Source organism: Brevibacillus sp. JB24b, assembly GCF_051713385.1.
Lineage (GTDB): Bacteria > Bacillota > Bacilli > Brevibacillales > Brevibacillaceae > Brevibacillus_B > Brevibacillus_B laterosporus.
This window is the reverse complement of the sequence record NZ_JBNVQV010000001.1, coordinates 1,554,055-1,611,725: the sequence shown is the minus strand read 5'-3', so window position 1 is coordinate 1,611,725 and position 57,671 is coordinate 1,554,055. Positions and strand designations below refer to the sequence as shown.

At 40.8% G+C, this 57,671-nt stretch carries 60 protein-coding genes and 1 pseudogene (2 of these 61 only partly in view); 16 read left to right on the top strand and 45 right to left on the bottom strand.

Features of this window, described 5'->3' with window-relative positions; genetic code table 11:
* The 19 genes from dnaG to rpsU form a co-directional block, all read right to left on the bottom strand.
* A protein-coding gene (gene dnaG, locus ACQV1I_RS07875; protein WP_116333257.1) for a DNA primase crosses the window boundary here: on the bottom strand, positions 1-533 show its start. 1,312 nt of this gene lie to the left of the window's left edge; only the first 533 of its 1,845 coding nucleotides appear in the window; it begins with the start codon at positions 531-533; its stop codon lies beyond the left edge, outside the window.
* A gap of 90 nt (positions 534-623) precedes the next feature.
* Positions 624-1,445, bottom strand: coding sequence for a pyruvate, water dikinase regulatory protein (locus ACQV1I_RS07870; RefSeq protein ID WP_035312404.1), 822 nt, complete (start codon positions 1,443-1,445; stop codon positions 624-626).
* 18 nt (positions 1,446-1,463) lie between these two features.
* Complete coding sequence (locus ACQV1I_RS07865) at positions 1,464-2,096, bottom strand: helix-turn-helix transcriptional regulator (protein ID WP_018674191.1); 633 nt, start codon at positions 2,094-2,096, stop codon at positions 1,464-1,466.
* A gap of 221 nt (positions 2,097-2,317) precedes the next feature.
* On the bottom strand, positions 2,318-3,091 hold the full coding sequence (gene recO, locus ACQV1I_RS07860; protein ID WP_116333256.1) for a DNA repair protein RecO: 774 nt from the start codon (positions 3,089-3,091) through the stop codon (positions 2,318-2,320).
* Positions 3,082-3,240, bottom strand: a complete 159-nt coding sequence (locus ACQV1I_RS07855) for a YqzL family protein (RefSeq protein ID WP_018674189.1) — start codon at positions 3,238-3,240, stop codon at positions 3,082-3,084. The genes recO and ACQV1I_RS07855 overlap by 10 nt, the downstream gene beginning before the upstream one ends.
* A gap of 107 nt (positions 3,241-3,347) precedes the next feature.
* On the bottom strand, positions 3,348-4,265 hold the full coding sequence (gene era, locus ACQV1I_RS07850; protein WP_116333255.1) for a GTPase Era: 918 nt from the start codon (positions 4,263-4,265) through the stop codon (positions 3,348-3,350).
* A complete protein-coding gene (locus ACQV1I_RS07845; protein ID WP_018674187.1) occupies positions 4,258-4,656 on the bottom strand; it encodes a cytidine deaminase in 399 nt (132 codons plus the stop codon). Before ACQV1I_RS07845 ends, era begins: the two co-directional genes overlap by 8 nt.
* A gap of 114 nt (positions 4,657-4,770) precedes the next feature.
* Positions 4,771-5,145 (bottom strand): diacylglycerol kinase family protein, encoded by a 375-nt coding sequence (locus ACQV1I_RS07840; protein WP_018674186.1) that lies wholly within the window; start codon positions 5,143-5,145, stop codon positions 4,771-4,773.
* 11 nt (positions 5,146-5,156) lie between these two features.
* Positions 5,157-5,636, bottom strand: coding sequence for an rRNA maturation RNase YbeY (gene ybeY / locus ACQV1I_RS07835; RefSeq protein ID WP_018674185.1), 480 nt, complete (start codon positions 5,634-5,636; stop codon positions 5,157-5,159).
* Positions 5,637-5,709: 73 nt separating this feature from the next.
* A complete protein-coding gene (locus ACQV1I_RS07830) occupies positions 5,710-6,675 on the bottom strand; it encodes a PhoH family protein (protein WP_018674184.1) in 966 nt (321 codons plus the stop codon).
* A 30-nt stretch (positions 6,676-6,705) separates the two neighbouring features.
* Positions 6,706-7,917 carry a sporulation protein YqfD gene (yqfD, locus tag ACQV1I_RS07825; protein ID WP_094700348.1) on the bottom strand — a complete coding sequence of 404 codons (1,212 nt, stop codon included), beginning with the start codon at positions 7,915-7,917 and terminating at the stop codon, positions 6,706-6,708.
* Positions 7,918-7,937: 20 nt separating this feature from the next.
* Entirely contained in the window at positions 7,938-8,222 is a 285-nt protein-coding gene (gene yqfC, locus ACQV1I_RS07820; protein ID WP_018674182.1) for a sporulation protein YqfC, read from the bottom strand.
* A 454-nt stretch (positions 8,223-8,676) separates the two neighbouring features.
* Positions 8,677-8,919 carry a CDGSH iron-sulfur domain-containing protein gene (locus tag ACQV1I_RS07815; RefSeq protein ID WP_104033008.1) on the bottom strand — a complete coding sequence of 81 codons (243 nt, stop codon included), beginning with the start codon at positions 8,917-8,919 and terminating at the stop codon, positions 8,677-8,679.
* 406 nt (positions 8,920-9,325) lie between these two features.
* Entirely contained in the window at positions 9,326-9,982 is a 657-nt protein-coding gene (locus ACQV1I_RS07810; RefSeq protein ID WP_116333254.1) for a spermine/spermidine synthase, read from the bottom strand.
* A gap of 322 nt (positions 9,983-10,304) precedes the next feature.
* A complete protein-coding gene (locus tag ACQV1I_RS07805; protein ID WP_116333253.1) occupies positions 10,305-10,949 on the bottom strand; it encodes a hypothetical protein in 645 nt (214 codons plus the stop codon).
* 10 nt (positions 10,950-10,959) lie between these two features.
* Positions 10,960-11,955 (bottom strand): flotillin-like protein FloA, encoded by a 996-nt coding sequence (gene floA / locus ACQV1I_RS07800; RefSeq protein WP_116333252.1) that lies wholly within the window; start codon positions 11,953-11,955, stop codon positions 10,960-10,962.
* A 6-nt stretch (positions 11,956-11,961) separates the two neighbouring features.
* Positions 11,962-13,311 carry an NfeD family protein gene (locus ACQV1I_RS07795; RefSeq protein ID WP_116333251.1) on the bottom strand — a complete coding sequence of 450 codons (1,350 nt, stop codon included), beginning with the start codon at positions 13,309-13,311 and terminating at the stop codon, positions 11,962-11,964.
* Positions 13,312-13,513: 202 nt separating this feature from the next.
* Positions 13,514-13,960 carry a GatB/YqeY domain-containing protein gene (locus ACQV1I_RS07790; protein ID WP_018674176.1) on the bottom strand — a complete coding sequence of 149 codons (447 nt, stop codon included), beginning with the start codon at positions 13,958-13,960 and terminating at the stop codon, positions 13,514-13,516.
* An 18-nt stretch (positions 13,961-13,978) separates the two neighbouring features.
* Positions 13,979-14,152, bottom strand: a complete 174-nt coding sequence (gene rpsU / locus ACQV1I_RS07785) for a 30S ribosomal protein S21 (RefSeq protein WP_018674175.1) — start codon at positions 14,150-14,152, stop codon at positions 13,979-13,981.
* 380 nt (positions 14,153-14,532) lie between these two features.
* Between rpsU and ACQV1I_RS07780 the strand changes: the two genes are divergently transcribed.
* On the top strand, positions 14,533-15,909 hold the full coding sequence (locus ACQV1I_RS07780; RefSeq protein ID WP_116333250.1) for a UDP-N-acetylmuramoyl-tripeptide--D-alanyl-D-alanine ligase: 1,377 nt from the start codon (positions 14,533-14,535) through the stop codon (positions 15,907-15,909).
* Between the two features lie 704 nt (positions 15,910-16,613).
* On the top strand, positions 16,614-17,060 hold the full coding sequence (locus ACQV1I_RS07775; RefSeq protein ID WP_116333249.1) for a hypothetical protein: 447 nt from the start codon (positions 16,614-16,616) through the stop codon (positions 17,058-17,060).
* A 94-nt stretch (positions 17,061-17,154) separates the two neighbouring features.
* Here ACQV1I_RS07775 and ACQV1I_RS07770 read toward each other — a convergent pair whose 3' ends face one another.
* Positions 17,155-18,303 carry a D-alanine--D-alanine ligase gene (locus tag ACQV1I_RS07770; RefSeq protein ID WP_018674172.1) on the bottom strand — a complete coding sequence of 383 codons (1,149 nt, stop codon included), beginning with the start codon at positions 18,301-18,303 and terminating at the stop codon, positions 17,155-17,157.
* A gap of 666 nt (positions 18,304-18,969) precedes the next feature.
* Here ACQV1I_RS07770 and ACQV1I_RS07765 point away from each other — a divergent pair.
* Positions 18,970-19,572 carry a dienelactone hydrolase family protein gene (locus tag ACQV1I_RS07765; protein ID WP_116333248.1) on the top strand — a complete coding sequence of 201 codons (603 nt, stop codon included), beginning with the start codon at positions 18,970-18,972 and terminating at the stop codon, positions 19,570-19,572.
* A gap of 218 nt (positions 19,573-19,790) precedes the next feature.
* Here ACQV1I_RS07765 and ACQV1I_RS07760 read toward each other — a convergent pair whose 3' ends face one another.
* Positions 19,791-21,149, bottom strand: coding sequence for a class I SAM-dependent rRNA methyltransferase (locus ACQV1I_RS07760; RefSeq protein ID WP_116333247.1), 1,359 nt, complete (start codon positions 21,147-21,149; stop codon positions 19,791-19,793).
* Positions 21,150-21,235: 86 nt separating this feature from the next.
* Between ACQV1I_RS07760 and ACQV1I_RS07755 the strand changes: the two genes are divergently transcribed.
* Complete coding sequence (locus tag ACQV1I_RS07755) at positions 21,236-22,168, top strand: Na/Pi cotransporter family protein (RefSeq protein WP_104033017.1); 933 nt, start codon at positions 21,236-21,238, stop codon at positions 22,166-22,168.
* A 102-nt stretch (positions 22,169-22,270) separates the two neighbouring features.
* Here the strand turns inward: ACQV1I_RS07755 and ACQV1I_RS07750 are convergent.
* The 12 genes and pseudogenes from ACQV1I_RS07750 to hemW all read right to left on the bottom strand — a co-directional run.
* Positions 22,271-22,435 (bottom strand): annotated as a pseudogene (locus tag ACQV1I_RS07750) (GNAT family N-acetyltransferase); the annotation flags it as partial.
* A 96-nt stretch (positions 22,436-22,531) separates the two neighbouring features.
* Complete coding sequence (locus tag ACQV1I_RS07745) at positions 22,532-23,203, bottom strand: LrgB family protein (RefSeq protein ID WP_026315271.1); 672 nt, start codon at positions 23,201-23,203, stop codon at positions 22,532-22,534.
* A 5-nt stretch (positions 23,204-23,208) separates the two neighbouring features.
* On the bottom strand, positions 23,209-23,589 hold the full coding sequence (locus tag ACQV1I_RS07740; RefSeq protein ID WP_018672901.1) for a CidA/LrgA family protein: 381 nt from the start codon (positions 23,587-23,589) through the stop codon (positions 23,209-23,211).
* 276 nt (positions 23,590-23,865) lie between these two features.
* Complete coding sequence (locus ACQV1I_RS07735) at positions 23,866-24,297, bottom strand: NUDIX hydrolase (RefSeq protein WP_116333246.1); 432 nt, start codon at positions 24,295-24,297, stop codon at positions 23,866-23,868.
* Positions 24,294-25,655 carry a tRNA (N(6)-L-threonylcarbamoyladenosine(37)-C(2))-methylthiotransferase MtaB gene (gene mtaB, locus ACQV1I_RS07730; protein ID WP_116333245.1) on the bottom strand — a complete coding sequence of 454 codons (1,362 nt, stop codon included), beginning with the start codon at positions 25,653-25,655 and terminating at the stop codon, positions 24,294-24,296. Before mtaB ends, ACQV1I_RS07735 begins: the two co-directional genes overlap by 4 nt.
* Positions 25,656-25,686: 31 nt before the next feature.
* The gene (locus ACQV1I_RS07725; protein ID WP_094700337.1) at positions 25,687-26,418 is read right to left on the bottom strand and encodes a 16S rRNA (uracil(1498)-N(3))-methyltransferase; all 732 of its coding nucleotides are present in this window, start codon (positions 26,416-26,418) and stop codon (positions 25,687-25,689) included.
* A gap of 21 nt (positions 26,419-26,439) precedes the next feature.
* Positions 26,440-27,378, bottom strand: a complete 939-nt coding sequence (prmA, locus tag ACQV1I_RS07720; protein ID WP_116333244.1) for a 50S ribosomal protein L11 methyltransferase — start codon at positions 27,376-27,378, stop codon at positions 26,440-26,442.
* Positions 27,379-27,413: 35 nt separating this feature from the next.
* Positions 27,414-28,535 (bottom strand): molecular chaperone DnaJ, encoded by a 1,122-nt coding sequence (dnaJ, locus tag ACQV1I_RS07715; RefSeq protein WP_116333243.1) that lies wholly within the window; start codon positions 28,533-28,535, stop codon positions 27,414-27,416.
* A 146-nt stretch (positions 28,536-28,681) separates the two neighbouring features.
* Positions 28,682-30,523: a molecular chaperone DnaK gene (dnaK, locus tag ACQV1I_RS07710; protein WP_094700334.1), complete on the bottom strand. Its 1,842-nt coding sequence runs from the start codon at positions 30,521-30,523 to the stop codon at positions 28,682-28,684.
* Positions 30,524-30,588: 65 nt separating this feature from the next.
* Positions 30,589-31,155 (bottom strand): nucleotide exchange factor GrpE, encoded by a 567-nt coding sequence (gene grpE, locus ACQV1I_RS07705; RefSeq protein WP_116333242.1) that lies wholly within the window; start codon positions 31,153-31,155, stop codon positions 30,589-30,591.
* A gap of 70 nt (positions 31,156-31,225) precedes the next feature.
* Positions 31,226-32,284 (bottom strand): heat-inducible transcriptional repressor HrcA, encoded by a 1,059-nt coding sequence (gene hrcA / locus ACQV1I_RS07700; protein ID WP_094700332.1) that lies wholly within the window; start codon positions 32,282-32,284, stop codon positions 31,226-31,228.
* A gap of 273 nt (positions 32,285-32,557) precedes the next feature.
* Positions 32,558-33,703 carry a radical SAM family heme chaperone HemW gene (gene hemW, locus ACQV1I_RS07695; RefSeq protein WP_116333241.1) on the bottom strand — a complete coding sequence of 382 codons (1,146 nt, stop codon included), beginning with the start codon at positions 33,701-33,703 and terminating at the stop codon, positions 32,558-32,560.
* A 1,727-nt stretch (positions 33,704-35,430) separates the two neighbouring features.
* Between hemW and ACQV1I_RS07690 the strand changes: the two genes are divergently transcribed.
* Positions 35,431-35,601 carry a hypothetical protein gene (locus tag ACQV1I_RS07690; protein WP_161555057.1) on the top strand — a complete coding sequence of 57 codons (171 nt, stop codon included), beginning with the start codon at positions 35,431-35,433 and terminating at the stop codon, positions 35,599-35,601.
* Positions 35,602-35,955: 354 nt separating this feature from the next.
* Here the strand turns inward: ACQV1I_RS07690 and ACQV1I_RS07685 are convergent, their stop codons facing one another.
* Together ACQV1I_RS07685 and ACQV1I_RS07680 are read right to left on the bottom strand one after the other, a co-directional pair.
* Entirely contained in the window at positions 35,956-36,204 is a 249-nt protein-coding gene (locus ACQV1I_RS07685) for a hypothetical protein (protein WP_116333240.1), read from the bottom strand.
* 89 nt (positions 36,205-36,293) lie between these two features.
* The gene (locus ACQV1I_RS07680) at positions 36,294-37,748 is read right to left on the bottom strand and encodes an MDR family MFS transporter (protein ID WP_116333239.1); all 1,455 of its coding nucleotides are present in this window, start codon (positions 37,746-37,748) and stop codon (positions 36,294-36,296) included.
* A 174-nt stretch (positions 37,749-37,922) separates the two neighbouring features.
* Between ACQV1I_RS07680 and ACQV1I_RS07675 the strand changes: the two genes are divergently transcribed.
* Positions 37,923-38,528 (top strand): TetR/AcrR family transcriptional regulator, encoded by a 606-nt coding sequence (locus tag ACQV1I_RS07675; RefSeq protein ID WP_116333238.1) that lies wholly within the window; start codon positions 37,923-37,925, stop codon positions 38,526-38,528.
* 1,068 nt (positions 38,529-39,596) lie between these two features.
* Here ACQV1I_RS07675 and fabG read toward each other — a convergent pair.
* Both fabG and ACQV1I_RS07665 read right to left on the bottom strand, forming a co-directional pair.
* The gene (fabG, locus tag ACQV1I_RS07670; protein ID WP_094700326.1) at positions 39,597-40,376 is read right to left on the bottom strand and encodes a 3-oxoacyl-ACP reductase FabG; all 780 of its coding nucleotides are present in this window, start codon (positions 40,374-40,376) and stop codon (positions 39,597-39,599) included.
* 495 nt (positions 40,377-40,871) lie between these two features.
* Positions 40,872-41,441, bottom strand: a complete 570-nt coding sequence (locus ACQV1I_RS07665; RefSeq protein ID WP_094700325.1) for a hypothetical protein — start codon at positions 41,439-41,441, stop codon at positions 40,872-40,874.
* Between the two features lie 403 nt (positions 41,442-41,844).
* Between ACQV1I_RS07665 and ACQV1I_RS07660 the strand changes: the two genes are divergently transcribed.
* The 3 genes from ACQV1I_RS07660 (at position 41,845) to ACQV1I_RS07650 (ending at position 44,552) form a co-directional block, all read left to right on the top strand.
* Positions 41,845-42,924, top strand: a complete 1,080-nt coding sequence (locus ACQV1I_RS07660) for a tetratricopeptide repeat protein (RefSeq protein ID WP_236645693.1) — start codon at positions 41,845-41,847, stop codon at positions 42,922-42,924.
* Between the two features lie 363 nt (positions 42,925-43,287).
* Positions 43,288-43,461, top strand: a complete 174-nt coding sequence (locus tag ACQV1I_RS07655) for an aspartyl-phosphate phosphatase Spo0E family protein (protein WP_116333237.1) — start codon at positions 43,288-43,290, stop codon at positions 43,459-43,461.
* A gap of 404 nt (positions 43,462-43,865) precedes the next feature.
* Positions 43,866-44,552, top strand: a complete 687-nt coding sequence (locus ACQV1I_RS07650; protein WP_116333236.1) for a hypothetical protein — start codon at positions 43,866-43,868, stop codon at positions 44,550-44,552.
* 422 nt (positions 44,553-44,974) lie between these two features.
* Here ACQV1I_RS07650 and ACQV1I_RS07645 read toward each other — a convergent pair whose 3' ends face one another.
* The 5 genes from ACQV1I_RS07645 to lepA form a co-directional block, all read right to left on the bottom strand.
* Entirely contained in the window at positions 44,975-45,367 is a 393-nt protein-coding gene (locus ACQV1I_RS07645) for a GH25 family lysozyme (RefSeq protein ID WP_268878059.1), read from the bottom strand.
* Positions 45,368-45,392: 25 nt separating this feature from the next.
* Positions 45,393-45,689 carry a glycoside hydrolase family 25 protein gene (locus ACQV1I_RS07640; RefSeq protein WP_116333233.1) on the bottom strand — a complete coding sequence of 99 codons (297 nt, stop codon included), beginning with the start codon at positions 45,687-45,689 and terminating at the stop codon, positions 45,393-45,395.
* A 23-nt stretch (positions 45,690-45,712) separates the two neighbouring features.
* Positions 45,713-45,853, bottom strand: coding sequence for a phage holin family protein (locus tag ACQV1I_RS07635; RefSeq protein WP_438769143.1), 141 nt, complete (start codon positions 45,851-45,853; stop codon positions 45,713-45,715).
* Positions 45,846-45,977: a phage holin family protein gene (locus ACQV1I_RS07630; RefSeq protein WP_438769142.1), complete on the bottom strand. Its 132-nt coding sequence runs from the start codon at positions 45,975-45,977 to the stop codon at positions 45,846-45,848. The genes ACQV1I_RS07635 and ACQV1I_RS07630 overlap by 8 nt, the downstream gene beginning before the upstream one ends.
* A 265-nt stretch (positions 45,978-46,242) precedes the next feature.
* Positions 46,243-48,057 carry a translation elongation factor 4 gene (gene lepA, locus ACQV1I_RS07625; RefSeq protein WP_116333280.1) on the bottom strand — a complete coding sequence of 605 codons (1,815 nt, stop codon included), beginning with the start codon at positions 48,055-48,057 and terminating at the stop codon, positions 46,243-46,245.
* Between the two features lie 243 nt (positions 48,058-48,300).
* On the opposite strand from lepA, the gene ACQV1I_RS07620 reads away from it, so the two are divergent.
* From ACQV1I_RS07620 to ACQV1I_RS07600, 5 genes are all read left to right on the top strand, one after another.
* Positions 48,301-48,969, top strand: a complete 669-nt coding sequence (locus ACQV1I_RS07620) for a VOC family protein (RefSeq protein WP_104033026.1) — start codon at positions 48,301-48,303, stop codon at positions 48,967-48,969.
* A gap of 440 nt (positions 48,970-49,409) precedes the next feature.
* Entirely contained in the window at positions 49,410-50,372 is a 963-nt protein-coding gene (locus tag ACQV1I_RS07615) for a metal ABC transporter solute-binding protein, Zn/Mn family (protein WP_116333232.1), read from the top strand.
* A gap of 16 nt (positions 50,373-50,388) precedes the next feature.
* Positions 50,389-51,177: a metal ABC transporter ATP-binding protein gene (locus ACQV1I_RS07610; RefSeq protein WP_116333231.1), complete on the top strand. Its 789-nt coding sequence runs from the start codon at positions 50,389-50,391 to the stop codon at positions 51,175-51,177.
* Entirely contained in the window at positions 51,174-52,520 is a 1,347-nt protein-coding gene (locus ACQV1I_RS07605; RefSeq protein WP_094700310.1) for a metal ABC transporter permease, read from the top strand. The genes ACQV1I_RS07610 and ACQV1I_RS07605 overlap by 4 nt, the downstream gene beginning before the upstream one ends.
* Positions 52,517-53,401: a metal ABC transporter permease gene (locus ACQV1I_RS07600; RefSeq protein ID WP_018672919.1), complete on the top strand. Its 885-nt coding sequence runs from the start codon at positions 52,517-52,519 to the stop codon at positions 53,399-53,401. The genes ACQV1I_RS07605 and ACQV1I_RS07600 overlap by 4 nt, the downstream gene beginning before the upstream one ends.
* A gap of 94 nt (positions 53,402-53,495) precedes the next feature.
* On the opposite strand, the gene ACQV1I_RS07595 is transcribed toward ACQV1I_RS07600, so the two are convergent.
* Positions 53,496-54,254 carry a TrmB family transcriptional regulator gene (locus ACQV1I_RS07595; protein ID WP_116333230.1) on the bottom strand — a complete coding sequence of 253 codons (759 nt, stop codon included), beginning with the start codon at positions 54,252-54,254 and terminating at the stop codon, positions 53,496-53,498.
* Between the two features lie 155 nt (positions 54,255-54,409).
* On the opposite strand from ACQV1I_RS07595, the gene ACQV1I_RS07590 reads away from it, so the two are divergent.
* On the top strand, positions 54,410-55,576 hold the full coding sequence (locus ACQV1I_RS07590) for an MFS transporter (RefSeq protein ID WP_094700308.1): 1,167 nt from the start codon (positions 54,410-54,412) through the stop codon (positions 55,574-55,576).
* A gap of 17 nt (positions 55,577-55,593) precedes the next feature.
* Positions 55,594-55,767 carry a hypothetical protein gene (locus tag ACQV1I_RS07585; RefSeq protein ID WP_176452387.1) on the top strand — a complete coding sequence of 58 codons (174 nt, stop codon included), beginning with the start codon at positions 55,594-55,596 and terminating at the stop codon, positions 55,765-55,767.
* Positions 55,768-55,882: 115 nt separating this feature from the next.
* On the opposite strand, the gene ACQV1I_RS07580 is transcribed toward ACQV1I_RS07585, so the two are convergent.
* Complete coding sequence (locus ACQV1I_RS07580) at positions 55,883-56,977, bottom strand: M24 family metallopeptidase (protein WP_116333229.1); 1,095 nt, start codon at positions 56,975-56,977, stop codon at positions 55,883-55,885.
* 226 nt (positions 56,978-57,203) lie between these two features.
* Positions 57,204-57,671, bottom strand: partial view of an ABC transporter permease gene (locus ACQV1I_RS07575; RefSeq protein ID WP_116333228.1) — the 3' portion only. Its footprint extends 432 nt past the window's final position; 468 of the gene's 900 nt are visible here — the last part of the coding sequence; its start codon lies beyond the right edge, outside the window; the stop codon is at positions 57,204-57,206.

Genomic DNA, 57,671 nt, shown 5'->3' with positions numbered 1-57,671 from the left:
GGAAAATTACGCTTTACAAGGTTATCCTTAACGAAATCCCATGATTCAGGCGCAAACCCAATCATGTATTCGTCAATCGTCGTTCTAGTAAAGCCTCGGTTCTCCAAATACCGAAGAGCTTCCGATCCATAGGGAGTGGATGTTAAAACATAATGATATAGTTTCGCCACAAAACGATAGGCTTCATACATTTTCGCCTTCACGCTCTGCATCGGATTATCTTCGTGAGCGAGGGGAGCTGGCGGGGTTAATCCCACCCGGTCTGCAAGTTTTTGCAAGGCCTCAGGAAACGATAGCTGTTCGACTTGCATAACGAAAGAGAATACGTCTCCCCCAGCATGACACCCGAAGCAATGATAAAACTGTCGCTCCGCGTTCACATTAAAGGACGGGGTTTTTTCCGAATGGAACGGACACAAGCCTAGATAGGCGCGCCCCCTCTTCTTCAGTTGTACGTATTCTCCCACCACGTCTACGATGTCAACAGCTGCTCGAACCTGGTTGACGAACTCTTCGGGTGTAGATTGAGCCATAGCCATCCACCTTTTCACAGCAATGAAATTACTTTATTCGTCAAAGTTCGGCAAAATCCTTCTTTCAACTACTATTTTTTCTTTCTGAACTTATCGGCGTGTTTTGATTTTGTTACGTCGAATAATGTCAAGAATAATATTAGCCGTCTCTTCAACTGCTTTGATGGAAACATCGATCACGGGACAACCTACGCGTTCCATGATTTTTTTTGAGTATTCCAATTCTGTTTCAATCCGATCCATTGTTGCATAATTCGCTTGGGCAGTTAGACCTAATGCTTTTAATCGTTCCGTGCGAATTCCGTTTAATTGATCTGAATTTATGGTAAGTCCAATACATTTTTCCGCTGGTAGTAAGAACAATTCTTCCGGCGGTTCGACTTCTGGAACCAACGGTACATTTGCTACCTTCAAGCGTTTGTTTGCCAAATACATGGACAACGGGGTTTTAGATGTACGCGAAACCCCAATTAATACAACATCTGCTCGAAGTAAGCCACGAGGGTCTCTGCCATCATCGTATTTTACAGCGAACTCAATGGCCTCCACTTTTCGGAAATAATCCTCATCCAATTTACGTACTAATCCAGGCTTGCCGGATTGTTTCGTCTGGAGTAGATCTTCCATAATGGTTAATAATGGACCCATTACATCCACAATGGGCACATTATGTCTGTTGGCTTGTTCCAAAATATAAGTCTTTAGTTCAGGAACAACGAGAGTAAACACCACCAGAGCTTTTGATTCTTTGGCGGAAAGGATAACTTCATCAATGGATTCTTTATCCTCGATGTACGGATACTTGTGAATATCTACCGTTTTACCGCTAAATTGACTTGACACTGCCCTTACGACAAATTCTGCTGTTTCTCCAATTGAATCCGATACGACATAAATTAATTGGGTATTCATTTCCAATCTAACTTCCCCCTACACATTCGTCTCTTTGCCAAGCTCCACAAAAGCTCTAGAAATTGTTGTTTTGGTAATTCTGCCCAACAATTCAAAGGTTTTTGGATCTTCTTCGTTGGGGCGTACGACCGGCAGTGAATCAATTTGGAATTCAATCAATTTTTGTGCAGTATCCAGAAGAGTCTCTTCTGGAGAACACGTGACGATATTAGGCATTCTTGTCATGATGATGCTGACAGGTATGCTCTCCAATCCCTTGTTACCTAATGAGGCCCGGAGTAAATCCTTTCGAGACACTACACCAGCTAACAGACCTTTTTGATTGACAACAAACAATGTACCTACATCTTCTAAGAATAAAGTCACAATTGCATCATACACCGTCGCTGATTCAGCCACGACGATAGGCACCGCTTTATAATCATTTACTACTAGCTTGTGCAGTCGTTCTGCAATAACCGACGATGTAGGACGACCTGCATAAAAATAGCCAACCCTCGGTCTGGCATCTAAATAACCCGACATAGTAAGGATGGATAAATCAGGTCGAAGAGTAGCCCTTGTGAGATTCAGGTGCTCAGCAATATTCTCACCTGTAATTGGACCTTCATCTTTTACAATTTGCAAAATTTGTTCTTGGCGTTTGGTCAATTCGATGACGGATCACCACCGATTCATAAATTACTATCCCTAGTATTACTCTATAAAGAGATAGATTCCTGCAAAAGAATCGTAAAAAGCTTTTTTTCTGCTACCCTAATGTACTGAAAGTAGAAAAAAGCCTCCACAAAAGGAGGCAGGGAGCTCATGTCCCGATAAGCCGATGTTTATGTATATATATATGATCACAATTGATCATGATAGCCAAAAAACTATGCCTTGTCAAATCCATCTGAAAACTCTAGACGTTCCATTTGTTCTAGAAAGTTTCGGCTTTTGAGATGGAGGTCAATATGCTGATCTAAATACCTATGCAACAGAAGCCTCAGTTGGTTTCGTGTATTTATTTTTACTTCAATCTCTCCTAAACGCTCAAGGGGGAATAATAAAAACAGCCGTAATAATTTCCAAGTTGCCGGCAAAATATGAAACGAATAAGGATCAGTAGGTGTACATCTCTGACATAAAAGACCACCTTGCGTGATACTAAACGTATAAGGTTCGCCCTCTGCACCACAAGAAATGCAACTTTCAAGATGCGGACGAATTCCAGCAAGAACCAGCATTTTACTTTCAAAAATACGGCAAAGAATCTCAGAATCCTTACCTTCATCCAAATACTGGAGTGTATGAACTAATAATTGGAACAGGTAAGGATTAGACTCACGCTCTTCAGTCAAACGATCTAACATCTCTGCCATATAAGCAGAATAAGCAGTCAGCATTAAATCTTGACGGAGGTCTTTAAAAGATTGAAGAATGTCCCCTTGCGTGAGCTCCGGCATTCCTGTCCCTGTTCCTTTTTTACATAGATAGTATCCATGTGTAAACAATTGAGATACGGCGGCCAGGCGACTTCGAGGTTTTTTGGCCCCCTTTGCCATTACCCCGACCTTACCGTATTCTCTAGTGTAGAGCGTAACCACTTTACTACTTTCTCCGTAATCAACGCTACGGATGACAATACCTTCCCACTTTACAAGCATACCTGAGAATCACCCTGTTCCAATAGGGCTTGATCCAGTGATCCTGCATCATCAGCAACGTTTTGCGCTTCATGATGTTCCTTATAAAGAAGGTAAGCGTGGATATCACCGGTTGAAGCAAAGTAACTCCAAGAAAAGTTGCGAAGCATGTTGCATCATCCTTTCCTTTTTTCGGCTCTACTTTCTTTATATAGAATCCACCGTAGCCCCCATTTCTATGCCTTGGAAAAATTGTCACGTATAGTAAGGAAAGAGTTTATTTCTCTTCATAGAAACCAAAATTACGAAGCATTCTTTCCTGATTACGCCAATCTTTCTTCACTTTTACCCATACTTCTAAAAAGATTTTTTCTCCTAATAAACGCTCCATATCAACCCGTGCACGTTTGGAAATTTCTTTTAGCATGTCCCCTCTTTTTCCGATCAGAATTCCTTTTTGAGAATCACGTTCCACGTAGATTGCGGCATAAATGTATAATGTTTTTCCATTTTCCCCACGCTTCATTTCCTCCACCGTTACAGCGATTGAATGCGGAATCTCTTCACGCGTCAGATGAAGAACCTTTTCACGAATCAATTCCGCTACGATAAAGCGTTCAGGATGATCCGTTACTTGATCTGCTGGATAATACATGGGACCTTCTGGCATTTCCAACAAAATGGATTGTAGTAAGGCATCTGTATTGTTTCCTTGTAAAGCAGAAATAGGAACAATTTGTTTAAAATCATGATGCTTCCGATATTCATCAATTAACGGAAGCAAATCTTCTGGATGAATTTGATCAATTTTGTTAATAACCAAGAAGACCGGGGTATTAACCTTCTTCAAACGCTCGAGAATATACTCTTCTCCTGCCCCACGTTTTTCTGTGGCATCAATTACGAACAGTACCAAGTCTACTTCATTGAGAGTGTTCTCAGCAGCTGCTACCATGTAATCGCCCAATTTGGACTTCGCTTTATGAATACCTGGTGTATCAATGAAAATTAATTGACCTTTGTCAGTGGTATACACAGCACGAATCTGATTACGTGTGGTTTGGGGTTTATTGGACATAATGGCGACTTTTTGCCCAACAACTTGATTTAATAATGTGGATTTCCCTACATTTGGTCGTCCAATAATTGATACAAATCCGGATTTAAACGTTTCTTTCTTTTTATGATTATCCAAGAAGATCCTCCTTTGTAAAAGCACCTGGCAATAGTTCACTCACTGTAGTAACCGTAACATCTCCATTTAAATTGGACAAGATTACCTTCATATCAGGTGGGCACATTTCTGCCATAACCTGACGGCATGCTCCACATGGTGGTACTGGTTTCGGTGTATCCGCTACCACAGCGATTGCTTGGTAAGTCTTATCTCCATCGGAATATGCTTTAAACAAAGCTGTTCGTTCTGCGCAGTTGCACAGAGGATAAGCAGCATTTTCAATATTACATCCTAGATATACTTTACCCGTTTCTGATAATAATGCAGCACCCACCGGGAATTTGGAATAAGGTACGTAAGCTGTTTCTCTTGCTACTTTTGCTTGTTCAATTAGTTGTTGTTGGTTCATACAATTCTTCCTCTCCTGTTTCTAAATAAAAATGAAGATGCCAAGAGACCAGACGATGCCGTTCCCATTTTGGGAGGTTCGTCTAGCTGATTCCTTGACCGTTATTAACGTGTCCTAGCGAGTAAAGAAATAGGCATATAAAGGTGGTCCAAGAATGAGGATTCCAATTACGACTGCAAACATAGCGGATACAAAGACAGCTCCAGCAGCGACATCCTTCGCTATTTTTGCTTGTGGATGATACTCTTCTGTAACCAGATCAACGACAGCTTCAATGGCAGTATTAAGTAGTTCAAGCGCCCAAACAACAGCAATAACCAATAATAATAGGCTAAGCTCTAGGCGAGTAACTTGTAGCCAAATGGATACAATAACCACACCGAGCGCAGCTACTACGTGTATTTGCATGTTTCGTTGGGTGCGTATAGCATGGTTAATTCCCTGTAGAGCATAACCAAAACTACGCCATAAACGAAGCCACTCCTTCACGTTGACCGCCCCTATCTCGTCAAACCGACTTCTTGCAGGATATTTTCCTGACGGGTAAACATTTCTTTTTCTTCCTCAGGTGTCCCATGGTCATAGCCAATCAAATGCAAAAATCCATGCACTGCTAGAAAACCAAGCTCGCGTTCAAAAGAATGGCCATAATCTTGCGCTTGTTCTTTTGTTCGTGGAATTGAGATGATGATATCGCCTAGCATATTAGGATAGTCATCAAATTCACTTTCTTCCACAAATATCTCCATGTCACCCTCGCCCTCTTCATTCAGTGCAAACGATAGCACATCGGTAGGACGATCCACTCCACGATAATCGCGATTCAACTCATGGATACGTTCATTGTTTACAAGTGTGATAACCACTTCGCCCGTAATCTCTTCAAATTGGGCTGCTTTTTGTAAGCACTCTTCAATAAGTTGTTGGTGCTCTTGAGTGATTTCTTCGTCTTGCTCATTTACAATTTCAATCGTCAGCAATGTTCTTCCCTCTTTTTCTTCTGAAACATATCATAATTTATAATCACATAAAGAGACTCCAAGAGGAGCCAGCCTAATTCTGCTGCTCCTCTCTGGAATACGCTGTAATGATTTTTTGAACCAAGCTATGACGTACAACATCTGTATCCTGGAATTCGATAAAAGCGATGTCAGAAATAATGGAAAGAATGCGCTCTGCTTCTCGCAGACCAGACTTTTTGCCTTTTGGCAGGTCAATCTGAGTCACATCCCCTGTGATGACCATTTTGGAGCCAAAACCCAGGCGCGTCAAGAACATTTTCATTTGTTCTGGTGTAGTATTTTGTGCTTCATCCAGAATAATAAAGCTATCTTCTAAAGTACGCCCCCTCATATAAGCAAGCGGAGCTACCTCGATGATACCTCGTTCCATCATTTTACTAACCTGTTCAGTTCCTAACATATCATACAAAGCATCATAGAGCGGTCGTAGATAAGGGTCTACCTTCTCTTGTAAATCACCTGGTAAGAAACCAAGACTTTCGCCCGCTTCCACAGCTGGACGAGTGAGAACAATTCGCTTTACTCGACCGTTTTTGAGAGCCTGTACGGCCATTACTACTGCTAGATATGTTTTACCAGTACCAGCAGGACCAATTCCAAACACGATATCATTTCGTTTAATAGCAGACAAATAATGGCGCTGCCCTAAGGTTTTAGCCCGGACTAATTTACCGCGGTGAGAACGTGCTACCTCTTCTTCATAAAGATGCAGAAGCTCTTGTTCTTCCCCTTTTTCTGTTAGCTGCATCGCATAGTATACATCACGTTCGGATAACGTAATTCCCCTGCGGATCAGCTGCAATAAAGTATCAAATAGCGTAGCCAGCTTGTCGACTTCTGCCTTTTCCCCACTGATGACGAATGCGCCGGTGCGGGTTCCTATCTGAGCTGTTGTTTTTTCTTCGATCTTTTTTAAATAGGAATCATGAGGTCCAAACAAAAGCAATGCTTCCTGTGCATCTGCAAACTGGATCACTACTTCTTCTTGTACTTGCAACCTTTGTCCATCTCCTTGCCATCAGTTATTTTAGTTTGGTGTGCCTTCTAGTGCGGGCGGCGTAGCAACAATTGGTTGGTCCATCGCTATATTTTCGATAACGGAAAAATAGATACTTACATAAACTTTACCATTCTCTTGTTTTACGTGCAAAACTTTTTCTTCTTTTATCTTCGCATCTTCTCCAGCTCGTTTCAAGATATCTGCTTTTGCAAATTGTTTAGCTACCTCAAGAGCATTCTGATCGCTCATTCGAATAACCTTAGGCTCCAGCTCTCGATCAATTTCTGTTTTCCACCCGAACGGCAATTGATAGTCAAAAAAAGCTGCTTGAAAACGTTTTTCTGTCTTACGATCATGCTTGTACGACTTGACTTCAAATGGCCAGAGACGTACAGCGGATGACCCAAAAATCAAAAAGTGTTGCTTCTGTTTTTCTCCCGTATAAATAAGCTGGTTCTGGATTAAGGGAACGGTCACATCAGATCGATACCAGACCTCTCCTTTCACTTGTCCTCGGGCAGAAACAACAGATTGACGTTCCTCATTGCCAATAATTCCTGAAATTAAAACCTGCCCCTTATCAACATATTGATTCGCTTTAACCATAGTCTTACCTGTTTCTGCAAAAATACTGTGGATGACCGCTTTTTTCTTTGCCACAACATGTTTAGGTTCATGCGCAACACTCTTTTCCGGATCAACCTTTTCAACGACCTGAATAATTGCCTTTGTACCATTTAACTCTACACCTACCCATGAGGCTTCTGGAATATAGCCTAAAATGCGACGCTGTAATTCTTGTGGGTCCCCAATTTTGAATTTCCATGCACCTGCTCTTAACCCCACCTTCTCGGCAGCTTGTGTCACCTGATATTGCGAGATATTCTGTGTTCCTTGTACTTCGATTTGCCATACAAACGTGGAGAGCATGTACAATCCGAATAAAAAAATTAAAATACCTGCAACAAACCCAATTCTCATTCGCATCCGTAACAACAAAAAAGGTAACCCATCTCGGCTTGTCACATGTACACGGCAGCCTGTCTCCTTTAAGAAGGGACGAAGCCGATAAAAATCGGCAATCATCATCTCACACTGTCCAAGCTCCGGATCTAAACGCTTGATATTCCACATTGAAATGTTTTCGCGGACAGCTAGGTTGATAAGACGTTCGAACCGTTTACCGCGAATTGTTACTGTTATATGACCTTCGTACCATTCTTTTACTACGTTTCGCATCTGTATCCCCCTCAAACTCGTCACGTATTTTGAATGAACGTTATCTTGCCAATTCTACCTTCCAACAACACTTCTTCCTTCAAAATAGCACGAATCACCAGCTGTTCCCCTATGACAAGCAACTGTCCGTTTGTTAATAATAAGCGAAGTTCGGTATCGCTAAATTGCAGGACACCCCGGTGGTTTTCTATATACATTTGCAAATGACCAATCATTGTAATTCTCGGGACTTCGAGTACCACATCCTGAGGTAGATCCAACACGCCCACAGCCATTCGGCGCAGTCGGCGGCTCCATTTCTTCATATGTAAGCCCCCTTCTTCCTTGCATATACACCAGACTTACTTGAGTGGAGTCTGTTAAATGGGATAGCCGTGTTCTTGCAACACAAAAATCCGTTCTTTTATACCTATGCAGGGGGTAGGGCTTATCATGCTGGGAATTTGAAAAAGGTAGAGGGGATTTCCATACGTTTCGTTAGAGGCGATTTCGCAAAAAACAAATCAATCAAATTGGTTAACTTCGTAAGTAAGTGGTTGGGATGAAAAGATGTCGATTGAACCTTACATACTAACCTTGGAAAGAAAATTCCCCTGACAACTGGGGGCGTATTGAAACGGGAGAGAAACACAAACTTGTTCTTATTCTGTAAGGAAAAAGCCATCCGTTCTCTAAAGGGATTTGCGTAGGACTAGAAAAACCGCCTGATCTAATAGAAAAACCCGCATGTCTATATACAACATACGGGTCTTACATCATTTAATTCTCACCTTTACCATGAGCCCCATCACAATAAGGTAATTTTTGAGACATTCCACAACCACAAATCCTTACCGTCTTAGCTTCACTAAATTTAACAATATACGGGGTTTTTCCTGTTCCTTGTCCATTATGAGTGCCATCACAGTAGGGGGCATCTTCTGTAAGGCCGCACATACAGTAAAATTTAACGCCTGGTTCTTCCTTCACGACGATTGGACCTTTTTTATCATAGAGGGCCATAATGCTTTCTCTCCTTTGTTCACTTAGCCTATCTAATGGTAGGTAGTATTACTGTTAGTATAGCACGTCCCTAGTTATTACGTTTTAGATGCATAACAACTATTCATAAAGGAATAATCCAAGTTTAGAAAAGCCCCTACTGTCAATCTAAAAGTAACAAAACGTAGTAACATCTTGTATTTACTGATTCTCTATCACCCACACTTCTAGTGGGCATAATAAATAGACCTATTGCATATGATTCTTACTCTCTCATTAGGTAAGTTTTACTTTTAAGTAAGTCGCACTATCTTACACGTTATCGAAGTTCCTCTCAACCATTTCATATTCTATAACCTATAAGGTTAAGGGCTTAAAGGGATTCATAATTCCCTTTTTCTTATCGTTATTATATGTATTTCTCTAATCACTTAGGTAATTTTGCGATATAGACAACATCTGGCACTCCTCGTTCTACCTCTACTGTATACTCCTCTACTTCATTAAAATACTCAGATAATCGTAGAGCAAAAGCTTCTGAAGAATTAGCACTCCAAAATGCAATAACACCCTCTGGGTTCATCAAACCAAGTAAGGTGTTAAGTCCTGCTTCCTTATAAAGTGAATTGTTTGCTTCTGTAACAGTCCAATCCGGCCCATTGTCAATATCGAGACAAATCACATCAAATTTTTCGTTTGTTTCCTGCATCCATTTGAGAATATCTGCTTTTACAACACGGGTTCGAGAGTCAGAGAGAGCATGATCCGAATATTCGGCAAAATATATGTTATTCCATTCAATGATCTTTTCCTCTATTTCTACGACTACAACCTCTTCTACCCTGTTGCTTCTTAAAGCTTCTGAAAGAGAAAATCCCACACCTAATCCACCAATCAATATTTTTTGAGGCTTATGAACGCAATCAAGAGATGCCTTAACCATAAGACGTTCTGATTCTCCATTATAAGTTGCCATCAAAAAAGTTCCATTGCTAATAATCTCATAATTGTTATTTCGATACTGAAGCTGAATTTCACCGCGTGGTGTAGAGCATCGTTCTAAGATTTTAATGTCTGGTTGCAAGATCGTATCCTCCCTTTGAAAAGATGGGCTTCATCAATACTCCGACGGATCATATCTGTGAAGTATTGGAAGGCCATACAAGCGTCAGCTCTGTACATGACGGCTACTCATTTCCACCAATCACTTGTATCTCCTATCCATAGTAACAAAAAACTTACATAGTAATGTTGCCATTATCTTTTTATTAGGAAGAGAACATGGAATCCTATTACTTTTTATACGCTTAGCTTAGCTGAGCTTGTTGATCATAAATACAAAAGGACCCCAGGGCGACAATCATGCCCGAGGTCCTTTTGTAGAGTAGGGAACTAATATTACTCCACTACCGATACTTTCCCATTCTGTAGCCACTAAAAGCTGACGTGGGATGTGGATCTTTACTACGTGGCTTTCCTAAAACGATCGCCCATCTCATACCATCTAATGCTGTTCCTGCTAGCTTAACCGGTTGTCTTTTGGCTGTGACTATTGCTTGCTCCTGTGATGTACGAATGGATGATCCATGCAATTCAACACTCAATAACTTACTGTTTTTATGCTCAGTAGGTGCTATAACCATCTGAGTAGCGTTGGCTTCATACTGCTCCTCCAACATTGATCGGCCTTCTCCAAGTTGCTTTTCCAACTCGGTTCTTCCATCCCGTGGTGAGCCGTTCCCTGAATGTACGGGGGTTTCAGGTTGATTCTCCAGATAAGTACCCTGCCATTCTGTTGACATTGAGGGTGAACTTGTAGAGGCAGGATGATATGGCGCTGGATTTTCTGATTGGGACGTTGAAGGAATCTCAAGCACACCTGGTTGCGCTTCCTGTCTTGGGTCCCTTTTTACTACCTGCCGTTGATATGGTGGTAGCATTTCTCCAGGCTTCCTATTCGTAGGTTGCATAGGATTCATCTTAGGTCCCTTGTTATTATCAAACTTTTTACCAGTTAACAAATAAAAGATCAGCTCGATGAGAGTTTCCATGCCTCATCACCTATTTCTTATCTATGTCGTTTTTCTTTGTACCTTCAGGGTCACCAAATGATTCTCTCATAGAAGTATCTGCCATGATGTTCTGCATGTTGTAATAATCCATAACACCTAGCTTACCCGAACGCAATGCTTCCGCCAAAGCAAGTGGTACCTCCGCTTCGGATTCAACTACTTTTGCTTTCATCTCTTCAACGCGCGCTTTCATCTCTTGCTCAGTTGCCACAGCCATTGCACGACGTTCTTCCGCTTTTGCTTGAGCGATACGTTTGTCAGCTTCTGCTTGGTCTGTTTGCAATTGAGCACCAATATTTTTACCTACATCTACGTCCGCAATATCGATCGACAGAATCTCAAAAGCTGTACCTGCATCTAGACCTTTGTTTAATACTGTTTGAGAAATAAGATCTGGGTTTTCTAACACATCTTTATGTTTGTTAGACGAGCCGATAGTAGTAACAATTCCTTCACCGACACGAGCGATAATCGTCTCTTCACCAGCACCACCAACTAAACGATCAATATTCGCACGCACTGTTACTTTCGCCTTTGCACGAACTTCAATCCCATTCATCGCTACTGCGGCGATAACTGGAGTTTCTATCACTTTCGGGTTAACGCTCATTTGTACTGCTTGCAATACATCACGACCAGCTAAGTCAATCGCTGCTGCACGTTCGAAGCCTAGTGGAATATCTGCACGTTGAGCTGCTACCAAAGCATCTACCACTCTATCAACGTTACCACCAGCTAAAAAGTGACTCTCTAATTGGTTTGTATTAAGGTCAAGACCAGCCTTACGTGCCTTAATTAATGGATTGACGATACGGGCGGGAGTTACACGACGCAAACGCATCGCTACCAATGTTAGAATGCTTACGCTAACACCTGAAGCTAAGGCAGAAATCCAAAGCATTACCGGTACAAATGAAAAGAAAACAGACAATACAATGATGACAACCGCGATCATAAACACGAAAGATATCATGCTTGTGTCCATCTAAATCTACCCCTTACTTTCATTTTTACATTCTTGCACGACAATTCGTGCTCCTTCTACTTGAACCACTTTAATTGCGCTACCAGCTGCAATGTATCCACCTGCACTTACAGCATCAATACGTTGTTCGCCAATCAAGATTACCCCAGCAGGACGCAAAGTGGTTAAAGCTACACCTGTTCTACCAAGTAGATCATTTTGATTTTTTGGAGCGACATACCCTGTATCTTTATGTTGCTCCTCTTTTAGAACAAATTTACTCCAGGTTCCCCTTAATCCGAAATATTTAGCCAGTATAAATGCTACAATAAGCGTAATAATGGCTGCAATTCCTAGGGATGTAAGCCCTTGTTTAGTATCATAAGCAGCTAATACTAGACCTGTGGACATGCTTACAAAACCAAGGAAGCCTACAATGCCACCCGGCAAAAAGATTTCTAGAATCATTAGAATGACCCCAATAATAAACAGACCAATATCCAGCCAATTGGCAAAGCCCGCTACAAAATGCCCGAAGAAATAGAGTGTAAAGGACAAGATACCAATAATACCCGCAACCCCAAAGCCAGGAGCAAACAACTCAATAATCACTCCAAGCATCCCAATTAACAATAGACAGCTTAGGACAACAGGATTGGTTACAAACCTTGCAACCTTCTCAGTAGGCGTGGGAGAGATGTGTAAAACCTCACTCTCATTTACTCCTACATATTGAAACAGCTCAGCCTTGCTACGGACAATTTTATCTGCATAGCCTAGCCTCTGCGCTTCTTCAGCGCCAAGGGATAAAATTTCACCCTTCTTTTTTAATCCAGCAAAATCCTGATCAATATAGACCATCGCTTTCGCCACGGAAGCATCCCTGCCGTTTAACTTTGCAGCTTCCTCCATCATTTGAGCCCATCCAGAAGTAATTTTCACCGGAGCTGCGTTCCCTTGTACATCAATCGGTGCAGCAGCTCCGATACTACTTCCCGGTTCCATCACAATCTCATTCGCATTTAAGGCGATGTAAGTTCCTGCTGAAAAAGCCTGATTGTTAATATAGGCAACGACTTTCATAGGTGCACTTCTAATCAATGCACCGATATTGCCAGCCGAGACCACATCTCCACCTGGAGTATTAATGTCAAGTATAATGACATCTGCACGTTGTTCATTGGCTTCTTGGAAGGCACGGTGCAAAAAGCTTTCAAGACCGCGCTCGATATCTTGCTCAACAGGCACATAAAAAACTCGTTTACCTGCCGCTTCTACAGGCTGAGACCAAGCCGTCCAGGCTAATATCCCTCCAGCAAACATCATCAAAGCAAGCATACAGGCAAACATGCGAGTAAAGGCTAGATGTTGTCTCAAGGTGCAATTCCTCCTTTCCTATCATGTTTTGTAACATCTTACGTAGGTATACGAGTAGATAGGAAGGAAGTTTCAATAAGTTGTAAAAGTCATGAAATAGCAAAGAAAAGCCTTGTCGATGAGGGTATCCCCTATCTGACAAGGCTACTTATTCTACTCTACCGCAAAAAATCCAGCCTACATGAGACTGGATTTTATTTGCTTATGAAGGTAATTCTTCAGAGACGATTCGTTGGACAAGGTTACCGTCAGCTTTGCCTTTTACTTTAGGCATGATGGCTCCCATGACTTTGCCCATCTCTTTCTTGGAAGTAGCGCCAACAGCAACTACAGCCTCGCGAACGATTTGACGAATCTCCTCTTCGCTTAATTGAGCAGGCATATAAGCCAATATAATATCCATTTCGTCACGTGTCTTTGTCGCTAAATCCTCGCGACCGGCTTTCTCAAACTCATGGAGGGAGTCACGGCGTTGCTTTAACTCACGGGTCAAGATAGTCAGCACTTCATCGTCGGACAGATCTCGACCCAGCTTAATCTCTTCGTTTTTAATGGTGGCTTTGACCATGCGAATAACGGAGAGCTTTAAGGCCGATTTGTCCTTCATCGCTTGCTTCATATCGTGATTGAGTTGCTCCATTACACTCATGATGAGCCCTCCCGTTAATTAGAACTTACGTTTACGAGCCGCTTCGGATTTTTTCTTGCGAGCAATGCTAGGCTTTTCAAAGTGGCGACGCTTACGAAGCTCAGCCAACACTCCAGCTTTAGCATTTTCACGCTTAAAACGACGAAGCGCGCTCTCCAAAGATTCATTTTTTCTAATGCGTACTTCTGCCATCTATTTTCCCTCCCTCCGCTTGAAACCGTGGGACAACTGTTCATTGTTCTACAGACTGTCAGACTACATTATAAATCAGTGAAGGGCGTTAGGTCAACCTTTTTCCAACCCTCAACCAAAAAACCTGCTTGGGTATCTTTTACAAAGATTCTTCAAGCAAGACTCACTATTATCATACCTTATAGAAACAGCTATCGCAATAGACGCATGCTCCTATTCCCATTTTATCCACTTTACATGCTCTTGCTATTGCGGCATTGCGTCCACCGTGTTAGCATGACGTGGGATGCCTTCTATTAGGCTATTTTTTTATCCATATCGGTTATACCCATCGTTATCTGTGGACTTAGCAGAAATGATGATAAGGAGAGAATAAAACTATGTTACCAACCACTTTAAATACCATCACTAAGATGGCGCAAGGGATCCTTGTTCAAGGGAATCCTGAAGCCAATGTAACCAGTGCTCATTTTGACAGTCGCCAATTACACCCAGACAGTTTATTTGTTCCATTGGTAGAAGCACGCGATGGACATGATTTTATCAAGCAGGCACATGAATCTGGAGCAATTGCTACTCTCGTATCCGACTTATCCAAAGTTCCGGCTACTCTCCCAAAAGATTTCGGTCTGATACTTGTAAATGATACTTTGACAGCATTTCAAAAGATAGCAAGTGCTTATCGAAATCAGTTTTCTATTCCATTCATTGCCGTTACAGGCAGTACAGGCAAGACAACTACGAAAGATATGGTTTCTCATCTTTTAGCTAGTACACGCCCAATCTGTAGTACGTATAAAAACTTTAACAATCATATCGGCCTTCCCTTTTCCTTATTGCATCTCGATAATACTCATGAAGTTGCGGTTCTGGAGCTTGGCATGAGCCACGCTGGAGAGATTGATTTATTAGCTTCTATTACAAAACCAACCTATAGTGTGATTACAAGTATTGGTGAAGCTCATATGGAGTATTTTGGGACGCTTGAAAAAATCGCCCTAGCAAAAGCAGAACTATTGCCTCATACAGCCCCCACAGGCCGTGTTTACCTAAATGGAGATAACGAATACCTCCAGAAAGTTAAGCACTTATCTGATAGCCCAATTTGCTATTATTCTGTGGAAGGACCTGCTGATCTATGGGCGTCGGATTTAGTTACAGATGATAAGGGTACCCACTTCACTGTACACTTTGAAGATCAACAAACCCTGCGTGTATTTATGCCACTATTTGGTACATATAATGTATCCAATGCTTTACCAGCTATCGGAATTGCACGCGAACAAGGAATGAGCTTTGAGGAGATTCAACAAGCAATGAAGACCTTAAGCATCTCAGGCATGCGCTTTGAAATCCATACATCTCAAAACGGTATGATTATCGTCAACGATGCTTACAACGCCAATCCCTTATCAATGAAAGCTTCTATTGAAAACTTTGCAGACCTTTTTCAAGACCGTACCAAAGTATTAATATTAGCTGATCTCTTGGAATTAGGCTCAGATAGTCAGGCATTGCACGCAGGAGTTGGAGAATATGTATCAAAGTGGGATGATTGCTTTACTTGCATGGTAACAATCGGAGAGGATTCACGATTTATTGGGGAACACTTTACGGGAGAGAGCCATCATTTTAGCTCTAAGGAAGAAGCTATGGTTTACCTACGTTCTTTATTGAAACCACATTCTGCCGTGTTATTAAAAGCTTCCCGGGGCATGAAACTGGAAACACTACTACCTTCATTGCAGGAAATTTAATTTACTTACTCCCAAGATGCGTCATACATGTTGCTTGAATTGTTTCAGAAAAGCATTTCTTCCAGCGTCTGTTCTCTATGCTGAAAGAGGTGCTTTTTTATATAAATCCTGTAATAACTAACTACAAATTATCTGAAACTTCCTATCAAAACAAACGTTATACATAGTGGGGAAGAAAACTAATCTCCCCCCTCATTAAAATGATTGGAGGCCAAATATTGTTAGTCACTATTGTGCTTATCATTCTATTTTTAATCCTTGTCCCCTTCTTACTTAAACGTAGTCAATCCCATTCACAATCAACAAGTCATAATTCGTCTTCAACTAGCTCTTCCACTTTTTGGTCCCAAAATGATACTCAACCAGATTGTGGGGATGTATCATCTAGGGATAGCTGGGGTAGCTGTAACGACTCCGGAAGTAGTGATTCTGGAGGTGGTGGATCAGATTAAACCAAGGAAAGAAGGTAATAAACACCAGGTACAACACCTGCTGAGATAGAGTCTCCTAGGCATAAAAGTGATTCATACGGCCTTCTTAGAGAGGGCTTTTTCACATTCTACCTAATAAAAAACATGTGAACAAAGAGGCCTTTACCAAATTATACGTCTAGAAGTTAGGAAAATCTTGTTTTTAGCTTGTTTTATTATTGCAGTCACCCCTTAAGATATTGTACGTTAGAATCAAGCTTGGAGGGGATAAGCATGGAGTTTCGAATATCAGTAGTGGAAGCTTTACAAGGAATTAATGCTAAACTCGACAGTATGAACCATGAAATTAAAGTTACTCAAATAGAGACAAAGAACATTAAAAAAGAGTTGAGTGGGATTAAATCAAAGATGAGTAATATCGAAACAGAGTTAAACATTGTAAAACAGGAATCAGGTCGTATTAAAAAAGATATAGATAGGATCAAATCTGAATCATATGGTATTAAAAAACACTTAGATTTGATTAAATCCGAATCATATGGTATTAGAAGTGATTTAGGTACTATCAAGAAAGAAATTCATGATATGAAGGCTGTCCAAACCGATCATACACACCTCCTTCAGCGCATTGAAGAGAACCAAACACAGGATATCCTAGCTATCCTAAAAACTATTAATAAAAAAATAGATAGCAAAAAATTCGAACGTTATGCTACTTAACCAATGTTCAATTAAAATGAATCAACAATAACCATCTAAAATTATAATAGTACGTTAAGAAAAAAAGCCTTCCCAATTTGAGAAGGCTCCCGCTTTATTCTAACTCTTCTGCTGCCACAATATTTCTTTGTTTTTCTTCGTAACGTTCTAGTCCAAGTTGGACTAGTCGATCAATTAGTTCGGCATACGGAATCCCTGCTTCTGCAAATAACATAGGATACATGCTAAATGGTGTAAAGCCTGGCATCGTGTTAACCTCATTAATCACCACACGGTCATTTTCCTCATCATAGAAGAAATCAACACGGGATAGACCAGAACCATCCAAAGCCTGAAATGCCGTCTTCGCCATCTCAGCAATACGATCCGCTACTTGCTGTGGTAGATCAGCAGGGATTTTGAGATCAGTACCTCCACCTTTATATTTCGCTTCATAATCATAAAATTCTTTTGCTGCAATAACTTCGCCAATAACGGAGGTACGCAATTCTTCATTTCCCAATACGCCAATTTCTACCTCACGAGCTTTAATGAACTCTTCAATAATAATACGACGGTCAAATTTGCAAGCAAGTTCCAAAGCTCCACGCAAATCTTCGCGGTCTTTCGCTTTAGTAATCCCTACGCTTGAACCCATGTTGGCTGGCTTTACAAAACAAGGATATCCCAGTTTTTGTTCAATCTGATTCATAACGCTATCTACATCACGCTCGATTTGAGAACGTAAAAAGCCCATGTAATCAACTTGATCAAGACCTGCTTGAGCAAAAACATTTTTCATCATCAATTTATCCATTCCCACTGCAGATGCCATAACTCCTGTACCAACATAAGGAATACCTGCTAATTCCAATAAACCTTGTACAGTACCGTCCTCACCATTTGGTCCATGAATCACTGGAAAAATAACATCTACCTCCTGATGAATAGACATCACATTAGCTGGATTACCGACCAATGATTGGTTACCCACATGAGTTATTTTCGCTTGCTCCTCTTGATTATTGTCATGATGACCAAGAGAAATTCCCCCACCTAAACGCAATGCATTTACATTTTCGAGTACTTGACCAGCGATAGGTCCTCCTTTTAACCAGGTGCCATCCATTTGTACATAAATTGGTTGTACTTCATATTTATTTTGATCTACTGCCTTCATAATAGAAAGGGCCGTCGAGAGCGATACCTCATGCTCAGATGTCTTTCCTCCGTAAATAATACCCAATCGGATTTTGTTTTTCATGTATATGCCCCTTTCCCTTCTGTTCAACACGACTGTTTCACTTAATCCTTATTATTATGCTTACAGCCTAAAAAGTGCTTTTGCCACGTATTTTCCTTTCTCAGCATACAAAATGTTACTGTGGCTGACAAGGGTGAATGGGGTTAATTCTAAGAAGACTTAAAAATCTTTTCTAGTAAAGATAGCTACTGGAGCTCGGTATGAACCTATAAACATTGCGATCTTTCGCAAAAATAGAGCACTTATGATCAACACACATGCATAGGGATATGAATCATTTTGACTTAGATAAAAGTATGAGGTGCAAAAACAAAAAAGGAGTAAGACACGGCTTGATGCAACTAGTAGCTGATCTGATAATCCTTCAAAATATTGATCTGATAATTCTTTAAAATAAAGAAGGAAATAAATTAAATTATGCAAAACGTAATGTAAAAATAATTACGTCATTTCCATTCAGCATTAAATACAATTTATGATATTTCACTGCATTTTAAATCAAACTAAAAAATTCAAATCCTGGATAACCAAAATTCTAGCAAAAAAGCAAGTAAATAGCATGATAGAACTAATACTTCATAACCATATGCCAAATCTGTTGTCAGAATAATGTTACGTTTGATATGATGGACAAAATTATTTGGATTAGAAAGAAGGCTGTTCCTTATGTACTTCTTACGTAGCGGCGAGAAAAGATTGCTTGTAATTCTACCTGAGATATATGGACTTAATCAGCACATGCTGGATGTCTGCCAACAGTATGCCACTCAATCGTGGGATGTACTCTGCCTTTCATGGTACAAAGAAACAACTTCTTTTCCACAAAAGGAAGAAGATCGGGCTTACCAATGTTTTATGTCTATTGGTTTTGAAAGAGCCTCTGAACAAGTAGTTGAAGTACTACGATTACAACGTCCATTATACCAACACATCATTGTGATGGGTTTCAGCGTTGGTGCATCAGTCGCTTGGTTACTAACGGAGTACGTCGAATTATGTGATGGGGTCGTTGGTTTTTATGGTTCGCGTATCCGACAATATACCAACATCACTCCGAAAGTCCCTGTCCTTCTCCTTTACGGGCAGTCTGAACCTGCATTCGATCTCTCTGTTTTATTGCAAACACTATCCGATAGCTCACAAGTTATCTTAAAACAGTATCCAGCTCTTCATGGTTTTAGTAACCCATATTCCAATCACTATCAGCCAAATGCTGTCAGGATAGCAAATGAGGATGTACACAAATTTTTGTGTAACGTAACGAAGTAAAACAAAATTTGCTCAAGCCATTTTCTTCAAAGCTACAATTGAGAACACAACTAAAGCGACAGTAGGAAAACAGATGTAACAAAATATTTCCTAAACACCCCTGTGAATATACTGCTTAGTAATTTATGAGTTGTGCATAAATAAAAAAGCACCCATTTCAGCTTTAATCGTGAGAGGGTGCTTCGTTTTTTCCTTATAGAAGTAGCAATTTCCTTCTGTTATTTACGATCTCTTACTTCAAAAATAGCAAATTTTAAATAGTGTCCTTCATCCGCTCCACTAATTTGTGGATGGTCCTTTCCTGCACCACGCCATTCTACTAAACGTAAAATCTTTTTCGCATCATATGCAGCTTGCTGAATCGTTTCCATAAATAAATCTGGTGACATATGATATGAGCATGATGCTGTTACTAAGTACCCCCTTGGACGAACTAGTTTCATGCCGTGTAAATTAATATCCTTATAACCACGGCAAGCACCTTTTACCGCACCACGCGATTTTGCGAAGGCTGGAGGGTCGAGGATGACAACATCCCAGTTCTTACCTGCTTCAACATTTTCACGGAGGTAATCAAAAGCATTAGCCACAACAAAATCAACTCGATGCAAATATCCATTAAGACCTACATTACGTTTGGCTGTTTCAATAGCATGTTCTGAGATATCAAGTGCTGTTACCTTCTTTGCACCATGCTTACAAGCATTTAGGGTAAAGGAACCGGTATGTGTAAAGCATTCCAATACCTCTGCTCCATCCCAGAACGGGTTCTTCACCACTTTACCACGTCGATCTACTGGACGCTCGACTGGTTGACCTGCTTCATCCAATTTTGCTAACACATCACGTTTTTTACCCTTTTTATCGTAGATGGGCTCATCATCTTCGCCCACAGGTAAAACCTTGATCCCATGTTTTTCTCCCCAACCGGTCATTAACGGAGCAATAGCAGCTCGGTTTTCTCGCTGATCGTAGAAGAATCCAGTTTTTTGTCCTTCCACAATATCTACTACATATTTCAAACCGTTTTCCTCGATCTCAATCTCAGCTGGACACTCTCCATACAACACGCCTTTTCCTTGTTCCAATCCTTCCAGCTCTCGCACAGGCACATCGTTACGTAAATAAATACCAGTTGGTTCAAATACATCAACTAATGCCGTTTTAATCATGTCAAGACGGATATCCATACCCAGTGATAGTACTTGCATCACCAGCACATCGTTATAGCGGTCAACAATGAGACCTGGTAGAAAATCTGCCTCTCCATAAATAATGCGACAAGCTCTGGGATTTTCTACAAAGCGCTCACGCATTTCTTTTGCCTCTCGGAAACGACGGACAAAAAAGTCATAATCGATCTCTTCTTTTGGATCATAGCTCATCATGCGCACAATCATCTGAGAATCGGGATTAATGTAGCCCTTTGCTAAAAAATGTCCTTGATGATTACAAATTTCTACGATATCACCAGCTAGGAAATCTCCCTGAATCTCCAATACTTCGGATTGAAACACCCAGGGATGCCCTGCTTCCAAACGCTTTTTACGATTTCGTTGCAATAATACTTTCGTCACTTCTCTATATCCTCCTAGTCATGCTTGTCTCTGTACAAGCATAGCGTATTTATAAGGTACCTTTCACGGGGGGAATTGAATTGTCCATGTTATATCACATCTTGTTGCCGTTTTTCATGGGACTCAGTTTCTTTTTGCTTGGACTGTACGCTATGCGAATCGGCTTTAATCAATTAGCAGGACAGCGAATGGAACTGATTATAACACGTTTTACCCGCTCAACGACACATAGTTTTTTTTCAGGTCTTTTTTCTACCTTTGTTCTGCAAAGCTCCACGGCTGTTACGGTCTTAACAATTGGTCTCACGCAGGCAGGTATTATTGGCTTCTCACAGACCATTGGCATTATTTTAGGTACCAATGTAGGTTCTACTATTACAACGGAGTTGATCGCTCTACATCTTGAGGATTTTGCCGTTCCTATGCTATTGATCGGAGTGGCTATGTGGCTACAGCCTAAGCGTAAATCAAAAGCAATAGGATTAATTATTGGCGGGTTTGGCCTCATTTTTCTAGGCATTGATACGATGCAAGTCATTGCTAAGCCATTAGAAAACTCACAAACGTTCCGGACCTTGTTTCTTGAAAGCAAACACTCCCTTTGGATTGGTCTCTTAACTGGCACAGTCTTTTCAGCTTTGGTTCACAGCAGTGCTGCCACAACAGCCATTACCATGACATTAATATCCTACGGAGTCTTTTCTATGGACACAGCCATTTCTATTGTGCTAGGTGGTAACATCGGTACCTGTATCACCGCAATCATTGCGAGCATCGGTACAAACACTGCTTCCAAGCAAGTCGCATGGTGCCACACGCTATTTAATGTGGTCGGGGGACTTGTATTCCTACCATTTGTTTCAATGCTAGCTTATTTAGCAGGATTACTGACAACCAATCCTTCGATGCAAATCGCTCATGCTCAAACGATTTTTAATTTGTTATGTTCCGTCATTGCTCTCCCCTTTGCTCCTAGCATAGCCAAAGGGATTCAGTGGTTAATCCCAGAACACAAATAAGCGTTATCCTTGCTCCCTCTTCTAAAAAAGTAGAATCACAACAAAAAGGTAAGTACGTATGGGTTTTCCACCATATGTTACTTACCTTTTTCATTCATTTGATTAACTTAACTGTTTCACGAATAAAACACGAGATTCATTTTTTCCATCATAGTCGGTGAAAACAGAAATACCATCCACTTCTGTATCCCCTTGTTCAATTTCAAACCCCATTTTCTGGTGATAGGCTATTGAAGCCTTGTTGACAGGCGACGTTACGCAACGCACATGGCATTAGAAAATACCAAAATCATTTCTACTACCATTATAAGCAAAGCCTCTTGCTACAAGATAGGTGCCAAAAACAAATGAACTGCACGATAGTTAAGAAAGTAGCATCTGAATCGGGATAAAATAAATAGACGTAATAATTCCTGCTAAAATCATTGCCAAGCTAGACGCCGCTGCTTTTCGTTGACTCTGATTCATCATTCCTGCTGTACCTACTGCATGAGCACTGGTTCCTACAGCTAGTCCAATGGCCCAATCATCTGAAATACGTCCCACACGTATTACAAGACGATATAACAAACTCCCGACAATACCTGTTACAGCTGTAAATAAGGCAGCCAATGCAGGAATTCCACCAATCGTATTAGTCAATTCAACTGAGATTGGAGTCGTGACTGATTTAGAAATCATACTACGAATCAGGGTTTGATCCCCTCCCATTATCCAAACCATAAACCACGATGAAGAAACGGCAACAATGCATCCGCTAGCAACACCAGCTAGAATAGCTTTCCATAGTTCCAATACCTGTTTAAATTGTTTAGCCAATGGGATGGCTAATGCTACTGTTGCCGGACCTAAAAAGAAAGAAATATAAGAACCGCCTCTATCATATACTTTCCAATCACTATTGATGAGCCACCACACCAACCATACTAATATTGACGCTGCTATCATTGGCTGCACAAACGGATATTTTTTTGATACCATTTTAGCCACCATATAACCAGCTAGTGTTAGGAGAATCGCGATAACCTCCCACATATTCATCATTCCCCCTGTTCACTTTGCTGTAAAAGTACATCCTCTTTTCGTTTTTCCCAGTCACGCCATTTTTGGACCACAATTCCGGTTACCATCATGACAGCTACAGGACCTGCCACCAATGCCACAAGGATGGCAAGCGGTTTTTGCTCCAAATAATGAAAATAAGGCGTTACCCCAACTATTATAGGCACAAAAAACAAGAGCATGTTTTTGAGTAAAAAATCTGCTGCCCCTTCCACTAATCGCAATGGTATCAACTTTGTTACCAGACCTGTTGTCAAAAGTATAAGCCCAATGAGACTCCCTGGAAGAGGAATATACAGGTAATTATGAAAGATGACACCTATACCGTAAAAGGCAAACAGGATGATCCATCCGTACATTCCTACCACTCCCTTTTCTATTTGTCGTTCTTTATCATAACGCTGTTGGGCTACGGAACAAACCCTTTTTTAACACTATACTTAATTGTTCATTTTTGTATGCGGTTTCTTAGATTTTCTACAGAGCTGCTCGACTTTCTTTTACTGTTCCCCTAATGCCAAGCTCAACAATCACCTATATCTTCCTGCACTCTCTTAAAAAAAGGAAGCTGATCTTGCCACTGAAGTCGACTGGACAACAAAAGCCCAACCATCTCTGGTCGAGCTCCCATTGTTCTATATGACCTGAATTCCCAAGTTATCCAAAGCTTTTTGTAATACACTGCGGTTATTCTCATAACCAGCTTGTTCGTGTAATTCCCAAGCAGCCTCTGGCTTGAGCCATTGCACGGCATCTATTTCTTCTACCTGAACAGTTACTTGCTCCGTTAACGCTTTGACTAGATAATAGTGTACTTCTTTTTCGACCAGTATTCGCTGAATCGGATGCTCGTAGGTGTAGTGAACGATCTCTAATAATGGACCTAGTTCCCCTTTTATTCCCGTTTCCTCTTCAATTTCTCGAATAGCCGTCTGCATCAAAGTCTCGCCTGGCTCTTGCTTACCTTTCGCTACCGTTACCTTGCCAAAACGATCCTTAATCATCAATAAGGTAAGCTCCCCATCTTGTTTCCGATAGACGACGCCGCCTGCAGAGATTTCTTTCATACTGCTTTTCCTTTGCTGTCCATTTCGATAGGTAGGGATTCCAAAACTCGAACGAACGTTCCTGAACAATATTCAGCATCAACCTCATCCAGACGAACTTTACAAATTTTACCAACCATATCCTCTGTACCTTCAAACACTACGTTCAAGTAATTATCGGAATAACCCATTAGCTTACCGCTAGTTGGGTCTTCCTTATATGGACGCTCAGGAATGATTTCTAATACATCACCGATGAATGGTTGTGCATATTCCACAGCTAGCTGTTGATTTAATTCAATAAGTTTAGCTACACGTTCCTTCTTCACTTCTTCATCCACTTGATCTTCCATGCGTGCAGCAGGGGTTCCTGTGCGCATAGAGTACGGGAAGACATGCAACTCAGCAAAGCCTAGTTCTTTAATAAAGTTATAGCCCGTTACAAATTGTTCCTCAGTCTCGCCTGGGAATCCAACAATAACATCTGTTGTGATAGCAACCCCAGGTAACGCCTTACGTACTTTACGAATTCGATCCATAAATTCTGCAGTCGTATATTTGCGACGCATGCGTTTTAATACCGCATCATCGCCTGCTTGTAGTGGTACATGCAGATGACGACAAATCTTCTCGGAACGGTCAATAACTGCGACAACCTCGTCAGTAATTTGACTCGCTTCAATAGAACTAATACGAATACGTTTTAAGCCTTCCACTTTTTCCAATTCAACAAGTAACTTAGCCAGATTGTAATCCTCTAGATCCTCTCCATATCCACCTGTGTGGATACCAGTCAGAACGATCTCAAGATATCCCTCTGCGACTAATTTTTGGGCCTGTTCGATGACGCTCTCAGGTTTACGGGAACGCATTAGTCCACGTGCCCACGGAATAATACAGAAGGTACAGAAGTTGTTACAGCCTTCTTGAATTTTAAGAGAAGCACGCGTACGATCGGTAAAGTTAGGCACATCCAACTCTTCAAATTCACGTGTTTTCATGATATTTCCTACCGCGTTGATCGGTGTACGTTCTCCACGGATCTGTGCGACATATTCCAACAAACGATCGCGGCCTTGTGTACCTACCACGATGTCAACACCTGGAATTTCGGCTATCTCCTTTGGTGAGGTTTGTGCATAGCATCCCGTGACAGCAACAATCGCCTCGGGGTTACGACGGATAGCACGACGAATCACTTGACGGCTTTTTTTGTCACCAGTATTGGTAACCGTGCAGGTATTAATAATGTATACATCGGCTACATCCTGCTCAAAGTCAACCCGTTCATAGCCATTCTGCTTGAACAGGTTCCAAATCGCTTCTGTTTCATAACTGTTTACTTTGCAGCCCAATGTATGGAAAGCAACCTTATTCATTGCTCTCCTCCTTTCAACTGTTACGTATGACTTATTCAAACTGATAGGAAACGGCACTTAGCAAATACTGACTAGCTGTTTCCGTGCGTAAAATTCTGGGACCAAGCGAAACAGAATGGATACCATTCTCTTCTGCATACTGAATTTCACTTTCAGAAAATCCACCTTCTGGTCCAATCATGACGAAAAGCGAGTCGCCAACAGACAAGTTTGACAGTACCTCGCCCAATCTTTTGGTATCTTCTTTTTCATAAGCAATAACGGCAGTCGTATAGCTTTTTGCATGTTCAACCACTTGCTTAAAGGACAGCGGAGTTAAAATCTCAGGTAAATAAGCCCGATGTGATTGCTCAGCCGCTTCTTTTACAATTTTTGACCAACGCTCTAGCTTTTTTGCTTCTTTCTTTGCATCTAGTTTAACGATGGTACGCTCTGATTGAAACGGTACAAAGGAAGTAGCTCCAAGCTCCGTTCCCTTCTGTAAAATCCACTCTAGTTTGTCCCCTTTTGGCAAACCCTGACCAATCGTCACCGATACAGGTAACTCTGTTTGTTTTGTGATTTGCTCCACGATCTCAGCGCGCACTTCTTTGGGCTCCAAGGCAGAAAGACGGGCTTTAACCACCCGTCCTCTCCCATCGCTAACCAAAATATGATCGCCAATCTCTGTGCGCATAACCTTCACAATGTGGTGAACATCGTCCCCGGTAATAACCACATGATTGTCAAAAAATTGTTGGCTATCTATAAAATAACGTTGCATCTGATTATTAACCCCATTATTCTAACGTTTTTTCGCGATAATTGCTACCCAGTCTTCCATGTAAACTGTTTCTATAACTTCCAATTTCGAGGCTGCTAGTGCCTCTTTTACATCGGTTTCACGCGCCCCAATAATACCAGAAGCAATAAATGTACCACCTGGCAATAAGACACGATGAACATCATCCGTGAAACGAATAATTACTTCTGCTAAGATATTGGCAACTACTACTTCAACTTTTTCATTGATTCCATCGAGCAGATTGTTCTGTTTCACCAAAACCTTGTCATCTACTTTGTTGATGATACAGTTCTCTTGGGCAGAACGAACCGCAATCTCATCTAAGTCCATGGCAGTCAAGGAAGAGGCGCCTAATTTAGCAGCAGCAATACTTAATATCCCTGTTCCAGTTCCCACATCATAGACGCGATCCCCTTGTTTCAGGTAGCGTTCAATCGCACGAATGCACAGCACAGTGGTTGGATGTGTACCTGTACCAAAAGCCATGCCAGGGTCCATCTCGATAATAAGCTCCCCTTCTCGCTTCGGTTTGTACTCCTCCCAGATAGGCGTGATCGTGATATGATCTGAAATCGCAACTGGCTTATAATATTTTTTCCAAGCAGATGCCCAATCATCTTCATGAACCTCTGTCATAGTAACGGTTCCTTTTCCGACATCCAATCCGAAGGTCAGAAGTTCGTTTACCTGTGTTTTAATCTCTTCAACGGTTTCACCCAAATAACTATTCACAGGAAAATATGCTTTGACAATCACACCATCAGTAGGAAAGTCATCTGGTGAGAGGTGGTAGATTTCACCAAAAGGCGTGCTCCACTCACGGGATAAAATTTCGGGATCTTCAATGACAACGCCACCTGCTCCCGCTTCGTACAAAATACTAGAGACAGCCTCAACCGCCTCTGCCGTGGTGTGAATACTAACTTCTGACCAATTCATGCTCTACCATCCCCCATCTAGCTTTCCACAACATATTATTCGCCGCGTAATCTACGCTTGATTTTATCAAAAAAGTTCTCTTCTGGCTGTTCATGTAGGGGAGCACCATCCTCTAATCCCCCTAATTCACGTAACAGATCTTTTTGACGATCAGTTAATTTCGTAGGCGTCACTACTTTAATCTTCACGTGCTGATCACCTCGCGCGTTTCCACGTAAGTGTGGCACACCTTTCCCACGTAAGCGGAAGAAAGTGTTGGTTTGCGTTCCTGCTGGGATTTTCAGCTTCACACGGCCATCTACTGTAGGCACTTCAATCTCATCACCCAAGGCTGCTTGAGCAAAATTAATAGGCATCTCACAATAAATGTCGTTTCCATCGCGTTCGAAGAAATCGTGTTTACGCACACGGAACATAACATAAACGTCACCCGCTGGTCCACCATTCACACCAGCTTCACCTTCGCCAGTAATGCGCATTTGCTGCCCATCATCTACCCCAGCAGGGATGTTAATGTGAATCGTGCGCTTGATTTTTTGGCGTCCAGTGCCTCTGCAAGTTGTACATCTTTCCTTGATCTGCTTTCCTTTACCATTACAAACAGAGCAAACACGACGATTAACGACACGTCCAAATGGAGTGTTTGCCTGAACTTCCTCCTGTCCAGACCCATTACATCTAGAGCAGGTTTCTACCTTCGTGTCAGGTTTAGCCCCACTGCCGTGACACGTATCGCATTCCACTTCACGTTGAATCTCGATGTCTCTTTCTTTGCCAAACACAGCATCCAAGAAGTCAATGTTGATCGCATACTCCAAATCAGCACCACGGCGCGGTGCATTTGGATTAGCACGACGTCCACCGCCCCCAAAAAACATATCAAAGATATCACCAAAGCCACCCATTCCAGAAGCATCAAAGCCTCCGCCAAAGCCTTGGTTCGGATCTTGATGTCCAAAGCGATCATATTGGGCACGTTTTTGGTCATCTGAGAGTACATCATACGCATCTTTTACTTCTTTAAATTTGGTTTCAGCATCCGCTTCTTTATTAACGTCTGGATGGTACTGCCTCGCCAATTTTCGATATGCCTTTTTTATATCATCTGCACTGGCGTCTTTTCCAAGTCCCAGCACCTCATAATAATCTCGTTTCATACTTGTCTATCACTCCCGTATCCAAGACAATCAAAGATAATCTTAGCATGTATACTTGCAAGCTTCAATAGAATCCCCATTCCATAAAGGAAAAGAGTCAAAGTCAACATTGTGACTTTGACTCCTCTAAATCTCTGTATCTATTCTTATTGTTTCTTCTCTTCGTCAACTACTTCATAGTCAGCATCTACTACAGTGTCTTTTCCTGCTTGAGCTGCACCTTCACCGTCAGCATTTTGAGCCGCTTGTTGTGCTTGTGCTGCTTGCTCATACAATTTAATAGACAATTGTTGAACGATTTCAGAAAGCTCTTCTTTCGCCGCTTTAATCTCGTCGAAGTTACCGCCTTCTAAAGCTTTTTTCGTTTTTTCTTTCGCTTCGTTTGCTTTATCGATCTCGGCTTGCTCTACTTTACCTTCAAGATCTTTAAGTGTTTTCTCGGTAGTAAACACTAACTGATCTGCTTCATTACGAATTTCTACTTCTTCTTTGCGCTTCTTATCTGCTTCGGAGTTTAGTTCCGCTTCTTTTACCATGCGGTCGATTTCCTCGTCAGAAAGACCAGAGTTAGAAGTGATTGTGATTGCTTGTTCTTTACCTGTACCCAAATCCTTAGCTCGAACGTTTACAATCCCGTTAGCGTCAATGTCAAAGCTAACTTCTACTTGTGGAACACCACGTGGAGCTGGTGGGATATCGCTCAATTGGAAACGGCCCAACGTTTTGTTGTCTGCTGCCATTTGACGCTCCCCTTGCAACACATGGATATCAACCGCTGTTTGGTTGTCCGCTGCTGTAGAGAACACTTGAGATTTACTTGTTGGGATTGTTGTGTTACGGTCGATCAATTTTGTGAACACTCCGCCTAATGTTTCAATACCAAGAGAAAGTGGTGTTACGTCAAGGAGTACTACGTCTTTTACATCACCAGTTAAAACACCCGCTTGAACAGCAGCACCAAGAGCTACTACTTCGTCAGGGTTTACACCTTTATGCGGATCTTGACCAATGAACTTCTTGATTGCTTCTTGTACCGCAGGGATACGAGTGGAGCCACCAACAAGAAGAACACGATCGATTTGGTTTGGAGAAAGACCAGCATCGGATAGAGCTTGACGAGTAGGACCCATAGTACGCTCTACCAAACCAGCTGAAATCTCTTCAAATTTCGCACGAGACAAGCTGATTTCCATATGTTTAGGACCAGAAGCATCTGCTGTGATAAATGGTAGAGAGATCGTAGTAGTGACAACACCGGACAAATCTTTTTTCGCTTTCTCAGCTGCATCTTTCAAACGTTGCATAGCCATGCGATCTTGAGCTAGATCAATGCCGTTTTCTTTTTTAAATTCAGCTACCAAATAATCCATGATCACTTGGTCAAAATCGTCTCCACCTAGTTTGTTATCTCCAGAGGTTGCTTTTACTTCAAAGAAACCTTCAGACAACTCAAGGATAGATACGTCGAATGTACCTCCACCCAAGTCATAAACAAGGATTGTTTGGTCTTCATTTTTCTCTAAACCATAAGCAAGTGCCGCTGCTGTAGGCTCGTTGACGATACGCAAAACTTCTAAACCAGCAATACGTCCAGCATCTTTAGTAGCTTGGCGTTGGCTGTCATTGAAGTAAGCAGGAACTGTGATAACTGCTTGCGTTACCGGTTGGCCCAGATATGCTTCTGCATCAGCTTTTAGTTTTTGCAAGATCATTGCAGAAACCTCTTGCGGTGTATAATCTTTGCCTTCTAATGTTTCTTTATGATTGGTACCCATCCAACGTTTGATGGAGATAACCGTATTATCAGCGTTTGTAATTGCTTGGCGTTTTGCTGTTTCACCAACAATGCGCTCTCCGTTTTTGAAAGCTACTACAGAAGGTGTCGTACGGTTACCTTCAGCGTTGGCAATAACGATAGGTTCGCTACCTTCCATAACTGCTACACAAGAGTTAGTTGTACCAAGGTCAATACCAATTACTCGACTCATAAATCTTTTCCTCCTCGATTATCTACAATATGTGAATGATTCTTTTGCTTAAAAGCACAACTTACTTACGCGTTTACTTTAACCATTGCAGGACGGATAACACGGTCCTTAAATTGATAACCTTTTTGTAATTCTTCTACGACAGTGTTTGCTTCGTAATTAGAATCTTCCACTTGCATCACAGCTTGGTGTACATGTGGATTGAACGCATGCCCTACTGAGTCAATAGCCTGTAGGCCTTCTTGCTCGAATACTTGCACCACTTGACGGTACACCATTTGCACCCCTTGCAAAATGCTTTCAGCGGTAGCGGTACTAGGATCAACAGCAAGAGCGCGTTCAAAGTTATCAAGCGCTGGCAATAAGGATTCTACTACCTTTTGAGAAGCATATTTTTGCAAATCCTCTTGCTCTTTACGTGAGCGACGACGCATATTATCCATATCCGCCAAATTGCGTAGCAAACGGTTTTCTTGCTCTTGCAATTGTGCTTGTAGACGCTCTACTTCCATTGCTAGGTCAAGTGTTTCACCTGTTTCTGTTGCCTCAGTTTCAGCTTGCTCGTTTTGCTCAGCGTGGCCTTGAGCCATTTCCTCTTGCTCAAGTTCAACCTTTGCTTTCTCTTCGCTCAATCTGATTACCTCCTCTGTGTGACTAATAATCTATGTAAGCGAGCAACTATAACCCGCCCGCCCTTGTTCGTCATGAATCCTCTTGCTCCTCTGAAGATCGTCCATCTATCTGTGCATTTAACATCTGCGACAATCCCAAAGCAATGAAATCCAGGACAGCAATCACTTTACCATACTCCATGCGCGTAGGTCCAAGTATACCAATCGTACCTACGGGCTTACCGTTAAAGGAATAATTGGTCGTTACAATGCTACAATTCTTCATGGCGTCGAGATGATTTTCGTGACCGATGCGTATCTGTAATCCCTTCTCATTGGTTTCAAACAGATGCGTCATTTGATCACTGCGTTCAAACAGCTCCAAAATTTCTTTGACTTTTTCTACATCCTGAAACTCTGGTTGCTCCATGAACTTAGTAGTTCCTCTTAACAACAAACGCTCAGATGAATCACTTTCAATAGCATGACTAATCATGTTTAACATCTCTTCATAATGATCAACATGGCGTTTCAATTCATCTGATACTTCTTGATACAAGCGTTGGCGCAGTTGCCATAATGGTGTATCTTGCAATTTTGTGTTTAAAACATTAACCAATTTCTCCATATCGCTCGGTGATAGTCCCGCCGGCAAATCAATACGCTTATTTTCTACACGCCCTGTTTGAGTCACAATAATCGCCACAGCTTGTGTGTCGCTCAATGGGATAATTTGCAGATGCTTCAAGCGATGTTCAAAGATTTCTGGTCCAAGAACCACTGCCGTGTAGTTGGTCAATTGTGATAGAACCGAAGCTGTCTGTTCCACGGCATTTTCAAAATGCAAGATTCGATCAGCAAACATTTGCTTCCAGGTGTTCGCATCTACATTGTTCTTCAGTACATTAGGCTCCACTATGTGGTCCACGTAAAAGCGATAGCCTTTCGTGGAAGGAACACGTCCCGCAGAAGTATGCGGCTGCTCCAAATAACCCAAATCCTCCAAATCAGACATTTCGTTGCGGATCGTAGCCGAACTGAAGGTTATTTCGGGCCGTTTTGAAATGGTCCTGGAGCCAACAGGTTCTGCCGAATGAATATAATTTTCAATAATAGCTTGCAAAATCAGCTTTTGTCGCTCCGATAACATACCTAACGCCCTCCTTCTAGTAATGTTTGGCTATGTCGATTGACAACTTCTGGTCCGGTTTTGTTAGCACTCAGATCAAGCGAGTGCTAACGGATACTATTAACTTATCAAGTGACAGCTGATTTGTCAACTTCTCTCCTGTTAAAAATGCAAAAAAATAGGAGAAAAAAAACACTTTTTTCGGATTTCTCCGCATAAAAGTGCTTCTTGAGCTGATTTTTTACTTATCGAGACCGAGCCTCTTATTCCTAGTTCATTCACATGCTCTACCAACTACACTCGTAAAAAAGCAGCAAATACTTCGTTGCCAAGAGGTAAGCCTTTTGACGTAAGACGTACATGATGATCTACGATTTCTAGCATTCCTTTTTGAAGTTCCTGCTGTAATGGCTCCCCGAACTCTTCTTGAACGGTTCGACCAAAACGCTTTGCAAAACTATCCATGTCTACCCCTTCACGCAAACGTAGGCCCAGAATCATCTGCTCTTCCATTGCTTCCTTCTGCGTTACCTCAAATTCCTCTACACGTGGCGAGCCTTCCATAGCCATACGTGTGTAAACTGCTAGTGGTCCTGCATTGACATGTCTTCTGCCGTTTACATATCCATGTGCTCCAGCTCCAATACCATAATAATCCTGATTCAACCAATACGTCTTATTATGTCTGCTCTGTTTACCCGACTTAGCAAAATTACTAATCTCGTACATGGACATCCCATTCTTCTCCAGTGTTTCTATTAAAAGAAGATACATCTCTAGCTCTGCATCTTCTGTAGGCAGTGGTAATTGATCCTTTTGATACAAAGTATGAAATAGAGTATTCTCCTCTACCTTTAAACCGTAGGAAGATAAGTGTGTGATTGGTAGCTCCATCGCTTTTTGCAAGCTTTGAGCAAACATCTCCATCGTCTGATCTGGTAAGCCAAACATTAAATCAATCGAGATATTGTCAAATCCAGCTTGAACCGCATTATTGACACTTTGATAGACCTCATCCACATCATGAATGCGACCAATACGTTTTAATAAATCACTTTGGAACGATTGTACGCCAAAACTAATTCGATTTACTCCAGATGATCTCATTAGCTTTAATTTTTCAAGATCAGTAGTGCCCGGATTTGCTTCCATGGTCCATTCCAAATCATCACTAAAATATGGAGCAAGATGCTCATTAACCATATGCAAAAATAACGACATTTGCTCCTGATCTAAATATGTTGGGGTACCTCCACCAACAAAGATTGTGTTTATCTTCTCAGGAGGATTTTGCTGGAACGTTAATGCCATTTCCCGGCGTAAAGCTTCTAAGTAATCCCAGACCAATTGAGGATTATTGGTAACAAAAGAATTGAAATCACAATAATAACATTTATTTGTACAAAAAGGGATGTGGATATATACAGCATTTGGGGCCATCTCAACCCCTCCTTGTTTTCAAATTTTCACCTAACAACGAGAAGACCTGACAGCCAGAACGGTGTCAGGTCACGACTCTTACTTATCATCCATGCGTAGAACTGCCATGAATGCTTCTTATTGACATAGAGTATTTACCTGTATCTAACTGTAATCTGTTTTCTCTACAAACATTGACAGAGCAATGTTGTATGGGTGCTAGAACATCATAATGTATTCTTATCTATCACGTCAACTCGCCGTCATTCACTAAGTATGGTGGCTACACGGTAGGAGATGTAAGAAATCAACGAACAAAGGAGTGTTTTATAGAGGAGTAAGTAGTGACGAAATATTTAACCATTATCACAACTGTTTCATTAATATTTTACGCTATTCACTGTAGCTAATTATAATAACTCAGAGAATCATGTAGTCTACAGTAGCGTAAAAAGCATATGTTGATAATCCACAAGGCTGATATAACTTCGTTCTTCACAAACCCTTTAGAGCGCTAAATAGCATTCTTTTTATTTTGTCATAATTTGTCGATCGTATCCCATTTTTTGAACAACAGAAATTTATAGGACATACAGTAAAGTAATACATTAGGAGGAAGAAAGGAGGGATTAAAAAATAGTATGTTTATACTTCAAAGAGACGTTCCCCCAGTCGCTAAACTAATCGGAACGCCCCCATCATGAATAACAAAAATGTTATTCGTGTTAATTGTACCACTAATATAAAGAAATAGCCTCTTTTAATCTTAACTGAAAAATCATTAAGTAGAAACGTCCGAATCTCCTTCGTATTCGGACGTTTTCTTGTTTCCTACTAACTGTTTACTTTTATCTATTTGTTCTGTGGCTCCTGTCCCACAACCTAAATACTGAGATACCGTCCAATGCCATCAAACAACAAGCCAACAAGTCTCCCCCGATCCCCCGCCATAATTTAGTTATTTCCCTATACCATCCCTCTTCCGAACGCCGTATACCCTTTTATTTTTGGATACAAAAAAACGCCTCTCTCAGATGAGAAAGACGCTTTTTTCATTTCTACTTATAAAGATCCGACTCGGCAACAATAATCCCCCACCCTTTTACCAACTCGGTGACTATAGGATGGGAGATGTGGACTTTTGCTAGTAACACAAATCGTAAAAACCCTTTATTTATCAGCTATTACTTATCATCCATGCGTAGAACAGCCATGAATGCTTCTTATAACCCTTGGTTATTTTATTGTATCACATCGAATCGTTGAAGCGTTTGTAAACGTTGATACAGCAAGCATTTATGATGACTTGAATATCATAGTGTATTTTGCTGTATCGAGTCAAACATGACTTTCATCCACCAAAAGCGGTGGATGTTCGGTGGCTAGGAATCGAGTGGATGTATTCTTTGCATATTATATAGGAAGTTTCTTATTTAGGAGTGAAAATGAAGAACCCGCTTCCGCTTAATGTGGAGACGGGTTGTCTTTTTTCTCTTCTTAAATAATCAGTTACATTAGCTGGGATTACCCCCTTTTAAATAGGAAGTCTCGCATTTTAATTCGGATGTTTTAGGTTAGATTCCGATATAAATATGGTCAGAATATGGTCAAAACAATAGCCTCGGCAACGGGCCGGGGCTTCCTCTTTCTACACATAACTAATCTTCATAGATTAAATGTGTAAGAATGAATAGCATAAATGAACTCAGATTGTATAAGAATAACCTTAAAAGTCACATGGAGGTTCTATGAAAAAAACGTCAGATTCATCAGGAAGTACATCCTTACCTGGCCGAGTTAAACTAAGTAGCGAAGAAATTACAAGAAGTCAGATAATGAATCAAGTTTTAAAGACTGAAAAGATGCGAGACGAGGTAAACCAAAAACAGGAAAATAATTTTTTATTAGAAGGTGAATAGATTCTTAATGCCCTGACTCTGTCATTTGTATATGAAACAATGAAAAAATGGGCCTATTTATTATCGGAAGCCGTGGACTAAATTCTTTACATAATTTAAGTTAGGCAGTATTAGTTGTAAAGTAGTGAAAAAATACTGTGCCCAGTTATGGTTGTAAAATAAATGCCTTATGGTACAAGTAGCACCCTTTGAGATTATTTCAAGGGTGCTGCTTTTTTGTCCAGTCTTCTTAGTAATGTCCAATATCATCTTATTGTACTTTTATTCGTAGCTTACCTCTTGTTCTATACCTGCCAATATATTCACTTCAAAAACTGCATGGGATTAACAAAATGATCTAAAGAACAATGTTTTCTATGTCCTACCTTTATGCTTTTCTTTCATAAATAATTCAAAAAAGGAGCTGTTACCAATTATTAACTGATCATCAAATTGATATATTTTTGTTTCGGGACCGATGAATGCCTTCATTTCTTGTGGCGAACCTACCGCTACAATTCTACTTGCGACGATCACAATGGAGGCTGGTTTGGGCTCATCCTCTAGGAATGTAAAAACTGCATTGCCAGAAAGAATCATATCTGCTTTTGTTTCTTTTTCCATTTTTCATTCAACACCCCAACTTCGCTTTATTTCTCATTTTTCAATCGGTTCATAATGTTTCCATCCCTAATGGTCATAATGGTGACTCGCTAGGTAGGATCTTGAGGTGGCTTCAACAGCAGACTGACAAATGCTCCGCCTAAAGCAATGCATGCTGTCAGTAAAAAGGTGTCAGAATAAGCAGCCATTTCAGCAGCAACCGGATTATCCTTATATTCATTTACTGTATGACTAAAGGTACGCATTGCTTGAAAGTTACTCAAGCAGGCAATCGCCACCGGTATGATTAGATTAGCTCCTGCTGCAGTTAAAGGTGTGATTCTACTGATCATCGAAGCCGGAGCTGATTGTAGAATATATGTGTTTAATGACATCATGCATAATCCCATTCCAATCCCAAGCAAACCAACTATTCCTGCAATTTGTAGATAATGTGTTATGTCACTTATCCGGGAAAGTAGTAATAAAGCCACAGCAATCATTCCCATACCAGAGCAAGCTAATGGCCGGATCCCGAAACGGTCGTATATTTTCCCACCTACTGGCATCAGCAAACCAGAGGTTATAGCAAGCATGCTCATAATTATTCCCGCATCGAAAGGGCTGTAAGAACGATATTTTTGCAAAAATATCGGAATAAATACTAGCGACCCATTTAGAGCTGCATATTGAATTGTACTGACAATCATGCCCCTGCGAAAGCGATAGGCACGAAATGCCCTTAATTCTAGAATGGGATTTTCATGACGGAGCTCATGGATACACAACCAAATCAGCAATAAAGTTCCTGTCCCCCCCATCATAATGGATCCCCACTTATTGGAACTATGCTGATTTATACTCAAAGCAAGAAGTACAAAAGCTGTTGGTGCAAACATAGCCCCAAGTCGATCAAACGGCTGCTGTTTATTGTGAGTTTTTTGAAGATGTACATGTTTACACAGATGGCGCAAGCCAAGCCAAACAGCCAGCGTTCCGATCGGAAGATTGATCAGAAAGATCCATTGCCAACCCATAGCCTCAAGAAACCAACCGGATAAAATCGGCCCTGTTGCTGGTGCAATCAGCATAGGTATACCAATCATCCCCATAATCTGTCCTTTTTTGTCTGGAGGCGCCAGCCTATAAATCATTGCCATGCCAATCGGCTGGATCACCCCCCCACCCAGTCCCTGAATGATACGGAAAGCGATAAGCTGTTCCGAATTTTGTGCCATCGAGCATAGCAGTGAACCAAAGATAAATAACATAATCGTCATTAAATAAGCCCGGCCTGCGCCAATTCTGTCAGAAAACCACCCTGAGATTGGAACGGTAGCTGCCATCGCCAACATATAGCCGTTGATAACCCACTGTAATGTCTCAAATGAAACCTGAAAATCCTGTGTCAGGCTTGGAATAGCTACATTCATCGCTGTACTATTGAGCATAACCATCATCATGCCAGGAATAATTGCAATTATGGCATAAATAAACGATTTACGATTTAACGTAACTACAGTATTCATATTTGAAGTTGCAGCAGATGCGTCTCTTTTAAACATGTACCCCTCTCCAATTCATATTGAAATAATGAACACGGTGTTGATTAACATTGATAATAAAATTATAATTGATTGACTCGGATATCCAATGTTCATCCGCTATCCTTGTGTTCATTAATCAACGGCAACTAGAAGAATGATCAGTAAGTTACTGAAATTTTGGAGGAAAATAATATGACAAATAGAATTGATCGCCGAATTCTCAGGACTCGTCAACTGTTACGCGAAGTGTTTCTTGATCTGGCGTTAGAAAACGGTATAGACAACATTACCGTAAAAGAACTGACCGATAGAGCTGGTTTGAACAGGGGCACCTTTTATTTGCATTATCAGGATATACAAGATTTTGTTGAACAATTTAAGAACGAAATACTGGAAGGCTTTTATTCAATAATTAAAAAGCTTGGTCACGAAATCGATCGGCAAGAGCCTTTTGCTGCCCCGCCACCTTATGGCTATGTTCGCCCCTTTGAATACGTGGTTGAACACAAACGATTCTTTCAGGTATTCATGAGACCAAATGGAGACACGTCCTTCGGATCTCGATTGACCCAATTAATACGTGAGCAGTTTCATGGTTCATATCGCTATTTCAAAACCGAAAACTTGAGTGGGATCCCCGTCAAACAGCAATATTTATTTGCCTACCTTGCCTCTGCCTATGTGGGAACCATTCACTTCTGGATACAGCGAGATCTCGACCTGTCACCAACAGAATTGACCATATTATTCTCACAAATCTCACGCCTCGGATCGGCGCACCTGAATTTTAATTTCTAAATCCAATCCCACATAAAGCTCTCAGAGTCTCCCTAAATCCAGGGAAGATCCATACTTCCACGGTGTGTCCAGATCACGAATAGTTCTCCCTTGCCTGCTTTCTCTTTTACAATTCGAATCCCATTTTTTGAACTTCCGCAATACCTCCTGTTCATTTGCGTAGGCTCGGCTACCCACTTAGTGGAAAAACGAAGTTCTGGGTGCTATTTCTTTCATATACAGAAAATCAGAACACTATGGAAAGGCAAAAGATAGTAAAAACCTTTAACGCTTGGAATAACTAAATCGAGCTTTAAAAAAGATTACAGCGATAATAAAGCAGCAGATGGTTTAGCCGGGAGGATGAAAATGCCCCGCTGCTGGTGATGGCTGAGGAACCAACAAAGTTGCCAGCGAAAAACGTTTGATATCTTCTCGCTGATTAAGAAGCTGTTCAAATAAAAAAGCCCTCCCAGGATTTATTGTCCGAGGGAGGGTTTCCGCATTAGTTGAAATGGTTGTTGCTCCATGCAAATAAGGTGTTAATTTGACGGCAAATTATTCAACTAACTGACAGGGTAGTTTAATATTATCTTATCGATAATGAATAACGACCTGTATCTTGTTGTATTCTGTTTTATTCTGTAATCATTGATATAACAAGGTTTTATAAGCACTGGGATATCATAATGTATTCTAGTTCATCATGTCAAATCTACGTTTTGCCACCAATAAGGGTGGCTACAGGGTGGCAGTGTTTTAATAAATAAATAAATCAATTAAACAAAAGAGACTATTATAATGGAAGTTTTAAAAAAATAATTATGGATAAAGATAAATTAGACATGTGGTTAGCAACTCAAGAAGAAATCTTAAAAAATTGTTGAGGAAGCTGAAAAGAACAATGATAGTGTAGCTTATTTTTGATCTTACCCCTGTCAAGTAGACAACTTTAAACAAGCCCCATCTAGGCTACCTGAGTTCGGTATTCTATCGGATTTTCCCCAACTAATTTTTCAAGGCTTTGCAAGGCATCTCCGGTAATATAGGATACTCGGGGTATCGATATGGTGTCCTATCGTAATCGAATCAGGTTTGCCCCATCGCTTCCAGACTCTCTGGAATAATCTGACCGCCATCAACGATGATGGTTTGGCCCGTAATATAACCTGCCTCCTTCGAAGCCAAAAAAAGAGCGGCGTAAGCGATATCTTCAACGCTTCCGAGCCGCTTGAGCGGGATGGACGCCGTCATCGCCTGCAGATAATGATCTCCAAGGCCATCCAAGCCTTCCGTCATTATGTTGCCGGGCATGACGGCGTTAATGGTAATGCTGTAACGCGCAAGCTCGAGCGCCGCACTGCGCATGAATCCAAGCTGAGCGGCTTTGCTTGCGCCGTAGTGCGACCATCCGGCATAGCCCGTGGCCGGCCCCGTAATCGAAGAGGTAACAATGATCCGACCGTATTCCGCCTTCTTCAGAAAGGGCAGGCAGGCTTGAAGGGAAAACAGAGTCCCGCGAGCATTCGTGTTCATCACCTGATCCCAATGCTCGCCGGTCATCTCCTCGATCGGCGCATTCGGAAAAATACCGGCATTGGCGCACAGCACGTCGATCCCCCCAAAAGTACCGGCCGTCTCGCTCGCAACGCACTTCATCGACTCCAAATCGGCGACATTGCCCTGGAAGGCATGAGCAATGCCTCCGTTCTTCCGGATTTCCACCGCGGTTTCCTCCGCTTTCGTCAGGCTGCGTGCGACGACCGCGACTTTCGCCCCCTGTGCGGCGAAGGTTCTCGCAATTCCTTTGCCGATTCCTTTGCTGGCTCCGGTCACTACGACCGTCTTATCCTTCAGTGGCGTCAGCATGTAGCAGCACTCCTATCCTCTGTTATATAAGTTACATTTTCCCATTGCTTGGATTCCTTATCATCGTACTACAAATCCAAACGTGGAGGCAATTTACTGAGCAGCCTTTTTTCATCTAGCGAAGGAACTGCACTGTACCACGGATTTGACTTAAAATAAGGTTTGGGTCACTAATGCCGAGATCCCTTGTAAGTGTTTTGTACCCTTGTTCACCGCTCAAATAAAGCCGTACGGCTTTTAACTTAAAATCCTTTGAATATGTTTTTTTAATTTCCCTATAGAAATTCCCCTCCTAGTTAATACAGTAAGGTGTCTTGCTTCTTACTGTCTACTAAAAGGGGATAATATCACCTGTCCACTTGCAACCCTTACCCGATCGGCAAGCTCCCCAAGATATTTAGCCTGCCTTCATGGAACTGATTTTTTACTATCCAGAAAAGTAAAAAGCCGATTTCCCTTATGCTACAGGAAATCGACCTCTCTCTGATCCTTCTACTATTTTTTTAACAGCTCGTTTAATTCTGGGGCCTCTGGATATTCAATTGGAGCTGTTCCGTAGTTTTTACCGTCCTCTGAATAAAACATGAGATTCTTATTCTCTCCTTCCACTATAAATAGGATACTTTTTGCATTAATCTCCTGTTTGTTTTCTGTGCCTACGAATGCAGGAACAGTATTTTTACTTGATTGTTCATATTTGAATTCCACAGCAAGACCTTCCTTAACAGTCTTGGCAACCGCTTCATTACTTTCATCAAAACGCATTACATATCCTGGATTGACTAAACGTTTGTTTGTCAACGTAAATATTGTTTTAAATATTTCATCCTCAGGTTTTACTATTTGTTTAGACCCTTGTTTGTAAACAATTATTTCTTGCGGAGCAGATAGAGTCTGTACTACTTTCTCATCTGAAGAGGTAGAAGTAGCCGTTTGTTGTGATTCTGGTTTAGCTTGCTCTTGTGTCGCTGTTGCTGGGACATCTGTTGACTTTTGATTATTCCCACAGGCAGATGCTAATGCGGCTACTAGAAGTACCACCGGAATCCATGTTGTTTTGTTCATGATTGTTATCCCCTTTTTCTAATTTGCTATTTCACTCGGAGTATGACGAGTTAACTCAATAAAAAGTTACCTATTAAATATCGGTAATACGTGAAGATTTAAAATGAGTAATTATCCAACACTTTTTAAAAGCCCTTCTATATCTTTAGACGGAGTTCTTACTTAATAGAATGGGTTTATTTATTCTGCGGCTCCTGCCCACTTGTAATCCTTACCCGATCAGCAAGCTCCCCAAGGTATTGGTCAATAGAATTCTTACAAATTTGTCATGTAAATGTAAGGTTATCCAATATGAACTATCGAGTAAATTAATTAAACTCTGTATCGAACCTAAAAAATTAGATTCCGTGTTTAGACTTTTTTAGAACAAATCACTTACTTCCTAATTTTAAATGAGTTTTTAATGGAAGTCGCTGAAGTTTCTAACCTCTCTTTAATGGAGAAAGTGGCGGTAAAGTTCCTTGAAAGCTCCAAAAAAGATACCTATGAATCATTAGAGAATCTATTTGAAATAGCCGGAACTTTTGGGAATAAAAACGTGAGGTTAACCCTTTACAATGTCATTATTAAATACTCTAGAACACACGGAGTCTCGCAATACATAGCTAAAGGGTTATATCAAAAATACATTATCGAGAGAGAAGACCTAAAACATCTGGAGGAGTCGTTCAAAGTTGGAGAAGAGTGTCTGCATTATGTCGATTTTCTTTCCCAAGAAGAAAAAATCACTCTCTACTATAGAATGGCACTTCACGCACATAATATTAAAAAGTACGACAAATGTGTAGAGTTAGGTAAAATAGGTCATGCCAAAGACGCAACAAACAATGAGCTGAAAGAAAGAGTTGCTCTAGCGATTTGTAATTCCTATTTCTATACAAATAAATTTGAAGAAATGAAAAAACATCTTCAAATTTATGAACAATTAGGCTATCAATTTATCTTGAAGCGAGTAAAGTATTTGCGTGCAATTATTCTCGCAAAAACTGGACAATATCAGGAAGCAGTTCCATTACTGAGAGAATGTGTGGAAGAAGAAAAAGACAACAATCGTTTGCACAGAGTTAATCAGCTAGTAGAGGCACTACTCAGTATCAATGATGTAGATTCGGTTCAGGAGATTGTAGAACGAGAGGAGAAAAATTTTTCGTTTGACTTTAATAATGTTTATCACTTATCCGAACTGGGGAAATATTTCAAGAATAAAGGTGCGTTTCTTGTAGATCGTGGCTTGTTTGATGAGGGGATGGAATCCTATCTTCAAGGTATGAATTATTTCAGTAAAATAAATGCTCTAAATGATATCGTTGAATGTGCCGAAGATATTCATACCCATCATTGTGAACAAGGCAAAGAAATGAATTTGGGTCTTTTGAAAAAGATGAAAGAAGTGTATAATATAGTAAATAATGGTGATGGAAGGGGAGACAAAAATGAAGAAACGTCTAACTGTACTGATGACTGCTTCACTGGTATTATTTAGCTCTCTTTTCGCTGTCGCAATTTCCAGTAACTCAGAAAATCATGTAGTCTACAGTAGTATCAAGGTATATACTGATAATCCTGGTCATTAACTTCTAAGGCTTAAAGAACACTGCTGACAGTGTTCTTTTTTTTGTGCTATTTTGTCGAAATATAGCGAACGTTTCATATCTGACGTTTTCAGGTAGGTCATGCAACTTATGGTAAAATAATACACAGGAGGAAAAAGGAGGTGTTTAGAATTAGTTTGTGCCTTTTAATAATACAAAGAGGCGTTCCCTCCGCCGCTAAACTTACGGGAACGCCCCCACCTTGAGCAACAAAAAAAGTTACTCAAGGATATTCTACCACTCATTTACAGAATATGAAAACAGAAAATTCTCAACTAGAAAATAATTTACTGAAGCTTATAGAAATCCTCCGTAAAGAGTTAGAGCATCGGTATTTCAAAAAAGGTTCCTTTTTACATCCAGAAGTATTGCAGATGAGCCAACAACTAGATGAGTACATTGTTATCTTTCAGAAGCTTAGACGCTAGTTGGTCGATATAAATAAGCTGTACGGGAAACTTACGAAACCCAGTAGGGGGAATAATTAAAAAGCCGTTTTTCAGCTATTTACTAAAGACCTCCTAGTAGGTTTACAACATGTTAATATGAGACAATTCATTTCCTTTAGTTGAAAATGAAATCTCTAAAGAAAACGAAAAGGAATCAATATTAGACATTGCTTATGATCAGGAACCACCATCAGATACGATTTACGTTTCGATCAGGTATAGGCGATGCTGGCTAAAAAGATGCTACTCGGATATCGCTACTACAACTCTAATGCTTTAAAAGCCAGAGGATAAGGGGAAATAAAAGGGATTTGATTATCCCTACAGAAAATTCATTTGTAAAAATAAGGTAAATACAATATGATGTAAAGAGAGGAATTAAAATGAAAAAAACATGCAAACTTGTAACTGCTCTATGCTTAACAGGATTTTTAGCAACTTCTCTCACTCCATCAGCAGTTTTTGCACAAGAAGATGCTACAACCTACGTTAATGAACAAGGTTTGAAATTTCAAACATTAGAGGTAGATACTGAAGCTCTTTCAATCGTTACTAAAAATTTGAAAACTGTTAGAGAGAATGTATTTTTGGATGAGGATGGTTTTTATCACCTAAAACCTGAGTTAAAAGAGCTACTGGGTGAAGAAGAATATGAATTCTTTGTAAAATCCAACGAAAAAATTAATCAACTTATTAAAGATGGGATCATTAAAGTTGATGAAGATGATCAGATTATTAAAAACGCTAACAAAGCGAAAATAAAAGCTTCCGAAGACGCATATGAGGATTTTGAATATTTTTGGTGGGGTACTCATTATGTTTTTAATAAAAAACAAGCTGATAACTTTCAGCAATCACTAGAGGATGCCGAAGAAGCATATGATTTTTACTCCATTGCTTTAATTATGGTTCCCGAAATATACTATTCGAAGCTCCTCTCTCTTACTACTCAATTACTTAGCAAACGCGCTAGTAGCATAGCTAAGAAGATAGATAGAAACAAGACCAAAAAAGGTGTCTATTGTGATTTTGGTTGGGATGGATTGACAACTAATATTTACGGGCGTTAATTAACTGTATTTAAAAGCCGCATATTTGCGGCTATACTTCATTATTAGGAGGGTTGTTTGGAATGAATGTAACCGCAATGAATATTGGATTGTTTTTAGTTATTGCAATACTGTTAGTTTCTTTATTTTTTACAAATAGAAAAAATCCAAAAAAATCGTCAGTTAAAATCTATATACTCAACATTATTATTCTGAGTATTATCTTAGGCAACTATTTCTACAACAACTATAGTGGACTTAACTCTATTTTTATACCTATCGTTTATATTCTGGTGATATTATTGAACCTCCAGCAAATTATAAGAGGATTAAAAAATAATAACTTGAAATAATTTGTTCCTGATTATCAAACGTCCGAATTTGAGAATTCGGACGTTTTGTTGGTATTAGCTATTATTTATTCTTTTTTCTTATAACATAAATTACTTATTCTGCGGCTCCTGCCCACTAGCAATCCTTACCCGCTCGGCAAGCTCCCCAATGTATTCCGCTTGTTCCTTCATCCCCATTGCGTTACTTACTTTCCATTGTGTTTTCAATACCAGAATAATTTCATCTGCTAGCATTCTATCCACAGTTGTTTCCCCCTTCATCATTGCATTCCAAAAATCTTTTTCCATACAGTTCATATCTACATTGCCTTTAATACCAGCCACTTTCCCACAATCGGAATACTGGAATACCGCCCATCGGCTCCATGTAGGGTTTAGCATAGGTTGGTTTGTATTGTAATGAGCTACCCATAATGGATAGCTAGCGAGAGCTTTACCAAGGTAACGTTTAGCAAAATAAGCTCCTGTATAGATCATAGGCATTTTTCCTGTGTTTTCTTTAACATGGTTAAGAAACCCAAGGCAAAACGTTGTAATCTGTGCAGGTTGTTAACCCTTTGTCCGTCTCAATATCAAGCACTAGCGGCATATCACACGGTAGCCCTTTGACCGCTTTCACAAAATGCTCCGCTTGTGCCTGGGCAGATAAATCAGGGTGGGCAAAATGATAATACCCCACCTTGATTCCAGCTTTATAGGCTCCCTGGGCGTTTTCTTTCAGTTTCTTATCAACTAGGCTTGTCCCTTCTGTTGCCTTAATAAAAGCGTACTTCACGCCGTCAGATGCAACTTGATTCCAATTGATTTCCCCTTACCATTTAGACACGTCTATTCCCTTGATATTGATTTCATTTTTTGCTTGCCCTCTCCTTTATCTTTTAGAACCTCTACAGCTCGTTTAACCACGTCTGGTACTGGTAAGCCGCTACGTCCAGCGTTCTCTAAAATGGACAGCAGTTCATTAGCCATATCCGCTTGCGTAGTCAATACCTACAAAAAAAATTAATACAGTGAGTAAATAAGACCATCCACCAAAAAGAAACGTAACTGCCGCACCTCCTACGGCTGATAGAACCTTGAGTAAGGTTTCCATGTATCTATCCCTTTCAAATTAAGATAGGGAGCCGTGGCCCCCTTTATTTTTGGAACTAAAAAACGCCTCTCTCGGATGAGAAAGACGTTTTACATTTCTACTCATAAAGCTCGGTACTCGGCAACAAGGAGTGGACATATTCGAACAACCTCATGAATGAGGTTAAATAATCCCCCACCCTTTTACCAATCCGCTGGCTATAGGATGGGGGAAGAGCGAATTTTTCTAGTAACACAAATCGAAAAACCCTTTTATTTATCAGCTATTACTTATCATCCATGCGTAGAACTGCCATGAACGCTTCTTGTGGCACTTCTACGGAACCTACCGCTTTCATGCGCTTTTTACCTTCTTTTTGCTTCTCTAATAGCTTCCGTTTACGGGAAATGTCTCCCCCGTAACATTTCGCTAATACATTCTTGCGCATTGCGCTAATCGTTTCACGTGCTACGATCTTTTGACCGATAGCTGCTTGAATTGGTACCTCAAACTGCTGGCGAGGAATTAACTTTCTTAGCTTCTCACAAATCACTTTACCACGCGGATAAGCGGTATCCTTGTGTACGATAAAGGATAGGGCATCGACGATCTCACCGTTTAGGAGAATATCCATTCTCACTAGCTTGGATGGTTTATAGCCCGCCATTTCGTAATCAAAGGAAGCGTATCCTTTCGTGCCTGATTTTAACATATCAAAGAAATCATATACGATTTCAGACAGTGGCATATCATATTTCAATTGAACACGATTTTCACCTAAATATTGCATATCAAGGAAATCACCACGCTTGCCTTGGCAGAGCTGCATAACATCCCCAACATAATCTTTTGGTACCATGACCGTGGATGTTACATATGGCTCCTCAATTTGCTCGATCTTTTGTACTTCAGGCATTTTAGACGGGTTATCAATTTCAATAACCTCACCATCGGTTTGCGTAATACGATAAATTACGCTTGGCGCTGTCGTAATCAGATCAATATTGAATTCACGTTCAATACGCTCCTGAATGATTTCCATGTGCAAAAGTCCTAGGAATCCGCAACGGAAACCGAAACCAAGCGCTTGCGATGTTTCTGGTTCAAATTGCAGGGAAGCATCATTAAGTTGCAATTTATCAAGAGCATCACGTAGATCATTGTAATCACTGGTATCAATTGGATAAAGTCCACAGAATACCATGGAATTAATTTTACGATAGCCAGGCAAAGCTTCCGTAGCTGGACGAATTGCATCTGTAATCGTATCACCGACTCTAGTATCCCCAACGGTCTTAATAGCAGCGGCTACGTAGCCTACATCTCCAACCGTTAATTCATCCACTGGAGTCTGACGAGGCATAGAAGTACCTACTTCCGTAACCTCAAACGTCTTGTTGGTTGCCATCATCTTAATTTTCATACCTTTTTTCAAGGTACCATTGACGATACGCACGGAAGCAATAACACCTCGATACGCATCAAAATAAGAGTCAAAAATTAGTGCTTGCAATGGAGCCTCAGGGTCCCCTGTTGGAGCTGGCACTTTTTGCACGACAGCTTCCAGCACATCTTTAATACCAATTCCTGATTTTGCTGAAGTAAGAACTGCGTCGCTCGTATCAAGACCGATGACGTCCTCTACTTCTTGTTTAACACGATCTGGTTCCGCACTTGGCAAATCAATCTTATTAATGATTGGAATGATTTCCAGATTGTTATCAAGCGCCAGATATACGTTTGCTAAAGTCTGTGCTTCAATACCTTGCGCTGCATCCACGACTAACAGCGCTCCTTCACAAGCCGCCAAACTACGTGATACTTCATAAGTGAAGTCGACGTGTCCTGGTGTATCGATTAAGTGAAGAATATACTCCTCGCCATCGTCTGCTTTGTAATTCAGGCGAACAGCGTTTAATTTAATCGTAATGCCACGCTCTCTTTCCAAATCCATTGTATCAAGAAACTGCGCTTCCATCTCACGAGCAGTCAAAGCTCCCGTCAGTTCAAGAATACGGTCTGCCAGGGTAGATTTCCCATGGTCAATATGGGCGATGATAGAGAAATTGCGAATTTTTTTCTGCCTTTCCAGACGATCCATTTCTTCGTTCCCTCCCACGGATAGAATGATCTGCTCATTCGTATCCGCTAAAAAATACACTAAGATTAATAATAGCAAAAAGCTAGTATTTGAGCAAGAAATGGCTATTGATAAACGCACCTATTTCTTTTCTGCGCTCCCTCTTCTCATGAACTTGTGATACATTGAAAGCAACAGTGTCCCCACTTTTATAAAGTACACAGATATTGGTTGACTGTGAATCGTTCACGAAGGAGAGATACTATGTTTTTGTTAGACCGCTTGATTTATGCAACAAATCGCCCCGATGAAATTAACCGAATAGTAACACAGGAGCGAGGCTATACCTGTATTGCTACTGGCCAATCCTTCCCTGGGATTGCTACACGTCTCTATCCGCTAGCTGGCGGGGGGTTTCTAGAGGTTGCTTACATAGAAGATGAATCCCGTGTGCCAGAGTCAGAATCTGGTCTGGCGCTACAAGCCTTTATTCAAAAACACCAAGAAGGTTATTATACGTTAGTCTTAGAAACCGATGATATTAATCACGTAGAAAACATCTTACACCAAGAAGGCTATCCCATACATTTTTCCGGCACGCAGCAAATTGCTCTTCCTTCAGGGGAACAGATGATGATGCGTATGCTTGGTACATATGAACATCTGCCTTGGTTTGTTCAATATGAAAAACCAACAACACCTCGACCTGGATATCCTCAAGCAGCTATCATCCGTACAGCATCATTGGTAGCTGATGTTCATTTGTTGGAAAAATTAGTTGGATTTTCAGCAACCATGGGACAATATCTGGACATGAAAACAGGTTTCCTCCCGCTTGCAAATGCATCCTTACGCTTTGAATCAGCAGATTCTTACGGCTTTAGTTATTTTGAACCTAAAGGACTGCTCCTGGATAATACCAAATACGTGTAAGACTCTTACTCTAGGTATGTACCATTTTGGTTTGGCACAAACTTCTTACCTCTTTTGTAGACCATAACAAATTTGCTATTTCATTTACATTTTATACAGACTCGGTGCCAGCCGAGTTTTTTTATGCCACAGAAATACTTCAGGCACACCTTCTCTCCCTGTACACGACTACTTTATCGTTCAAACTACCTATTTATTATTGTTTACAGACAAGTTTCGTATGCTTATGTTTACCTGCTTCCAATCTGACTCGCAGAACTTGATATGCACTGAGTCTAAAAGAGTTTAGGCATCCCCATCTCTGTGTGAACACATGGTCAGGCACCAATTCCGCCAAGGTAGCATATGGTAAAATTGTTGCGCAAGGGCAAATATTTGTGATAAAGTTGACCTCAGGAAACTTTTTAGCATAAAGATAAAAAACTTGTAGGAGGACAACTATGCAACTATTGAAAAAATCACTTTGGTTTTCATTCCTTAGTACTTCTGTCTTAGCTTTGTCACTTATGCTGACAGGCTGCGGACAACAAGTGACTAGCGGTGATAAACAGCAAGCCCAACACGAAGGAACATGGAAAATCACCACCACTACTGGTATGGTTGCAGATATCGTGGCAAAGGTCGGTGGAGATCAAGTAGAGGTTACTCAATTAATGGGTGCTGGTGTAGACCCCCATTTATACAAAGCATCTCAAGGAGATATCAAACGAATTGAAGATGCCGACATCGTCTTTTATTCCGGTCTTCATCTCGAAGGTAAAATGGTCGATATATTCGAACAAATGAGCAAGAAGAAACCTGTAATTGCGGTCACGAAACAAATCCCTAAAGAATTATTACATGCAGATCCTGAGTCACCGGATCAGCCAGATCCACACGTTTGGTTCGATGTATCCCTGTGGATGAAAGCTGTAGAACAGGTTCGTGACTCGTTATCTGAAATCGATACCCTACATAAAGATATGTATCAGACAAATGCAACAAACTATTTAAAACAATTGCAAGAATTACACGATTATGCCAAAGAACAGGTTGCCACTGTTCCGAAAGAGCAACGTGTTCTAGTAACTGCTCATGATGCTTTTGCTTATTTTGGTAAGGCATATGATATTGAAGTTGTAGGCTTACAAGGGATTAGTACAGCTTCTGAATATGGATTAAAAGACGTTCAGAACTTAGTAACTACCCTTGTTGATCGAAAAATAAAGGCTGTTTTTGTGGAATCCTCGGTTCCAAAGCGTTCGATTGAAGCTGTAGTTGAAGGTGCTTCTGCAAAAAAACACAACGTTGTCATCGGCGGCGAATTATTCTCTGATGCAATGGGAACGCCTGGCACACCTGAGGGGAACTACATCGGTATGGTAAAGCATAATATAGATACAATTGTCTCTGCTCTCAAATAAAAAAGGAGGGTCCTATATGAATCCCGTTACATCATACGAACCACTCTCCGTCAGTGATTTGACGGTTGCCTATCAGAAAAAACCAGTCCTTCGCAATGTCACACTTACCATTCCTGAAGGCAAATTAATCGGAATTATTGGACCCAATGGTGCAGGGAAATCAACGTTTATCAAAGCCATTCAAGGGCTCATCCCTGCTGCCTCTGGCGAAGTCCACATCTATGGAAAACCCTATCGCGAGCAACGCAAGCTAGTAGGCTATGTCCCTCAACGTGAAACCGTAGACTGGGATTTTCCCACAGATGCTCTTGATGTTGTCCTAATGGGGCGTTATGGACGACTTGGCTGGTTCCGTAGACCTGGTAAAACAGACAAGGAATGGGCAATGGAATGCCTACGTAAAGTAGGTATGGCTGATTTTGCCGATCGTCAAATCAGTCAGCTTTCGGGTGGACAACAGCAGCGTGTCTTCCTAGCGCGTGCTTTAGCCCAGGAGGCTCAAATCTATTTCATGGATGAACCCTTCGCAGGTGTTGATGCTGCTACTGAGAAAGCAATCATTCTCCTTTTGAATGAATTAAAGGAACAGAATAAAACCGTTTTGGTCGTTCACCACGATCTTCAAACTGTTATCGAATATTTTGACTGGATTATCATGATTAATAAACGAATGATCGTAAATGGTCCAACAGAAGATACCTTCACTACAGAGAATTTACAAAAAACCTACGGAGGCCGCTTACAAATCTTAGGTGATCGGCTGGCCCTTTCCACAGACAGGTCCAAGCAGGAGGGGTCAAAATGAGTTGGTGGCAGGCTTTGCAAGATCCCAACACGCAATGGGTGCTAGCCGGTTGCATTCTACTTGGAATCAGTAGCGGAGTACTCGGTTGCTTTGCCTTTCTCCGCGGTCGTTCATTGATGGGTGATGCTCTAGCTCATGCAGCATTACCAGGTGTTTGCCTAGTCTTTTTACTTACTGGCTCAAAATCAGTTGGCTTATTTTTACTTGGTGCAGGCCTATCCGGGCTAGTTGCTACTTACTTTATCAGCATGATTTCGCGTCACTCACGGATTAAAGAAGATACTGCCCTTGCGATTATATTGTCCGTATTCTTCGGAATCGGAATCGTATTACTTACTTATATCCAGCATAGCTCCAGTGGTAATCAAAGCGGTCTGGATAAATTCTTGTTTGGTCAAGCTGCCTCTTTAGTAGGTAACGATGTCAATACAATGGTTGTTGTAGGCGCTATTTTAATTTTGTTAACAAGCTTATTGTTTAAAGAATTTAAATTACTTTCCTTTGACGCAGGATTTGGTCGTGGATTGGGATTGCCAATGGGGATGCTAGACGGACTATTAATGGTCATGTTACTGATGTCTGTCGTAATTGGTCTGCAAGCGGTAGGAGTTGTCTTAATGGCAGCCATGCTGATTACCCCAGCAGTTACAGCCCGCTATTGGACTAATAAACTTGGGTCAATGGTTATACTCTCCGGTGTATTCGGGGCATTGAGCGGAGCTTTTGGAACATTACTTAGCACACAGGTTCAAAATTTACCGACTGGTCCTATTATCGTGCTGGGTGCTACAACTTTATTCTTGTTTTCACTCATCTTTTCTCCAAGTCGTGGCGTATTGTTTAAACTAATTCGATTTTTACGTTTGCGGAATCAAGTTTTGCAGCAAGATGTCTTGCGCTCTCTATATGAATGTATGGAACAGGAGATTAAACAACGGCGAATATCCCATAATGTGTATATACCTGTGGAGCGGGTCAGTCAAAAAAGTGGAAAAGCACACGCTACTGTAATCAAAGCCTTATCTAGCTTACAAAAAAAGGGTTGGGTTGCCTTTAACGAAAGTCGCCGGGAGCATTGGACATTTACTAAAACAGGTGTAGAAAAAGCACACGATCTCATTTTAGATCAGCGCCTCTGGGATTTATTCCTAATGAATGAACAAAAGTATCAAGGTTATAGTGTTGATCAGAATGAAGAGTTAATTGTAACTCAATTAACCAAACCACAATTGCAACAAATGGTAGCAGAGTTAGAACACTATGACATGACACCTTTACTTCTCGGACATATGTCCCCCCCTACTTCCAGAAAAAAATCGGAGCAGGGAGGCGTTCCCGTATGAACAGTTTTTGGATTATTTTAACTGGATCATTGGTAGCCGCGACATGCGGCTTCCTGGGTTGTTTTCTTATTTTAAGACGAATGGCTATGCTAGGTGATGCGATAAGTCATGCTATTCTGCCTGGTATTGCCCTAGCATTTCTTATTACCAGTAGTCGAGAAACGTTACCTATGCTAATCGGTGCGGGGTCATTTGGCCTTCTGACTGTCTTTTTGATTCAACTTTTTCGTAACAGTGGTGTTAAATCAGATGCGGCTATCGGGGTAACATTTACCGCTCTCTTTTCCATTGGGGTGGTTATAATCTCCCTGTTTAGTTCGCAAGTCGATCTAGATTTGGATTGTGTACTATATGGAGAAATCGCATATGTACCATGGGATACGCTAACGATTGGTGATTTGGAGCTGGGTCCAAGAGCAATCTGGGGAATTGGAATCGTCTTTTTAGTCAGCCTGTTGGTTATCTCTCTGTTTTACAAACAATTTAAGCTCTGCACATTCGATCCTGCAATGGCAGCAGCTATTGGTATTCCGGTCGCCTTGTTCCACTATCTCTTAATGGGACTTGTCTCCATGGCCACTGTCGCCTCTTTTGAAAGCGTTGGTGCCATCTTGGTTGTAGCCATGCTTGTTGTGCCCGGAGCAACCGCCTACCTGCTGACAGACCGTCTACCTGTCATGCTGGGGTTAAGCATGCTGATCGGAGTTCTATGCTCTGCACTCGGTTATGCATTGGCAACTTGGTTGGATAGCTCTATCGCTGGCGCTATGACAGTAATCGCAGGACTATTATTCGCCCTAGCCTTTGTATTTTCGCCACGATATGGTCTTATCTCTAAGCTACTTGCCCGCCGTAGCTTACGTGTATCCGAGCAGGAATAGTTGCTCTTCCTTTTTTAGCGCTAACTAGCTAAGCCTCTCTCTTTAATATCTAAGAGAGAGGCTTTTATTTATAAAACAGAGGCTAATTCTCCAACTAATACCTTAAATTTAACAATACATCCCGAATAGCCTGATCTTTCATCACGGTATCTCGATATTTTTGTGTTATTTCAGTTAAAGCAACATCATGATAGAAAAACTCGGTAAAGAACTTCACTAAGGGACGCGAGCATGTACGGATAGCTTGCCACTTACTCTCTTCTATTCCTGCAAAAAGTAATTCCTGTTCATCTACGATAAGGATACGGCTTCTCTCTAAACTTGCGTGCTGTACATCAGGAATTAACGTAGATACCGTAGGAATCGTAGTTAAGAATTCACCAATTACATGAATATTAACAGTAATACCCTCGGCATATTTTTGCTCTAAAATGGGGAGAAAAGAAGCCAAATCATCAGCCCATCCCGAAATAAAAACCGATTGCTTGGCTTGCTGTAGCAGATCCTTTAGCAAGGCTTGGATCGAATGATTATCTTTTAATGTCCATACCCTGTCATCTTTAGGTGCTTCTTTTTTTTGTGTGGTTCTTAATTTTTGAACATTCGTTTCAAAATTAGCTTTTAGTTTTTCAATGATAGACTCAATGGGAAGAGCCGTATATAACCGTTTTTTTTCGATTGTCGATTCAAGGATCATTCCCTTTTCAGACAAGCGATGAAGGACTTCGTATACTTTTGAACGCGGAACATTCGATCCCTTGACGATACCTGTTGCATCTAATGGCTGATCAACTGTTATAAGAGCTTGATAAACCTGACTTTCATATTGTGTAAAACCGAATTGTTGAAGCATAGTCTTTGACCCCTTACTTAACCATTTAGTAGGTAGTAGTACCATCATAGCACATTCTCTGGTTTATTTTGTATGATGAAATTTACTCTTGTTTTCTCTCTTTTAAAAAGTTACTATTGCAGTGGTAACTTTTTAAAAAGAAAGGTTGTTAGAATATGAATAAACGAGTTTATTTGCTAACAATTGTCTCTTTTGTTGTAGGGATGGTTGAATTGATTATAGGTGGTATTTTAGATTTAGTAGCCACTGATTTAGGGGTGAGTCTTGGTAAAGCAGGATTTTTGATTACAATGTTTTCACTTGTATTTGCCATTTCAGCTCCTATTCTATTAACATTAACCTCAGGAGTAGAACGAAAACGTTTAACCATGATTTCTTTATTAGTATTTCTTATCGGTAACGTAATAGCAGTCATCAGTCCAACCTATAGTATGTTGTTACTTGCACGTATCATATCGGCTGTAAGTGGTTCTCTGCTAGTTGTTTTATGTGTTACAATCGCATCAAGCATCGTGACTATACCATACCGGGCTCGTGCTATAGGAGTCGTATTTATGGGAATCAGTGCTTCTCTTGTGCTTGGTGTACCCATTGGATTAATGATAGGTAATGCTTTTGGTTGGCGAGCTCCTTTTATACTAATTTCTATATTGACCATATTTTCTTTAACTGGTGTGCATTTCTTCATGGATCGAATTGAACCGAAACCTTCCAGTCCAATTTGGAAGCAGTTAGGTACATTGAAAAATCGTAAAGTATTTTTTATTCAATTGACGTCGTTTTTGTTTTTAGCAGGTCATTTAACGTTATATGCGTATCTAACTCCATTTTTAAAAATGAAGCTAGGACTAGATGGGGATTGGGTAAGTATCGTATATGTCATTTTTGGTATTGCTGCCGTATTTGGCGGAGGTTTTGGTGGCTTTCTTGCTGATCGATTCGGTACAAAACGCACCATTCTATCTGTTATTTCTATCTTTGCTTTGACAATCTTTATGATTCCCTACACTACCTTCGCTTTACCGCTATTCTTAGTAGTGATGATTATCTGGAGTATGTTGAGTTGGGCAATCACCCCGGCATTACAAAGCTATTTAATTGAAGCTGCTCCAGAATCTTCTGATATACAACAAAGCTTAAACAATTCTGCTCTTCATTTTGGGATTGCTTTTGGCTCCTTTATTGGTGGAATCGTCATTGAGAGAGCATCCATTGATTGGAATGCTACTGTGGGTGGGCTAATCGTTATGTTAGCTTTGGGAACAGCTGTCTTCTCAATGGCTAAAGCTAATCGTGTCACAGTATCGTTATCTAGACAATAGAAGAAGAGGTAAACACAATGGAAACAGAATTGCTTGCCATTTTTGATGAGTCTCACAATCAGGTAGGTTCAGCTTCACGTGCAGAGGTTCATAGTCAGGTAGGCAAAGACGATTTTGTTCCTCATGAGAAGGCTTATTTTGAGAGTGTAATTCACTCCATAACACAATATCTTTCTGAAACAAAGGATTAAATACTAGTAGCAGATTTAAAATACCCCCTATATGATAAAAATAAAGACGAGCGAATGGCTCGTCTTTATTTCGTAGATAAAGCAGATCGTATGGTTTTTCTTTCATTGCTCGGATTTACACACCGATGATTTGAAGCTCTTTTGGATAGCTTGTTAAAATTTCTACTCCGGTATCTGTTACAAGTACGTCATCTTCAATACGTACGCCGCCAACCTCTGGCAAATAGATTCCAGGTTCAATTGTAAATGTCATACCACTTACCAATTTATCCTTGTTTGCCCCATGTACAGAAGGGTATTCGTGTACATCCATACCCATACCATGACCTAAGCGATGGGTAAAATACTCACCATACCCCTTATCTGCAATAACTTGACGCGCTACCTGGTCTAAATCAGCTAGTACAACACCTGGACGTGTAGCTTCAATCGCTGCTAGATTCGCTGCTAATACCGTTTGATACACTTCTTTTTGCTTGTCATTAATCTCTCCCACAGCAAATGTACGTGTAATATCAGAGATATAGCCGTCTTGTAGCACACCCATGTCAAACAATAGGAACTCCCCGTTAGCAATCTTACGGCTACCTGGCTTCCCGTGTGGTAGCGCTGAATTAGGACCGCTTAACACCATAGTAGAAAACGAAGGACCTTGAGAGCCTAATTTTTTCATCAGGAATTCAAGCTCTGCTACAATCTCGGCTTCCGTTACACCTACTTTTACTTTTGGTAGGCATTGCCGTAGAACTTCCTCGATTGTTTCACATGCTCGCTTAATCCGAGCCACTTCATCAACCGACTTTATTAAACGCATTTGGCGCAACGGCTCTTCCACATCTATATATGTAGGAACATCTAATTCTTTGACCATCGCTTCATATATAGAAACAGTCAAATGACTCTTCTCAACAGCCAATCTCTTGATATTCTGTGGTAGGGCCTGCTTTAAAATCTGATACGGATTATCCGTGTCTGTATGTGTCATAATTTTTTGTACGCTAGAAGCCGCTTCAGCTGCATTACGGTCTAACCCAGGTACGATTAATACCGGTTCTCCATCAGCGGGGATTACAAGCCCCATAAACCGTTCGTGCGGATCTGTAAAAAAACCTGTCAAATAATATACATGCATAGGAAGAGTAACGAGAATAGCTTCCGTTTGCTGTTCTTCCATGAAAGAACGAAGTTGAGTAAGACGTCTTTGATCCACTTTCCCCCACCATACCTTTCTTTAGCTAACTTTCCCTATCTTGAGGATACCATAGGAGATGTACTGATACATCCTCCTTGTACAAATTAGATCTTCCTGCTATCTCGTGATAGAGTCAACATATGAAAGGTATATTTATTCTCTCATATGGATATTGGTGTAAAAAAACAAGCTCCTACTCTAGATGATGAATAAATTCATCGTAAGGCAGGAGCTATATTCATTTCTAATTCTTCATCCGCGGATCTAATGCATCTCGCAATCCATCACCTATCAGATTAAATCCAAGAACGGTCAGAACAATGGACAGACCAGGAAAGACAACAGTCCAAGGTGCCTGCTGGATGTATTCACGGGAGTCAGCCAGCATTTTACCCCATTCTGGTTGCGGGGGTTGTGCTCCAAGTCCAAGGAATCCAAGCGCAGCCGCTTCCAAAATAGCGGTTGCGATACCCAAGGTCCCCGTCACAATAATTGGAGCTATGCTATTGGGTAATAGGTGTTGTGTAATAATCCGAGCATCCTTCATTCCAATAGCTTTAGCAGCCATAATAAATTCCTCTTCTTTTAAACTAAGTACCTTCGAGCGTACCAACCGTCCATAAGTAGGAACATTGATAATCGCAATAGCCATAAGTGCATTCTGTAGAGAAGGCCCTAGAATAGCAACGATCGCAATGGCTAACAAAATGCT

Bases quoted from the DNA above. Each gene is read 5' to 3' on its own strand.
- ACQV1I_RS07815 (WP_104033008.1), bottom strand. From the start codon at position 8,919: ATGGCCCTCTATGATAAAAAAGGTCCAATCGTCGTGAAGGAAGAACCA.
- ACQV1I_RS07745 (WP_026315271.1), bottom strand. From the start codon at position 23,203: ATGTGGGAGGTTATCGCGATTCTCCTAACACTAGCTGGTTATATGGTG.
- ACQV1I_RS07740 (WP_018672901.1), bottom strand. From the start codon at position 23,589: ATGTACGGATGGATCATCCTGTTTGCCTTTTACGGTATAGGTGTCATC.
- ACQV1I_RS07735 (WP_116333246.1), bottom strand. From the start codon at position 24,297: ATGAAAGAAATCTCTGCAGGCGGCGTCGTCTATCGGAAACAAGATGGG.
- ACQV1I_RS07645 (WP_268878059.1), bottom strand. From the start codon at position 45,367: ATGCCTATGATCTATACAGGAGCTTATTTTGCTAAACGTTACCTTGGT.
- ACQV1I_RS07675 (WP_116333238.1), top strand. From the start codon at position 37,923: ATGACAAATAGAATTGATCGCCGAATTCTCAGGACTCGTCAACTGTTA.
- ACQV1I_RS07845 (WP_018674187.1), bottom strand. From the start codon at position 4,656: ATGAACCAACAACAACTAATTGAACAAGCAAAAGTAGCAAGAGAAACA.
- ACQV1I_RS07855 (WP_018674189.1), bottom strand. From the start codon at position 3,240: ATGCTTCGCAACTTTTCTTGGAGTTACTTTGCTTCAACCGGTGATATC.
- fabG (WP_094700326.1), bottom strand. From the start codon at position 40,376: ATGCTGACGCCACTGAAGGATAAGACGGTCGTAGTGACCGGAGCCAGC.
- ACQV1I_RS07620 (WP_104033026.1), top strand. From the start codon at position 48,301: ATGTTTTTGTTAGACCGCTTGATTTATGCAACAAATCGCCCCGATGAA.
- ACQV1I_RS07585 (WP_176452387.1), top strand. From the start codon at position 55,594: ATGGAAACAGAATTGCTTGCCATTTTTGATGAGTCTCACAATCAGGTA.
- ACQV1I_RS07630 (WP_438769142.1), bottom strand. From the start codon at position 45,977: ATGGAAACCTTACTCAAGGTTCTATCAGCCGTAGGAGGTGCGGCAGTT.
- ACQV1I_RS07610 (WP_116333231.1), top strand. From the start codon at position 50,389: ATGAATCCCGTTACATCATACGAACCACTCTCCGTCAGTGATTTGACG.
- ACQV1I_RS07595 (WP_116333230.1), bottom strand. From the start codon at position 54,254: ATGCTTCAACAATTCGGTTTTACACAATATGAAAGTCAGGTTTATCAA.
- dnaJ (WP_116333243.1), bottom strand. From the start codon at position 28,535: ATGAAACGAGATTATTATGAGGTGCTGGGACTTGGAAAAGACGCCAGT.
- ACQV1I_RS07680 (WP_116333239.1), bottom strand. From the start codon at position 37,748: ATGTTTAAAAGAGACGCATCTGCTGCAACTTCAAATATGAATACTGTA.
- ACQV1I_RS07790 (WP_018674176.1), bottom strand. From the start codon at position 13,960: ATGAGTGTAATGGAGCAACTCAATCACGATATGAAGCAAGCGATGAAG.
- ACQV1I_RS07650 (WP_116333236.1), top strand. From the start codon at position 43,866: ATGAAAAAAACATGCAAACTTGTAACTGCTCTATGCTTAACAGGATTT.
- dnaK (WP_094700334.1), bottom strand. From the start codon at position 30,523: ATGAGTCGAGTAATTGGTATTGACCTTGGTACAACTAACTCTTGTGTA.
- hemW (WP_116333241.1), bottom strand. From the start codon at position 33,703: ATGGCCCCAAATGCTGTATATATCCACATCCCTTTTTGTACAAATAAA.
- ACQV1I_RS07635 (WP_438769143.1), bottom strand. From the start codon at position 45,853: ATGGCTAATGAACTGCTGTCCATTTTAGAGAACGCTGGACGTAGCGGC.
- prmA (WP_116333244.1), bottom strand. From the start codon at position 27,378: ATGAATTGGTCAGAAGTTAGTATTCACACCACGGCAGAGGCGGTTGAG.
- ACQV1I_RS07660 (WP_236645693.1), top strand. From the start codon at position 41,845: ATGGAAGTCGCTGAAGTTTCTAACCTCTCTTTAATGGAGAAAGTGGCG.
- ACQV1I_RS07655 (WP_116333237.1), top strand. From the start codon at position 43,288: ATGAAAACAGAAAATTCTCAACTAGAAAATAATTTACTGAAGCTTATA.
- recO (WP_116333256.1), bottom strand. From the start codon at position 3,091: ATGCTTGTAAAGTGGGAAGGTATTGTCATCCGTAGCGTTGATTACGGA.
- ACQV1I_RS07690 (WP_161555057.1), top strand. From the start codon at position 35,431: ATGAAAAAAACGTCAGATTCATCAGGAAGTACATCCTTACCTGGCCGA.
- ACQV1I_RS07685 (WP_116333240.1), bottom strand. From the start codon at position 36,204: ATGGAAAAAGAAACAAAAGCAGATATGATTCTTTCTGGCAATGCAGTT.
- ACQV1I_RS07590 (WP_094700308.1), top strand. From the start codon at position 54,410: ATGAATAAACGAGTTTATTTGCTAACAATTGTCTCTTTTGTTGTAGGG.
- ACQV1I_RS07600 (WP_018672919.1), top strand. From the start codon at position 52,517: ATGAACAGTTTTTGGATTATTTTAACTGGATCATTGGTAGCCGCGACA.
- ACQV1I_RS07665 (WP_094700325.1), bottom strand. From the start codon at position 41,441: ATGAACAAAACAACATGGATTCCGGTGGTACTTCTAGTAGCCGCATTA.
- yqfD (WP_094700348.1), bottom strand. From the start codon at position 7,917: ATGCGAAACGTAGTAAAAGAATGGTACGAAGGTCATATAACAGTAACA.
- ACQV1I_RS07870 (WP_035312404.1), bottom strand. From the start codon at position 1,445: ATGAATACCCAATTAATTTATGTCGTATCGGATTCAATTGGAGAAACA.
- ACQV1I_RS07805 (WP_116333253.1), bottom strand. From the start codon at position 10,949: ATGGAAACTCTCATCGAGCTGATCTTTTATTTGTTAACTGGTAAAAAG.
- yqfC (WP_018674182.1), bottom strand. From the start codon at position 8,222: ATGAAGAAATGGAGCCGCCGACTGCGCCGAATGGCTGTGGGCGTGTTG.
- ACQV1I_RS07770 (WP_018674172.1), bottom strand. From the start codon at position 18,303: ATGAAAAACAAAATCCGATTGGGTATTATTTACGGAGGAAAGACATCT.
- ACQV1I_RS07775 (WP_116333249.1), top strand. From the start codon at position 16,614: ATGGAGTTTCGAATATCAGTAGTGGAAGCTTTACAAGGAATTAATGCT.
- lepA (WP_116333280.1), bottom strand. From the start codon at position 48,057: ATGGATCGTCTGGAAAGGCAGAAAAAAATTCGCAATTTCTCTATCATC.
- ACQV1I_RS07780 (WP_116333250.1), top strand. From the start codon at position 14,533: ATGTTACCAACCACTTTAAATACCATCACTAAGATGGCGCAAGGGATC.
- rpsU (WP_018674175.1), bottom strand. From the start codon at position 14,152: ATGGCAGAAGTACGCATTAGAAAAAATGAATCTTTGGAGAGCGCGCTT.
- ACQV1I_RS07755 (WP_104033017.1), top strand. From the start codon at position 21,236: ATGTTATATCACATCTTGTTGCCGTTTTTCATGGGACTCAGTTTCTTT.
- ACQV1I_RS07605 (WP_094700310.1), top strand. From the start codon at position 51,174: ATGAGTTGGTGGCAGGCTTTGCAAGATCCCAACACGCAATGGGTGCTA.
- floA (WP_116333252.1), bottom strand. From the start codon at position 11,955: ATGGACACAAGCATGATATCTTTCGTGTTTATGATCGCGGTTGTCATC.
- hrcA (WP_094700332.1), bottom strand. From the start codon at position 32,284: ATGTTATCGGAGCGACAAAAGCTGATTTTGCAAGCTATTATTGAAAAT.
- ACQV1I_RS07765 (WP_116333248.1), top strand. From the start codon at position 18,970: ATGTACTTCTTACGTAGCGGCGAGAAAAGATTGCTTGTAATTCTACCT.
- ACQV1I_RS07725 (WP_094700337.1), bottom strand. From the start codon at position 26,418: ATGCAACGTTATTTTATAGATAGCCAACAATTTTTTGACAATCATGTG.
- ACQV1I_RS07615 (WP_116333232.1), top strand. From the start codon at position 49,410: ATGCAACTATTGAAAAAATCACTTTGGTTTTCATTCCTTAGTACTTCT.
- mtaB (WP_116333245.1), bottom strand. From the start codon at position 25,655: ATGAATAAGGTTGCTTTCCATACATTGGGCTGCAAAGTAAACAGTTAT.